This is a genomic window from Parapedobacter composti (assembly GCF_900112315.1).
Lineage (GTDB): Bacteria > Bacteroidota > Bacteroidia > Sphingobacteriales > Sphingobacteriaceae > Parapedobacter > Parapedobacter composti.
The window spans coordinates 1-57671 of the sequence record NZ_FOLL01000013.1 but is presented as its reverse complement, the minus strand read 5'-3'; the positions used below and the strand labels follow the sequence as shown (position 1 = coordinate 57671).

Annotated in this window: 43 protein-coding genes (1 of these 43 running past the window's edge); 23 read left to right on the top strand and 20 right to left on the bottom strand. The window is 49.8% G+C overall.

The genetic code is table 11. The features are described from left to right. Positions 1-79: the start of a hypothetical protein gene (locus tag BM030_RS13560; RefSeq protein WP_090974144.1), read on the bottom strand. The gene continues 656 nt to the left of window position 1, outside the view; only the first 79 of its 735 coding nucleotides appear in the window; its start codon is at positions 77-79; its stop codon lies beyond the left edge, outside the window. Positions 80-251: 172 nt separating this feature from the next. Between BM030_RS13560 and BM030_RS13555 the strand changes: the two genes are divergently transcribed. Both BM030_RS13555 and BM030_RS13550 read left to right on the top strand, forming a co-directional pair. Next, positions 252-908, top strand: coding sequence for a protein-L-isoaspartate(D-aspartate) O-methyltransferase (locus BM030_RS13555; protein WP_090974143.1), 657 nt, complete (start codon positions 252-254; stop codon positions 906-908). A 35-nt stretch (positions 909-943) separates the two neighbouring features. Further along, positions 944-2752, top strand: a complete 1809-nt coding sequence (locus BM030_RS13550) for a MutS-related protein (RefSeq protein WP_090974142.1) — start codon at positions 944-946, stop codon at positions 2750-2752. Here the strand turns inward: BM030_RS13550 and smpB are convergent. The 3 genes from smpB to sucD all read right to left on the bottom strand — a co-directional run bounded on the left by smpB (position 2742) and on the right by sucD (position 4846). Beyond that, positions 2742-3197, bottom strand: a complete 456-nt coding sequence (gene smpB, locus BM030_RS13545; protein WP_090974141.1) for an SsrA-binding protein SmpB — start codon at positions 3195-3197, stop codon at positions 2742-2744. The two genes, BM030_RS13550 and smpB, sit on opposite strands and share 11 nt — an antisense overlap. A gap of 19 nt (positions 3198-3216) precedes the next feature. Next, positions 3217-3879, bottom strand: a complete 663-nt coding sequence (locus tag BM030_RS13540; RefSeq protein ID WP_090974140.1) for a metal-dependent transcriptional regulator — start codon at positions 3877-3879, stop codon at positions 3217-3219. Between the two features lie 88 nt (positions 3880-3967). Then, positions 3968-4846, bottom strand: a complete 879-nt coding sequence (sucD, locus tag BM030_RS13535) for a succinate--CoA ligase subunit alpha (protein ID WP_090974139.1) — start codon at positions 4844-4846, stop codon at positions 3968-3970. Positions 4847-4986: 140 nt separating this feature from the next. Between sucD and BM030_RS13530 the strand changes: the two genes are divergently transcribed. From BM030_RS13530 to BM030_RS13460, 15 genes are all read left to right on the top strand, one after another. Beyond that, positions 4987-5613, top strand: coding sequence for an RNA polymerase sigma factor (locus BM030_RS13530; protein WP_090974138.1), 627 nt, complete (start codon positions 4987-4989; stop codon positions 5611-5613). Between the two features lie 117 nt (positions 5614-5730). Continuing rightward, on the top strand, positions 5731-7074 hold the full coding sequence (locus tag BM030_RS13525) for a sulfatase family protein (RefSeq protein ID WP_211657605.1): 1344 nt from the start codon (positions 5731-5733) through the stop codon (positions 7072-7074). 24 nt (positions 7075-7098) lie between these two features. Continuing rightward, complete coding sequence (locus tag BM030_RS13520; protein ID WP_090974137.1) at positions 7099-8292, top strand: FecR family protein; 1194 nt, start codon at positions 7099-7101, stop codon at positions 8290-8292. Between the two features lie 294 nt (positions 8293-8586). After that, a complete protein-coding gene (locus tag BM030_RS13515; protein WP_170845735.1) occupies positions 8587-11937 on the top strand; it encodes a SusC/RagA family TonB-linked outer membrane protein in 3351 nt (1116 codons plus the stop codon). An 18-nt stretch (positions 11938-11955) separates the two neighbouring features. Further along, entirely contained in the window at positions 11956-13614 is a 1659-nt protein-coding gene (locus tag BM030_RS13510; protein WP_090974135.1) for a RagB/SusD family nutrient uptake outer membrane protein, read from the top strand. A 1-nt stretch (position 13615) separates the two neighbouring features. Continuing rightward, positions 13616-15994, top strand: coding sequence for a right-handed parallel beta-helix repeat-containing protein (locus tag BM030_RS13505; protein ID WP_090974134.1), 2379 nt, complete (start codon positions 13616-13618; stop codon positions 15992-15994). Next, on the top strand, positions 15972-17507 hold the full coding sequence (locus BM030_RS13500; protein WP_090974133.1) for a sulfatase family protein: 1536 nt from the start codon (positions 15972-15974) through the stop codon (positions 17505-17507). Before BM030_RS13505 ends, BM030_RS13500 begins: the two co-directional genes overlap by 23 nt. A 50-nt stretch (positions 17508-17557) precedes the next feature. Further along, positions 17558-18949, top strand: a complete 1392-nt coding sequence (locus tag BM030_RS13495; RefSeq protein ID WP_090974132.1) for an alpha-L-fucosidase — start codon at positions 17558-17560, stop codon at positions 18947-18949. 95 nt (positions 18950-19044) lie between these two features. After that, positions 19045-19728 carry an SGNH/GDSL hydrolase family protein gene (locus BM030_RS13490; protein WP_090974131.1) on the top strand — a complete coding sequence of 228 codons (684 nt, stop codon included), beginning with the start codon at positions 19045-19047 and terminating at the stop codon, positions 19726-19728. A 155-nt stretch (positions 19729-19883) separates the two neighbouring features. After that, positions 19884-20936, top strand: a complete 1053-nt coding sequence (locus tag BM030_RS13485) for an alpha-L-fucosidase (protein ID WP_211657604.1) — start codon at positions 19884-19886, stop codon at positions 20934-20936. A gap of 9 nt (positions 20937-20945) precedes the next feature. Continuing rightward, positions 20946-22454, top strand: coding sequence for a sulfatase family protein (locus BM030_RS13480; protein WP_170845734.1), 1509 nt, complete (start codon positions 20946-20948; stop codon positions 22452-22454). A 3-nt stretch (positions 22455-22457) separates the two neighbouring features. Further along, positions 22458-26075 carry a sulfatase-like hydrolase/transferase gene (locus BM030_RS13475; RefSeq protein WP_090974130.1) on the top strand — a complete coding sequence of 1206 codons (3618 nt, stop codon included), beginning with the start codon at positions 22458-22460 and terminating at the stop codon, positions 26073-26075. 34 nt (positions 26076-26109) lie between these two features. Then, the gene (locus BM030_RS13470; protein WP_170845733.1) at positions 26110-27597 is read left to right on the top strand and encodes a sulfatase family protein; all 1488 of its coding nucleotides are present in this window, start codon (positions 26110-26112) and stop codon (positions 27595-27597) included. A 21-nt stretch (positions 27598-27618) separates the two neighbouring features. Beyond that, a complete protein-coding gene (locus BM030_RS13465) occupies positions 27619-29007 on the top strand; it encodes a sulfatase family protein (protein ID WP_090974210.1) in 1389 nt (462 codons plus the stop codon). 38 nt (positions 29008-29045) lie between these two features. After that, positions 29046-30776, top strand: coding sequence for an arylsulfatase (locus BM030_RS13460; protein ID WP_170845732.1), 1731 nt, complete (start codon positions 29046-29048; stop codon positions 30774-30776). Between the two features lie 7 nt (positions 30777-30783). Here BM030_RS13460 and BM030_RS13455 read toward each other — a convergent pair whose 3' ends face one another. Next, positions 30784-31335, bottom strand: a complete 552-nt coding sequence (locus BM030_RS13455) for an RNA methyltransferase (RefSeq protein WP_090974127.1) — start codon at positions 31333-31335, stop codon at positions 30784-30786. 111 nt (positions 31336-31446) lie between these two features. Here BM030_RS13455 and rpsT point away from each other — a divergent pair, with 111 nt between their 5' ends. Continuing rightward, positions 31447-31701, top strand: coding sequence for a 30S ribosomal protein S20 (gene rpsT, locus BM030_RS13450; RefSeq protein ID WP_090974126.1), 255 nt, complete (start codon positions 31447-31449; stop codon positions 31699-31701). Positions 31702-32251: 550 nt separating this feature from the next. Here rpsT and BM030_RS13445 read toward each other — a convergent pair. Further along, positions 32252-33106 carry a 3-keto-disaccharide hydrolase gene (locus tag BM030_RS13445; protein WP_090974125.1) on the bottom strand — a complete coding sequence of 285 codons (855 nt, stop codon included), beginning with the start codon at positions 33104-33106 and terminating at the stop codon, positions 32252-32254. Between the two features lie 28 nt (positions 33107-33134). Then, entirely contained in the window at positions 33135-33947 is an 813-nt protein-coding gene (locus BM030_RS13440; protein ID WP_090974124.1) for an AraC family transcriptional regulator, read from the bottom strand. Between the two features lie 157 nt (positions 33948-34104). Here BM030_RS13440 and BM030_RS13435 point away from each other — a divergent pair, with 157 nt between their 5' ends. After that, positions 34105-35595: a succinate CoA transferase gene (locus tag BM030_RS13435; RefSeq protein WP_090974123.1), complete on the top strand. Its 1491-nt coding sequence runs from the start codon at positions 34105-34107 to the stop codon at positions 35593-35595. Between the two features lie 28 nt (positions 35596-35623). Here BM030_RS13435 and gldG read toward each other — a convergent pair whose 3' ends face one another. The 7 genes from gldG to BM030_RS13400 all read right to left on the bottom strand — a co-directional run bounded on the left by gldG (position 35624) and on the right by BM030_RS13400 (position 42831). Further along, positions 35624-38041: a gliding motility-associated ABC transporter substrate-binding protein GldG gene (gene gldG, locus BM030_RS13430; protein ID WP_090974122.1), complete on the bottom strand. Its 2418-nt coding sequence runs from the start codon at positions 38039-38041 to the stop codon at positions 35624-35626. Positions 38042-38147: 106 nt separating this feature from the next. Continuing rightward, a complete protein-coding gene (locus tag BM030_RS13425; protein ID WP_090974121.1) occupies positions 38148-38723 on the bottom strand; it encodes a hypothetical protein in 576 nt (191 codons plus the stop codon). A gap of 131 nt (positions 38724-38854) precedes the next feature. After that, positions 38855-39568: an ATP-binding cassette domain-containing protein gene (locus BM030_RS13420; protein ID WP_090974120.1), complete on the bottom strand. Its 714-nt coding sequence runs from the start codon at positions 39566-39568 to the stop codon at positions 38855-38857. Positions 39569-39574: 6 nt separating this feature from the next. Beyond that, on the bottom strand, positions 39575-40519 hold the full coding sequence (locus BM030_RS13415) for a glycerophosphodiester phosphodiesterase family protein (RefSeq protein WP_090974119.1): 945 nt from the start codon (positions 40517-40519) through the stop codon (positions 39575-39577). Positions 40520-40581: 62 nt separating this feature from the next. After that, positions 40582-41109: a shikimate kinase gene (locus BM030_RS13410; protein ID WP_090974118.1), complete on the bottom strand. Its 528-nt coding sequence runs from the start codon at positions 41107-41109 to the stop codon at positions 40582-40584. Between the two features lie 11 nt (positions 41110-41120). Continuing rightward, positions 41121-42290 carry a BT_3928 family protein gene (locus BM030_RS13405; protein ID WP_090974117.1) on the bottom strand — a complete coding sequence of 390 codons (1170 nt, stop codon included), beginning with the start codon at positions 42288-42290 and terminating at the stop codon, positions 41121-41123. After that, a complete protein-coding gene (locus BM030_RS13400; RefSeq protein WP_090974116.1) occupies positions 42283-42831 on the bottom strand; it encodes a DUF1599 domain-containing protein in 549 nt (182 codons plus the stop codon). The genes BM030_RS13405 and BM030_RS13400 overlap by 8 nt, the downstream gene beginning before the upstream one ends. Positions 42832-42950: 119 nt before the next feature. Here BM030_RS13400 and BM030_RS13395 point away from each other — a divergent pair, with 119 nt between their 5' ends. The 4 genes from BM030_RS13395 to cysM all read left to right on the top strand — a co-directional run bounded on the left by BM030_RS13395 (position 42951) and on the right by cysM (position 45926). Further along, complete coding sequence (locus BM030_RS13395; protein WP_090974209.1) at positions 42951-43784, top strand: HipA family kinase; 834 nt, start codon at positions 42951-42953, stop codon at positions 43782-43784. Beyond that, positions 43762-44145 carry a DUF3037 domain-containing protein gene (locus BM030_RS13390; protein WP_090974115.1) on the top strand — a complete coding sequence of 128 codons (384 nt, stop codon included), beginning with the start codon at positions 43762-43764 and terminating at the stop codon, positions 44143-44145. The genes BM030_RS13395 and BM030_RS13390 overlap by 23 nt, the downstream gene beginning before the upstream one ends. A 94-nt stretch (positions 44146-44239) precedes the next feature. Continuing rightward, positions 44240-45052: a serine O-acetyltransferase gene (locus tag BM030_RS13385; RefSeq protein WP_090974114.1), complete on the top strand. Its 813-nt coding sequence runs from the start codon at positions 44240-44242 to the stop codon at positions 45050-45052. A gap of 1 nt (position 45053) precedes the next feature. Then, positions 45054-45926, top strand: a complete 873-nt coding sequence (gene cysM / locus BM030_RS13380; protein WP_090974113.1) for a cysteine synthase CysM — start codon at positions 45054-45056, stop codon at positions 45924-45926. Between the two features lie 21 nt (positions 45927-45947). On the opposite strand, the gene BM030_RS13375 is transcribed toward cysM, so the two are convergent. The 6 genes from BM030_RS13375 to BM030_RS13350 form a co-directional block, all read right to left on the bottom strand. Further along, positions 45948-48191 carry a Tex family protein gene (locus tag BM030_RS13375; RefSeq protein WP_090974112.1) on the bottom strand — a complete coding sequence of 748 codons (2244 nt, stop codon included), beginning with the start codon at positions 48189-48191 and terminating at the stop codon, positions 45948-45950. Positions 48192-48212: 21 nt separating this feature from the next. Beyond that, a complete protein-coding gene (locus BM030_RS20420) occupies positions 48213-48683 on the bottom strand; it encodes a Sec-independent protein translocase subunit TatA/TatB (protein WP_090974111.1) in 471 nt (156 codons plus the stop codon). Between the two features lie 81 nt (positions 48684-48764). Beyond that, a complete protein-coding gene (locus BM030_RS13365) occupies positions 48765-51479 on the bottom strand; it encodes a M14 family metallopeptidase (RefSeq protein ID WP_090974208.1) in 2715 nt (904 codons plus the stop codon). Between the two features lie 24 nt (positions 51480-51503). Next, positions 51504-54212 (bottom strand): M14 family metallopeptidase, encoded by a 2709-nt coding sequence (locus BM030_RS13360; RefSeq protein ID WP_090974110.1) that lies wholly within the window; start codon positions 54210-54212, stop codon positions 51504-51506. 244 nt (positions 54213-54456) lie between these two features. Beyond that, a complete protein-coding gene (locus BM030_RS13355; protein ID WP_090974109.1) occupies positions 54457-55770 on the bottom strand; it encodes a hypothetical protein in 1314 nt (437 codons plus the stop codon). 26 nt (positions 55771-55796) lie between these two features. Next, a complete protein-coding gene (locus tag BM030_RS13350) occupies positions 55797-57539 on the bottom strand; it encodes an outer membrane beta-barrel protein (protein WP_139215898.1) in 1743 nt (580 codons plus the stop codon). Between the last annotated feature and the right edge of the window lie 132 nt (positions 57540-57671).

The window sequence follows — 57671 nt, the reverse complement described above, 5'->3', positions numbered from 1 at the left end:
CGGTGTCAACTCTCGTAACCTGTGCGGATAGCTGCAAGCATCCAAAGCACAGCGTAGCAACCAATAGGATATGCCTCATCTGTTATTCATTATGTTCTATGCGAAAATAGGTAAAAAAAACGAAAACGTACTTGAGCACTCGGGAAGCGACTTTTATTAGTGATAATAAAATCAGTGACTTAGCACATTATTCACAGATGGGCGACATGGCCGACCTTAATTTCGGTTAATCTGCTTATTTTTGGTGCACAATGGCATACAAATTTATCGATAATTACCGGGAGCGGGGTGCAAGGAAGCAGCTGGTGGAGCTGTTGAAGCGCCGGGGCATTGCAGACAAAAAAGTGCTCGAAGCCATTGGCAAGGTGCCGCGGCATTATTTTTTCGATGAGACGTTCTGGAATCAGGCTTATAAAGATATTGCTTTCCCGATAGGCGACGGACAGACCATTTCCCAACCTTATACGGTAGCTTACCAGACCGAGCTGTTGCATATCAGGCCGGGAGATAAGGTGCTCGAAATCGGCACCGGATCCGGATACCAGACCTGTATCCTGATGGAACTGGGTGCAGAAGTATATACCATTGAGCGCCAGGCCAACCTTTATAATCGAACCATTCAGGTGCTGCCCTATATGGGGTATAAACCCCATTTTTTTCTGGGTGATGGGTCGAAGGGAATTCCAGACCATGCCCCGTATGACAAGATACTGGTCACCGCCGGCGCGCCGTTTGTGCCAGAGGTCATGCTTAAACAACTTCGGATAGGTGGGGTGATGGTTATTCCGGTAGGCAGCGAAAAGGAACAGAAGATGGTCACTATCCTGCGGATAGGGGAGCAGGAGTATGAACGTATTGAACTCGATACTTTCCGGTTTGTTCCTTTGGTAGGCGACCAGGCGTGGTAAGTGCTAAACAGTAAGGGGGCCTAAACAGCGATACAATGGCAGAATCTATTTTTGATACCTATCGCCGCCATGTGGCGGAAACCGGAACCCGGCTTGCGGTTGTTCGCCGTGCCATCAACCGCCATGCGTTGCTGCGGCTCGGTGTTATTGTATTGGGGGGGATAACCCTTTTCAGAGCGGTGCAGGCTGAACATGTTTGGGTGGTTATGGTTGCCTTTTTTTTCGTGGTTGTCTGTTTTATGGGATTGGTATGGCGGCAAAGCAAGTTAGACGCCAAGCGGAGGGCGCTGCAGGATTTTTTAGCAGTAAATGAAAACGAAATGACGATGCAAGCGGGCGGCCCAAACCGGTATTCTGATGGACAGATATACCGCGATCGTCGCCATCCGTACAGCGGCGATCTTGATGTATTCGGCGAATCGTCGTTGTTTGCCTTGATGAACAGATGCGCCACACCGCAAGCCAATCGTATACTGGCGGGCTGGCTTTCTGCACCTGCCGACAAGGAGACCATTATTATGAGGCAACAGGTGGTCAGGGAACTTTCTGCCGACACCGGTTGGCATCAGCAGTTACAGGCCACGTTGTGGTTCAATCTGGAGGTGCAGGCCGATTTCCGGGAGCAGTTTGTCCGTTTCCTGAATAACCGGCAGGTGCTGTTCGGCAACCGGTACGCCCGTTTGTATGTCAAAGCGGCACCGTGGATTACGGGAGCCTGTATTGCGACGGCAGTTTTTGTCCCATCGTTTTCGGCTGTCGTGGTAGCAGTGGCGATAATCCATCTATTGACCGCCATGGCCTTTGGCGGAAAGATAAACCGCGCGGCCGCACATGTATCCAGGGCGGGGCGGTTGCTGGAGGCCTTTTCCGCGGCCTTTGCGCTGGTTGAAAGCCGCGATTGGCAAAGCCATATGGGGAAAAAATTGGTTTCAACGCTCGGTAAGGGGGGCGGTTCAAAGGCGGTTTCTTCCGCACTGCAGGATCTCGCCTCATTGATCGATCGGCTGGACTACCGGCTGAATATGCTGGTGGGGGCTGTGCTGAATATGGTGGCCCTGTGGGACTTCCGGCAGGTATTTGCGCTGGCGGATTGGCGTGAGCGGCATGGTGAAGACATCCTTAACGCGTTTGACGTTGTGGCTGAGGCGGAAGCATTGGGCAGTTTGGCTGCGCTGAGCCGTAACCATCCCGGATGGGCGTTCCCCGAGATTACGGAACAGTCTGAGCCGTTTGTGGAAGCGCAATCCCTTGCTCACCCATTAATCCCTGCGGGAAAGGCGGTGGCTAACGATTATGCAATGGTAAACCACCGTATCGCATTGATTACCGGTTCCAATATGGCAGGTAAAAGCACGTTTCTCCGTACAGTAGGCAGCAATGCGGTATTGGCCTATTGCGGGGCACCGGTTTGTGCAGAACGGATGCAACTGCGCGTTTTCCATTTGGTTACCTATATGCGGATTGCCGACTCATTAAGCGAGAGCACTTCAACGTTCAAGGCCGAGCTGGATAGGATCCAGTTGGTACTCGATAGCGTGAAGCACCAATCAGACGCATTGTTCCTCGTCGATGAGATGCTTCGGGGTACCAATTCAATGGATAAGTACTTGGGGTCGAAAGCCATCATTAAGCAATTGATTGCAGACGGCGGAGTGGGAATGGTGGCTACACATGATTTGCAATTAGCGAAACTGGCTGAGGAGTATCCCGGAATCATTGCCAACTATCATTTCGATATCCAGGTAACGGATGGCGAAATGGTTTTCGACTATACGATCAAGCCGGGCGAATGCACGATTTTCAATGCATCGCTACTGTTGAAGCGCATCGGCATTACCGTTTAACCAACCGCGCTAACTCGCGCTTGGTATCCCGTTCCTTGATCGTTTCCCGTTTGTCAAAGTCTTTTTTGCCTTGGGCCAGTGCGATTTCTACCTTGGCGAATCCGCGACTGCTGATAAACATCCGTAACGGCACGATGGTGAAGCCCCGCTCTTCGCTTTTAATTTTCAGTTTCTTGAGTTCTTTTCTATTCAGCAGCAGTTGACGGTCGCGCTTAGCCTCATGGTTATAAAATGAGCCATGCGAATATTCAGCGATGTGCATGTTCCGGATATAGAGGCCGTCGTCGAAGAACGAACAGAAAGCGTCGTTGATGTTGGCTTTGCCCTCGCGGATGGATTTGATTTCCGTTCCTAATAGCCGGATGCCGGCCACATAGGTGTCCAGGATATGGTATTCGAAATAGGCCTTTTTATTTTTTATGTTGATGTCTGATGATAGTGCCATGAGCCTGTCTATGTGTTAATTACAAGGGCTTGCAATAAATGTTTTGTGCAACCTTTTCCGAGATGTTGATTTTTGTGCCGTCGATTTCAAGTGCCATGGATTGGTCAAACGCATATTGCTGCAGGACAGTCACCTCGCTATGGATACCGATACCGATTTGGCTTACATACTGGAGAAACGCGGGGCTGTTGTCTCTGACTGCTACAATGATATAGCGGTTGCCCGTATTCGCCTCAGAAAGCGTAAGTCGCACTTCGCTCACGTAAGCACCATCGGCCGTGGGGATGGCGTCCCCATGTGGATCAAATTGGGGATAACCCAAAAACTTGTCAAGTTGCTCCACCAGTTTTTCTGATTTGATATGTTCCAGTTGCTCGGCGATGTCGTGCACCTCATCCCAGCTGAAGCCTAATTTCTCGAATAAAAACGTTTCCCACAGTCGGTGCTTGCGCACAATCGCCACCGCGAGGTCGCGACCGGTATCGGTAAGCGAGATTTTTCCGTATTTCTCGTAGTTGACCAGTTGTTTTTCCTTAAGCTTTTTCAGCATATCTGTGGCCGTTGCTGGGCGCACGTTGAGCCGTCCTGCCAACTGATTGGTGCCAGCTTCTCCGGTATCGCCTTGTTCGCCTGTAATGCGAAGCAGTGCTTTCAAGTAGTTTTCCTCAGTATCGGATAGCATAACCGCAAACTTAGTTAACTTGGGGGTTATATACAAGCACAAAGGCACCCTATAGGGTGCCTTTGCCATATTTGAATATACTTATGCGTTATGCTTTCACACCAAGTTCTTCGGCGATGGCTTTGCCAATTTCAGCGGGCGATTCCACTACCCGGATACCGCATTCGCGCATGATTTTCATTTTAGCTGCAGCTGTATCGTCTGCCCCGCCCACAATTGCACCGGCATGCCCCATACGGCGTCCCGGAGGCGCAGTTTGGCCGGCGATAAAGCCGACGACAGGCTTTGTGCCGTTTTCTTTAATCCAGCGGGCCGCTTCGGCTTCCATGCCGCCGCCGATTTCGCCGATAACAATGATGCCTTCTGTTTCCGGATCGTTCATCAGCAGCTCTACCGCTTCTTTCGTCGTTGTGCCGATGATGGGGTCGCCGCCGATGCCAATAGCCGTGGTAATACCTAATCCTGCCTTAACTGTCTGATCTACGGCTTCATAGGTGAGCGTACCCGATTTGGATACTACGCCCACCGAGCCCTTTTTGAAAATAAAGCCGGGCATAATGCCGATTTTAGCTTCATCTGCGGTGATGATGCCTGGGCAATTCGGGCCGATGAGCCTTGATTTTTTATCACTCAGGTAAGATTTTACCTGAATCATATCTTTGGTTGGGATACCTTCAGTAATGCAGACAATGACTCCGATGCCGGCGGCAGCGGCTTCCATGATGGCGTCTGCGGCAAACGCAGGAGGGACAAAGATGATGGAGACATTGGCCCCAGTTTTGTCTACCGCCTCTTGCACCGTGTTGAATACGGGACGTTCAAGGTGTGTTTGTCCGCCTTTTCCGGGGGTAACGCCGCCTACAACATTGGTTCCGTATTCAATCATCTGCGAAGCATGGTAGGTGCCTTCAGTGCCGGTAAAACCCTGTACGATTACTTTCGAGTCCTTATTTACTAGTACGCTCATTGTTTTGGTCTTTTGCACCGCAAAGCTAATGTTTTAAGGTGAAATGTGAAAATGTGTGAGGATTTTATTGTCAACTTCGTATTTTGCTGGCCACTTGGGTTAATTAAACTTAATTCCGATATTAGCTCACAAAAGCCGCCATGGACAGTTACCGCCGACTGAAGCCAAACCAGGAGACCGACTTATCGGTAATCGAGCAATTGCGGCGAGGCAATGAGGCAGCGCTTTCGCAGCTGTTCGATCGATACAATCGTCGGCTGCTCTATTTTGCGCGCGGAATGGTGGGAAGCCAAGAGGTTGCCGAAGAGCTTGTTTCTGATAGTTTTGTTAAGCTCTGGAAGATCCGTGCCAATTTCGAGACCACGGATAATGTCAAGGCGTTTTTATATATTACCATCAAGCATGCCTGTCTCAACCATGTAAAATCAGCCCATGCCCAGCGGCACTTCAATGACGAGGGGTTAGAGGAGCTACTCAGCCGAGATCCTGATACCTATGTCCGGATCGTACGGGCTGAACTCATGGAAGCAATCCACAGGGAAGTAATGAGACTTCCTGAAAAGCAACGTGAAGTGTTCCGTCTTACTTATTACGACGAACTAGATACTGATGAAATTTGCCGTCGGCTGGACATGAGTGCTAACGCCGTCTTTGCGAACCGTTCCCGAGCTGTGGAAACCCTCCGTAAGCTATTCAAGGATAACGAGCTTTGGCTATGCCTGCTTATGTTGCAGGAATTGGTGAAACACGGTGTGCATGTGAATTAGGGGAATAGTAGTTCATTGCCGCTCGGACCGCTGAAAAAAAAATCAATTTTTCCTGTAAGATTTTCCGTTGCGTCTTGTTTCTATGCATGAACGTGACCATTTATAAATTGCGAAACCATGATGAAAATCTCTCTGAACAAACGGTATGTCTTGGTGCTCCCGGCATATCTATTGATTTTGTTGCAGTTTGTCTTTAACGTAACGGAGGCACAGGAAGGGGTGGTTGATCGGCGCGCCGATAAACGGCCGAACATCATCTTAATCATGGCAGATGACATGGGTATGGAATGCTTGGGTACGTATGGGAGTACGTATCATACACCCAATTTGGATCATATGGCCGAGACAGGTGTCAAGTTCAATTATGCGTTTGCCCAAGCCATGTGTACACCGTCGCGTGTGCAAATCATGACGGGCAAGTATAATTATAAAAACTACACGAAGTTCGCGCATATGGACCCCCACGAAAAGACCTTCGGGCATTTGGCTAAGGAAGCCGGCTACAAAACAGCTATCATGGGTAAGTGGCAACTTGGTGGAGGGCTGGATTTGCCTTATCATTTTGGGTTTGAGGAATATTGTTTGTGGCAGTTGAATCGTGCTGGCAGTCGGTACGCCAAGCCGTTGATTCAGCAGAATGGAAAGACACTTACCACGACCAACGATGACTACGGTCCGGATATTTTTGCAGATTATTTATTGGACTTCATTGAGCGGAACAAAGAAGAGCCGTTTTTTGCTTATTATCCCATGGCGCTGGTTCATGGTCCGTTCGTCCCTACACCTGATAGCAAAGAATGGGCGCAGGACACTGCCCTGCGGCATAATCCTGATTTTGCGCTATTCGGAGATATGGTATCCTATTGCGATAAAATCATAGGCCGGATTATAGGTAAGTTGAACGAACTCGGATTAGCCGAAAACACCATTGTGCTTTTCACTGCGGATAACGGTACGGCGACGGCAATTACCACAACAATGAAAGATGGTTCGACGGTACGCGGCGGCAAAACTCAAACGATAGACACAGGCATAAGGGTACCGCTGATCGTTTGGGGAAAATACAGGTATACCGGCTATGAAACGGATAATCTCGTGGATTTTACCGATTTTATGCCGACCATTGCTGACGCGATTGGCGCGACGGTGCCGGAGGCTTGGGATACGGATGGCGTCAGTTTTTTGCCGACTGTAAAAGGCGAGACACCGGATAATCCAAGAGCTTGGATTTTCTCGCACTATGATCCTAAGCATTCTCCGGGTGCGGATAAAAGGGCGGCCCGGTTTTTCCGGACCCACCGATATAAGCTCTATCACGATGGCCGTTTTTACGACGTAGCCCAAGATTCGGCGGAAAAGAAGCCAATTGCCCCTGGCACCGGTACAGATGAAGCAGAGCAGGTAAGAAACATGCTTCAGCAGCAGTTGGATCGATTGCCACCGTGGCAGCCGATGCATTGAGCGTGAACAACATCATCAGAAATTATGAATTCGGTTAATCGCATCGTTTATTTACTGAAGCAGCACCTCGCGGGTGCACTCAGTGATAATGAGCAAGATGAACTTCGTGGATGGGCGGAAAGCCATCAGGCTTTCCAACAATTGGTAGAACAGACTTCTGATGCTGATTCCTTTTACAAACTCGTCGCCGATTTTGACACAACTTATGGTGTTGACGATCGGGCTTCCTTACAACGAATGAAAGACCGTGTTGCTAAAAAAACGTCCGTGTCGCACTGGCGTAAGCCAGCCTATCGCATACATTGGCGCCTCGTTTATGGTGCGGCTGCGATGATTTTGGCAGTATTGAGCACATGGATTTTCTTCGGCGATGCGCTGAACCGCACCAGCGATATTCCCGACGTCGCCCCCGGAGGAAATCGGGCGATGCTTACCTTGGCGGACGGCCGCCGGGTAGCGTTGAGTGAATCACAGTCCGGTATCATTATTGGCGAAGCGGTGACCTATACCGACGGTACCACGGTGCTGGATGATCACCAGACAGGTGTTGTAGATTCCGCCGATTTAAAGTTTAATGAGTTATCCACCCCGAAAGGGGGGACTTACCGGATGCTCCTCCCGGATGGGACGGTAGTTTGGCTGAACGCTGCGTCGATATTACGGTATCCAACAGTTTTCAATGGGCGTGAACGGGTAGTGGAGCTGGAAGGAGAAGCTTATTTTGAGGTTAGTCATCAGCAACGCGTCCCTTTCCGGGTGATCAGTGCAGGCCAAGTGGTTGAGGTCTTGGGCACCGAATTCAATATTTCAGCCTATCCCGACAGAGCGGACTTAAAAACGACATTGGCGAAAGGAAGTGTACGTGTAACATCGACCACTGGCCATAGATCATCAATCACCATTGCGCCCGGCGAACAGGCCGTTGTTTCGGATGGAATGATCAAAACCGAAGTAGTAGATGTAAATCAGTATACGGCTTGGAAAGATGGATTGTTCTATTTCAAAAAGACGGAGCCTGAAGCAGCACTTGATCAGTTACGCCGTTGGTATGATATTGACGTCATATACGAAGGAGAAGTCCCTGCAATTCGGTTCTACGGCGTGATTGGACGGAACAAGCGTTTGTCGTCCGTTTTGGCTATGTTGAAAGAAAGCGGACTGCAATTTAGGGTTGAAAAAACGGACGGTAGAAATAAGCTAATAGTATTAAGTGAATAGGCAGATTTAAGCTGCTTCGCCCAAAGTGCAACATACCAGTTAAACCAATCAAATAAAAAAGATGAGAAAAATTATGACGGCAAAGAAACACGTACCCTAACCAAATCAATCCGGTGAAAAATCCGGACGGTGCTTCCGACACCACCCGGACTATTTGCTTGGATCGAATCCGGAAGTTTTTCAACTCCGCTAGGTAAACCAATTTTTAATTTATCCAAACAGGACAAATATATGATTTTTAAACCTTGTGGTAAGGACCCAGCTTGGTCTTTTACCAACCGATTATTGCTGATTATGAAACTGACCGTTGTTTTGACTACAGTGCTTGCGCTCAACGCTTTTGCTGGTATCAAAGCGCAAAACATTACGTTGAATGTCAAAAATAGCACGTTGGAGGAGGTGATGAGGGAAATCCAGCAACAACAGGGATATCCGTTTTTCTTTCGGGGAGACCATATCGCGACGATCCCTGTAACCGCCAACATCCGGGAAGCTGATTTACATCAAGCCATGTCAACCATCTTGTCGGGAAAAGAGCTGGCGTGGACCATTAAAGATGGAATCATCGTAATCAAGCACGCAAGAGGCGTGACCAATAGCATCCCGGCATCGACGACCCTGCAACGCCGTATCGTAGTGGGTAAAGTCACCGACGGCGCGGGTTCACCGCTTGAAGGCGTCACGGTATTTGTCAAAGGTTCAGGTTTAGCCACGACATCCGGTAGTGACGGAAACTATCGCATCAGTGTTCCGGAAAGCGCTACAACTTTGGTGTTTACTATGGTGGGGTTTGATCCACAAGAACAACGTATACCGTCATCCCGCGTTGTCGACGTAATGATGCAACCCGCAATCCGGGATATCGATGAGGTAGTTGTAATCGGTTATGGAACCGTGCAAAAAAGTGACCTAACCGGTTCGGTCTCTACCATCAAAATAGAAGACGCAGCCGAACGGCCAGCTTCTTCACTCGAACAGCTTCTTCAGGGGCGTGTCTCCGGTGTGCAGATTACCCAAAATTCCGGCGCTCCCGGTGCCGGTATTAACTTTAATATTCGCGGGGTCAACTCGTTCGGCGAAAATCAACCGTTGATTGTCATCGATGGGTACCCAATTGAAAATGAAAGCGCCGCGGTTACGAATACGGCAGGAGCAGACTTTTGGAATGCTTCGACCCCGCCTAATAACCCCTTAGCCAATTTGAATCCCGCCGATATCGAATCAATAGAGATTTTGAAAGATGCTTCATCGACGGCGATCTACGGCTCGCGGGGGGCAAACGGTGTCGTGTTGATCACGACCAAAAAAGGGCAAACTGATCAGGAATCTGTCAGCTATAATTTTAGGACAGACCTCAATCAGTTGCCCCGTCAGATCCCCATGTTACCTACACATGAGTTTCTGAATTTAGCTAACGAAGCCGCCCTGAACAGCGGGCAGGATTCATTGTACAACGAGCAGGCCATTGCCGAGCTGTCAGCCAACAATTATAACTGGCAGGACCTCATCTACCAAAACTCCTACTCACAAGATCACCAGGTAGTTTATACCGGAGGCGATAAGAAAAATAAATTTGCCGTGATCGGCAGTTATACCGCGATGGACGGCATCGTATTACGTTCGAAGTTCAATCGCGGGGGCCTCCGGGCGAATTTCGAACGGGAATCTTCAGAACGATTTAAGTTTGGGTTGAATTTCAATACCAACCTTTCCCTCAATCAGTCCGTTGTTCAATCGAACACCACCGGTGCAATTAATGGGAGTGTGATTACTGCCGCGCTCCGGTTCCGGCCTGTAAACATCCCCTATACTGACGAGGGGGATATCGATATTTCAGTGTCAGACAATCCCTTAGCTACAATTTATCACGTGGATGACGACACACGCGCCCGGTCTACGCTGGCCAATGTCTATGCCCAATACCGGTTGGCCGAAGGATTGCAGTTTAAAGTCAATGGAGGAATCAATGATTTTTCCAGCTTACGGCAGAGCTATTATGGCCAGGGCACATTTGTAGGAAACCAGAACAACGGCTTGGCCTACCGGGGGGAAACCAACGCGTTTAACTACTTAGCGGAGTATACCCTTAATTACAATAAAAAGATCTTCAAGAATCATCGCATCAATGCCGTTGCAGGTTACACCTGGCAGCAATGGTACAGACGTTCGTCGGGCGTACGTGTTAGCGATTTTAGCAACGACAACCTTTCGTATCATGCTATGCAATATGGTAATAACGTCGCTAATCCTGTCACTGGCTACATGCGTTGGGCGCTGGCGTCGTACCTGGCCCGGGTCAATTATGTGATCGCCAACAAATACATGTTTACCTTTACTGGGCGGTCGGATGGGTCCTCACGCCTCGCAGACGGCGAGAAATGGGCGTTTTTCCCCTCGGTAGCTTTAGGTTGGAACGCTCATAGGGAGAAGTTCTTGGAGAATATCGACGTTATAAGCGAGCTGAAACTGCGGGCTAGCTATGGCATATCGGGCAACCAAACCGTACGTGTTGGTGCTACGCAAGCTCAATTGACTAATAGTAGGGTCGTGGTCGGAAATGATATTCTGACCGGGGTGGTACTATCAAGTTTTGAAAATCCGGATTTGCATTGGGAAACAACTCAGCAAATTAATATAGGCCTCGATCTTGGTTGGGCGAAGAATCGGTACCGTCTGACCATTGATGCCTACCAAAAGCAGACAAAAGACCTGCTCATCAGTTTATCTATACCTGGTAATTTGGGGTTTACAGGGTATGAAACCAACGTTGGGAAGATAGAAAACAAAGGGCTTGATATCGAAGCTTCCGCTCAAATTCTTACGACAGGCTTCCATTGGAATGTGTCAGGCAACATTTCATTTAACCGGAATAAGGTGATCAGCCTCGGCGATATTGAACAGATTAATGGGAATAATCTATTGGGTAACTTTATGAGTCAATATGGTACAATTGCACGGACAGGACTACCGTTAGGTGTTTTTTTCGGTTATCGGATCAACGGGATCTATCAGTCGGTTGACGAGATCGCTGTCGGCCCTACCGATGTGGTGAACACTGCTCCGGGAGATTTTAAGTATGTGGATGTCAATCATGATGGTCAAATCACCACCGCAGACCGGACGGTTATCGGCGACCCCAATCCCGATTACATATTTGGGCTTACCAATGATTTTAACTACAAGGGGATTGGTGTTTCGATTTTGGTACAAGGCATGATCGGACATGATGTGTTGAATCTCAATCGTTATTTTTCGGATGGGTTGGTGTTTCCCGTTGCCGGAAACGCCCGGCGGGAAGCGTACGATGGCCGGTGGACAGGTCCGGGAACAAGCAATTACTATCCACGTGCCAAAACCTCCGGTACGCTGTTTGATAATCGGGTAAGCGATTTTCTCATCGAAGACGGTTCGTTTGTCCGGTTAAAAAACGTCAATGTGTCCTACAATTTTATCTTTTCCGGGTTCCGGTATCTGAAAAGTCTAAAGGTGTTTGCGAATGCTTCAAACCTGCTGACATTTACTAAATACAAAGGTTATGATCCAGAAGTAAGCGCTATCGGTAATAATGCACTTAGCCGGAATATCGATTTTGGAACTATCCCATTGTTCCGGACTTTCTCATTTGGGGTAAACGCAAGTTTTTAATCAGGTATAGAAAATATTATGAAACCTAAGTATAGTATTGTTGTATTGGTTGCGCTCCTTTTAGGTAGCGGTTGCAGTTTGGATGAACAGATTTTTGACACGCCTGCGGAAAGCAACTATATTCAATCCGAGGGAGATGTTACCGCGCTATTGAATGGTTCCTACGGTGTTTTACAAGGAGCAAATGCCTTCAAGTTCGAAGCGTTTAAACTGGTGCAGCTTGCTGCTGACGACTTGTCTTCGACGGTTGTGAATTTTAACGAAGTTTCACAAAAGACGTTTAGTCCAGCAACATCCTTCATTGGATGGGCGTATAGCGAAATATACAGTGTAATCAATAATTGCAATTGGATTATTGCGAACGTACCATCTATGGACTTAAATGACCTGTACAAAACAAGAGTTGACGGAGAAGCAAAATTTCTTCGGGCTTTTTGCTATTTCTATTTGGTTCGCTTTTTTGGCGGTGTTCCTTTGAGAACGGAACCGACTACTATTCAATCGGATTTCATGAAAGCTCGCGCGTCTATTGATGAAGTATATGACTTAATCGTAACGGATTTGATAGAGGCATCTGAAAAGTTGCCGTTAAAATCCGCCGCTTCAATAGGCGGATTAGGCCGAGCCAACAGGGGAGCGGCGCACGCGCTACTTTCCTTGGCGTTTCTTACACGCGCCAGTCACCAAGATATGGCAGGTGTTGGAGCGGAGATGCACTATCAGCTGGCAAAGGACTACGCCGACAGTGTCATTGTCTCAGGACAATACAGCTTATTAGACAATTATGCCGACCTATGGGATGTGGAAAAAGAAGCGGAGGCATATCAAGAGGTAATCTTTGGTTTAGAATTTACCCGAGATGGGTCAATCGGGCTGCGAAACTCAAAAGGGTCCGATTTTCCTTTTCGGTATATGCCAAATACATTGGCAAATGTTTCAGCACAAGGGGTTCATCGAACAGGGTCTGGACAAATAAAGGTGCAACCTTGGTTTCATGAATTTTATACGACAGGAGACTATACGAATGATTATCGGTCAGAAGTATCTTTTCTTTCAACTTGGACTGGAACTGGAGGAGCAACACGTTATACTTTTCCGTTGGTTCCACCGGTGGGGGCTCCTCAAGAAAGGCAATCATATCTTAATAAGTACCGGGATGGCAACGCGATAGATATCCAGAACCATGAGAATGACTGGTTTGTTATTAGGTTGTCGGAGGTGTACCTTATCCGGGCAGAAGCGGAAAACGCACTCCATGGACCTACGGCTGCGGCTTACAACGACTTCAATAAGCTGCGCGAGCGTGCGCGAAAGGCAAACGGCGTGGTGCGAACCATGCCACAAGACCTGATGCCCGGTCTCACCCAAGATGAGTTCCGTATGAAAATTTTTGAAGAGCGGGGTCTAGAGTTCGTCGGTGAAGGTAAACGTTGGTTTGATTTAGTCCGTATGAAATCACCAATGGGTACCACGATGTATGAATTTATGTTTGGAACATTTCTTCCAACTTTACCTGCAGGTTTGCCTGTATGGCACGGTCCTTCCCGTTCATGGCAAGGCGGACGCACGGAAAGCTCGAATCTTCCATCATATCACCCTCGTTTCCTGCTATTTCCGATTCCGGTGAGGGAAACGGACTTAAATCCCGAAATAGTACCAAACCCGGGGTATTTTTGATATGGCAAGTGAGGGCAATTTCACGAGGCACAGAAGGCAGATTACAGGGCTTCGTTTCAAAAGTGGTTTTATTAGCCTTTATATGATATTCTTGGCCGTTTTATTTTCTGATAGAACCGTTTCGGCAAAATCCTACTATGTAGATATGAACGCCAGTCCGAATGGCGATGGATCACCGCAACACCCCTTCAGGTCTATCCAAAAGGCAGCTGATTTATTGATGGCAGGAGATACCTGTTACATTAAAGGAGGGATATATCCGGAGACAGTTATACCCAGGTACTCAGGTACATTCAAGCAACAGATCGTATTCCGGCCGTGGGGATCAACTGGTAAGGTGGTTATCAGTGGCAGCGATCCAATTAATCAGGCTGATTGGGTAGCGCACAGTCCTAATATATATAAAACCTCTTTGTTATTGAAGCTCGGTCATGAAAACCAAGTGTTCCGAAATGACACTATGCTGGTTCTTGCTAGATGGCCGAATGTGGGTGAAGATCTGCTGTTCCCCACTTTGTCAACCATGCAAAAAGGAACTACGGCCAATCGCATTGTTGATAGCCTCCTGCCGCCTTATGATCTCGAAAACGCTTATGTTTGGGTTCATGCCCCTGAATACTGGTCGAATTGGACTACTGATATTGTCGGGTTTGGAAGACATCATTTCGACATTGTAAATAGAGCCCCGTTCCAAGGTGCTATGAAACATAATGCAACAGAAGGCGGGCAATATTACCTTTTTGGTGCTTTCAGTATGCTGGATAATGACAATGAATGGTATTACGATGAGACAACCGGAACACTGTATATATATGCAACCAGCGATTCACCGTCGCTTGGCAATATCCGGGTGAAGCAACGTAAATATGCTTTTGATTTGGCCGATAGACGTCATATTATAATCCAGGACATAGAAATCCATGGCGCTTCTATTTTAACTGACGAACGGACGAGTCATGTACTGCTTAGTGGGCTTCGCATTTATTTTCCATATCACGCAGAACAGGCTAATGAGCAATATGGTACTCAAAAGGAAAAAGGTGTTGTTATCAATGGTACCAATAATGTCATTCAAAGTTGTGAAATTGCATATAGTTCTGGATGTGGTGTCGTGTTAGCCGGCAGTTATAATCATCTGGTCAATTCATATATACACGACACAGACTATATTGGCACTTATGCCAGCTGTGTCCAGCTCTCAGGTCAGAGAAATATTATCAGTCATTGCACATTAACTCGGAGTGGTAGGTCAGTGATCGACTATTCGGGAATGTACCAGTGCATCATTCAATATAACGATTTGAGTTATTCGGGTTTATTGACCAGTGATCTGGGTGTGACCTATGGTACAGTCATAGAAGGCGGAAATTCGGAAATCCGTTATAACTGGTTCCATGATAACAAAGGTGTGCATCGAAATGTCGGTTTATATTATGATCATGGGACGCAAAATATTGTAACTCATCACAATGTGGTTTGGGGATCAGATTTGTCTGCCCTAATGATTAACCATTATGCACATTATCATTTGGTATATCATAACAATTTTTCCGCAGTACAATACGGTTTTCGCTCAAGATGGGGGAATAAGTATCTTCCGAGCCTACAGGGTTCTGAGTTTTACAACAATATTTTCTCAGGCCCGGTAGACATTACCGCAAGCGACTACGTGTGGGGTCATAACTTAATTGGTTATGATATGCTCATTGATGATAAGTACCTGTCGGCTGGTTCGTCGGCTGTTGACTCTGGGATACCCATAGAGGGGATCAACGACAAGTACATTGGGTCAGCTCCGGATATTGGGGCATATGAAAGCGGTGGCCACCTATGGCATGTGGGGCATAATTTCGATGTGGACCCGATAGTCGACACTGCTTTTTCGTTGCCACGACACCGAAATTTAATTGAGAATGCTGCTTTTGAGCACGAAGACCATTTAAAACCATGGTCAGTGACTGCAGGTTCCGTAGCGGTGCAAAGTGGATATAAAAATCAAACTACACCCGATACCGCTAGACTACGGATGGGTAAATATAGCTTGATGTTGAAGGATACCGCTCAAATTGAACAGCAAATATTTGATCTAGAACCTAATTCGACTTATCGTTTCGCAGGTTTTTTCAGATTAGATCCTGGAGAACGGGCAGTGTTGGGTGTCCGGAAAGATGACGGGCAGGAAGTGCTAGGATCGGTTATATATCCGTCAAATAACTTCTGGGTTGAAAGTGTTTTGGAATTTATGACTGACCCTGACGTAGACACTGTTCATGTTTTTGTAAAGCGTTTACCTGGGAATCAAGGTAATGTGTTTGTAGATGATTTCGGGTTAATTTTAAAAAGAGAAGACGATAAAAATGTGGAAGAAGAAGAAAGATAGGTTACTCGGTGTAGTTTTGTTGTTAACTACTACCGGTTATCCGTTAGCACAAGAAAGACCGGTCGGAAAGCCGAATGTCATTCTGATCTATACCGACGATGTCGGGTTTGGTGATATCAGTGCGAACGGTGCCAAGGCGATAAAAACGCCTAATATAGATCGCATTGCTGAAGAAGGACTGCTTTTTACTAATGCTTATGCAACTTCCGCGACGTGTACGCCTTCAAGGTATTCGATGCTTACCGGAGAGTATGCTTGGCGTAAAACAAACACTGGTATAGCGCCGGGAAACTCGCCGTTATTGATACCAACGGGTAGCTCCACGTTACCTGGTATCTTTCAACAGGCAGGTTATCAGACGGGGGTTGTCGGAAAGTGGCATCTGGGTCTTGGCCCTATTGAAGGAATGGACTGGAATGGCGACATAAAGCCTGGGCCGCTTGAGGTTGGTTTTAATTATAGTTTCATTATTCCCGCGACAGGAGACAGGGTTCCTTGTGTTTATGTGGAGAATCATAATATAGTCAATTTGGATACGGCCGACCCGTTGTATGTAAGTTACACTGAACAAATCGGCAATGAACCAAACGGGCGGGACCATCCAGAATTGCTAAAAATGCGGCCCTCTCATGGGCATGATCAAAGTATTGTAAACGGAATTAGTCGTATCGGTTACATGTCGGGCGGTCATTCGGCCCGGTGGATAGATGAAGAAATGGCGGATGTTCTTACACATAAAGCTGTTGATTTTATCAAACTTAATCATGAGAATCCGTTCTTCCTATACTTTGCTACACATGACATTCACGTGCCGCGGGCACCACATCCCCGATTTTCCGGCAAAAGTAATATGGGGCCGCGCGGTGATGTTATTTTGCAGCTGGACGGGTGTGTAGGCGAAATATTGAATGTCCTAGAGGAATATGGAATAGCGCAAAATACAATTGTGCTTTTTACCAGTGATAACGGGCCGGTATTAGATGATGGATATCACGATCAGGCGAAGGAAAAAGTGGGCGGCCATTTACCTTCAGGCGATTTGCGTGGAGGTAAATACAGCGCATTTGAAGGAGGTACCCGTGTGCCAATGTTGATTAAATGGCCACAGGTAATTAAGCCTGGGCAGGTGTCTTCTGCGTTAATTAGTCAATTGGATTTTAAGGCTTCTTTTGCCCAATTATTAAAAGTTGATCTGTCTGCTCTCGATTTAGCGGATAGTCGCGACTACATGAAGACTCTGTTAGGAAAAAAAAGAAAGGGACGACAATATGTGATACAACAATCATTGAACAACACATTGTCACTTGTTTCACGGCGATGGAAATATATATCTCCGAGCGAAGGGGCAAAAATACAAAAGAACACCGGTATTGAGCTCGGCAATGCGCCCGAACATCAATTGTTCGATTTGAAAAGGGATCCGGGTGAAAAAAACAACGTCGCCAAGAAAAAAGAAAAAATCGTGCGAAAAATGGTTGCATATTTAGATGATATAGTGTCTGACGCATTGTAAAATCCAGTCTCCTGGTTCATCAATTAACGTTTTTAAATAGTTAGTAAATAATGAGGAAAGCATTTTCTGTAATTGTATTACTTTGTGGCTTAGAGGCTGCAGTTACTGCTCAAACGAAAGAAATCGCTGAATGGGCAATAGAAAGTCCACAACAAAAAGAAGAGCGTATGGGGTGGTGGCTCCATGATCGCTTCGGCATGTTCATTCATTGGGGGCTCTATTCTGTGCCGGCTCGTCACGAATGGGTTCAATCTCGCGAAAGAATACCTGCAAATACATACAAAGACAATTATTTCGATTTATTTGACCCAGACCTTTATGACCCTAAAGAATGGGTGACATATGCGAAAGCTGCAGGTATGAAATATGTAGTGATTACCACGCGTCACCATGAAGGTTTCAGTCTTTGGGATACCGAATTTAGTGCGTTCAAAGCTTCCAATACACCCGCTAAACGTGATTTGCTCAAGCCCTTTGTAGATGCATGCCGTGAAGGCGGATTGAAGGTTGGATTTTATTTTTCATTGATTGATTGGCATCACCCCGATTTCACAATTGATCGCTTACATCCTCTGCGAGATGTTGAAGGAGCAGATACATTGAATCATGAAAAAGATATGAATCGGTTTCGTCTGTTTTTGAAAAATCAATTAACAGAATTGTTAACGAACTACGGAAAGATTGACTTACTTTTTTTTGACTATTCCTACCCTGGAAAACGTGGCAAAGGTCATAGCGATTGGGATAGTGAGGGCCTGCTAAAGCTCGCGCGGACGTTGCAGCCGCAGATTCTGGTAAACGATCGCTTGGATTTGCATGACAAGCCTTGGGGATGGGATTATGTTACGCCCGAACAATTTATACCCGTTGCTTGGCCTGAACGCAATGGCAGTAAGGTGCCCTGGGAAACATGCCAAACTTTTTCCGGGTCTTGGGGGTATCATCGGGATGAACACACATGGAAAAGTGATCACCAAATCATTTCAATGTTGGTTGAAGTAGTAAGCAAAGGCGGCAACTTATTACTTAACGTCGGACCAACTTCCCGAGGTGAATTTGATGCTCGCGCTATTGAAAAGTTAACCGCAGTTGGGCGATGGATGAGGTACAATCAACAGGCTATTTACGGATGCACTTCGGCCCCAAATGAATATGTTAAACCTCAAAGCTGTCTATTGACTTATAATCCTGCTAAAAAAAGGTTATATATTCATTTACTACAGTGGCCCTTTAAAACGCTATATCTGCCAAATTATCAAGGAAAATTCAAGCATGCTCGGTTCCTGCACGACGGTTCGGAAATAAAGTATACGACAAGGTCCTCTGCCACAGCTAACGAACATGGTAAGGCCACTGCAGGTGAGAATGATGTCATTTTGGAGCTTCCGACCATAAAGCCACTCAATATAGAAATCCCGGTAATTGAATTGATAATTGAATAGCAGATACGTAGTCAATACTACTACGCTTAGCCAATGATAAGGAACGAGAAAAAGACTGACGTTTGTAATGTGACTGCAGGATAAAAAAATAACGTATGAAATTGCAAGCTATAATTTGGATGATAATTATGTCATTCTGCGTTTTCGCATTTACCACTCCTTCGAAAAAGGTATTGATCATCGGCGACTCCATCTCGCTTGGTTACTTTCCCTATGTAAAAAAAATGCTCGAAGGAGAAGTTGACGTGGTGCACAACCCGGGTAACGCTCAACATACAGGTACGGGACTTCGGATGATCGACGAATGGTTAGGCGATTCTAGCTATGATGTTATCGTGTTTAATTGGGGATTGTGGGATTTATGTTACCGGCACCCGGAATCTACTAGTGTGGGGCAACGGGATAAGATCAACGGAACGATTGCTTTTACCGTGGATCAGTATAAAACAAATATCGAGCAATTGGTCAAACGCCTAAAAATGACGGGGGCAAAACTGGTATTTGCAACAACCACATTCGTTCCCCCTGGTGAAGCCGGACGGTTTGAAGGGGATGAGCTCATCTATAATGAAGCTGCCGTGGCTATTATGCATGCGAATGGAGTAGAAGTGCTGGATTTGCATGAACACTCAATAACTATATATCAAAGTTATAAAATGGGAGAGGGGGATGTGCATTATACTGCGGAGGGGTATAAAGAACTGGCTAAGCCAGTTGTGTCAATGATTCGCAAAATGATTGGCTTCGATGAAATGGCTGAACGAAAAGTGCCACAATGACACAGCCGCAGTGGCGCTTAAGTTTGTCCGTTAAAGTGTTTTTAAACATCATAAAACTTTACAAGATAGAAATGAAGTCTGTATTACGAATTAATCTTAAGTGCGTTGTAAATATCGGTTTTTTGCTGTTTCTCACACTATTTGGGAAAGCACAAGTGCCTGCATATCTATCCGAATACAAACAGCAATACAACAAAAATCCCCGGGAAGCGAACCTGACCTGGTTCAAGGAAGCCAAATTCGGAATGTTTATCCATTATGGTCTTTACAGTTTGGTGGGTAAGGGCGAATGGATCCAGCTGCTGGATACCATTCCCCTCGACGAATACGGTAAGCTGCAACATCGGTTCACCGCTGAGTCCTTTGATGCTGAGCGCATTGTCTTACTCGCCAAAAATGCAGGGATGCGTTATATCACCTTCACGACCAAACATCACGACGGGTTTTGTCTGTTTGATACCAAGCAAACGGAGTTCAATAGCATGCGCTCGCCCGCTAAGCGGGATCTCGTAGCCGAACTGGCAGCAGCCTGCCGTAAACATGGGCTGGGGCTATTCCTTTATTATTCTTATGCCGCTGATTGGAAGCACCCTTATTTCTATCCGCCGGAAGCAGGATGGAAAAGCGCGCGGCCGGCTTATCGCGACCGGCCCGAAGCGTATCTGTACCGAGAACCTGCGGATTTTAGGCATTACATTGAATACGTGCATAATCAGTTGACCGAACTCTTGACACAATATCCGGATATTGCCGGCATTTGGCTGGATCCCATCATGGGGTATTATTCCAAACCCGATCTGTTTCCGATAGCGGAAACGTACGCGCTCATTCGGCGCTTGTCACCCCACGCCCTGATCTCATTTAAACAGGGAGCTAACGGCGAGGAGGATTTCGTGGCTCCCGAACGGGGTGCCACTGCGAAAGTCGGCGAACAGCTGGCGGCGGCAAAACTGGCGGCTGAGCGTAACCGGGATAAGCCGGTTGAAATCTGTAATACCATGCAGCGTCCGGTGCCGGGTACACCGGGCGGCGCTACGTGGGGTTATAACAAAGCATTGGACGGCAACCACCTTACGGCTGCAGATATTAAACGGTTGCGTCGTGATGCTGAACAAGCGGGGGCTAATCTGCTCCTGAACATTGGCCCGCTGCCAGATGGCGCTGTGCATCCGGAAGATGCTGAGGCACTTTCTTCACTCAAGCAATAAAGCAACAAAATGAGCAATATTAATAGCAAAGTAATCCGTAGCAGTATTGTTGGAGTTTTATTAGTAGGCCTGTTTTTCTTCGGGCCGTCATCAACCGTGTGCGCGGCATTGAAGGAAATGCCGCCTAAACACCAACGCAATATTGTGTTTATCCTCACCGATGACCACCGGTATGACTTTATGGGGTTTACAGGTAAGATTCCCTGGCAGGAAACGCCTAATATAGACAAGCTTTATGAGCAGGGTACGCACTTTAAAAATGCGTTTGTTACCACATCGCTATGTTCACCCAGTCGCGCGTCGATACTGACCGGACTGTATTCGCACGAACATACAATCGTGGACAATGTATCCGCAGAGCCTGAGAATCTCATTTATTTCCCGCAGTATTTGCAAGAAGCGGGTTATCAGACCGCGTTTTTTGGTAAATGGCATATGGGCGATCACAGTGACCACCCCCGGCCAGGCTTTGACCATTGGGAGAGTTTCGAAGGACAGGGCGTCTATTACAATCCGGTGTTGAACATCAACGGAACTAAGACAGCCTACGGCGATTCTACGTACATTACGGATTTACTCACCGATCATGCGTTGGACTGGTTGGAGACCAGGGACCAGAAAAAACCGTTCTTTCTCTATTTATCGCATAAAGCGGTGCATGCGCCGTTGACGCCGGCCAAAAGGCATAAAGGTGTATATGACGACAAGCCTTATCGTTATCCGAGCACGTATTACCAGACGTTGGGCGATGAATACCGCGACCTGGGTTGGCCGGAGTGGGTCAAGCAGCAGCGGTACAGCTGGCACGGTGTGGATTTTGCGTATCACCGCCACGGCACACTGGACGACTATGTGCGTGCGTATTGTGAGACGTTTTTAGCGGTTGATGAGAGCATCGGTGCCGTAATGGACCACCTGGAGCGCGAAGGACTTGCGGAAAACACGCTCGTTATTTATATGGGAGACAATGGCTTCAGCTGGGGTGAGCATGGGCTTATTGATAAACGGCATTTCTACGAGGAGTCTGTAAAGGTGCCCTTTTTAATCTATTGTCCCGGACTGTCCAAAGGGAGACAAACCATTCCAGCACTGATTCAGAATATCGATGTAGCGCCTACGGTTCTTGATTATGCCGGGATAGCAAAGCCGGAGTACATGCCCGGTGCATCGATCATCGATTTGTTGCGCGATGGTCCGGTAGCTTGGCGCGACCGGATATTTTACGAGTATTATTGGGAATACGATTTTCCCATGACGCCTACGGTATTCGGTGTTCGGACCGATAAATATAAATACATCCGATACCACGGTGTCTGGGGAAGCAATGAGTTATATGATATTGAAAACGACCCGGACGAACAGATTAATTTGATCGCCAAGCCCGAGTACCAAGAAATTACGCGGGAGTTGGCTCGCGAGTTGTTTGATTGGCTGGAGCAGACGGGAGGAATGCAGATCCCGCTGAAGCGGACCGTCAAGCATCCGTTTGGCGACTTCAAAAACCCAAACAATCTCTGATAGATGAAACGATTGCTTTTTTTATCCTTGTTTGGCCTGCCGACACTTTATGCTCAGCCTGTTGACCATCAGTCTGCAGATACTCCACATATCGTCATCATCTTGGTCGACGATTTAGGTTATGCGGATTTAAGTTGTTATGGATCGAAAGACATGCGGACGCCGCATATTGATGCACTGGCCAAAGATGGGATGATGTTTACCAATTTTTATGCAAATTCGGCTGTTTGTTCGCCGACACGCGCGTCGCTGCTCTCGGGCTGTTATCCCGAGGCCGTCGGTGTTCGGGGTGTTATCCGGACGAACGCCGAAAATTCATGGGGGTACCTCGATCCCAATGCTACGTTAATGCCTGATGCACTACGGCGTTCTGGATACCATACGGCGTTGGTGGGGAAGTGGCACCTTGGACTGGAAGCACCGAATTTGCCCAATCTGAGGGGGTTCGATTTGTTCCGTGGTTTTCTGGGCGATATGATGGATGACTACTATACGCATCTCCGGCATGACATAAACTACATGCGTGAAAATGACCGGGAGGTTTCAGCTGAAGGGCATGCTACGGATGTTTTTACCGCTTGGGCAGTCGATTACATTAACGAACGGGCTACCGAAGATCAGCCATTTTTCCTGTACCTTGCTTATAATGCTCCGCATGATCCGATCCAGCCTCCCCGGAACTGGGTAAAGCGGGTCATGGAGCGCCAGCCGGGCATCGCCAAACCGAGAGCTGAACTCGTAGCGCTCATCGAACATTTGGATGCCGGCGTGGGTCGGGTGGTTCAGGCATTGAAAGCGCACGGGATTTATGAGCGGACCATGATCATTTTTTCGAGCGATAACGGTGGTCGGTTGGATTTGGGCGCCAACAATGGTCCGTACCGGGATGGCAAAGCATCAATGTATGAAGGGGGCTTGCGTGTGCCTACAATCGTCACTTATCCCCGGGGCGTAAAGGCTGGCTCGATATCCGATGACGTCTTGTTGACCATGGATATTTTCCCAACGGTGATGGAGATGCTCGGCGCGTCATCACCTCAGGGCATCGACGGCAGCAGCTTTTATCCTGCATTGACGGGAGAGTCACAGCAGCATTCCCGGCCGCTTTTTTTCAGTATGCGTGATGGTAAGCCAAGTATGGGGGGGAAGCCGATTGATGCTGCCCGGTTGGGACCGTATAAACTGGTACAGAATAATCCGTTCGATAGTCGCGAACTTTTCGACCTTTTGAAAGATCCCGGTGAAACTACAGATATTATTGCCGACTCGGCGCGGGTTGCCGAAAAACTGGCCAACCTGTTGCGTAGCCATATGTTAAAGCAGGGGAAGGTCCCATGGCAGCGCCCGGATGCCGATGCCGTCCGGACCTATGGCCAGCGGGATATCTATGTTTCGCCAACCGGCAATGACCAGGCAACCGGAACGCGGGAGCAACCGCTGGCATCGTTGGCGAAAGCACGTGATATCGTCCGTCAGTGGAAAGCGGATTCCCAGCTTGCAGATACGGTTACAGTATGGTTGATGGATGGGGAGTATTATTTGGATACTTCATTTGTGTTGACCCAGGAGGACAGTGGTTCTGTGCAGGCGCCCATCCGATACCGGGCAGAAAATCCGGGACGGGCGTACGTGCGTGGGGCTATTCCGGTACCCTGCACTGCCTTCAAAAAGGCTGTTGATTTAGCCGCCGATGAGGGCGTCCCCGCTGATGTCCGTAGGTACGTCCGTTATATCGATTTACGTGACGTCGTTGGAACGCGGAAATGGCCGAAGATAACGGGCACCAGTCCGGGTACGCAGTTGTTTTATCAGGGGGAGCAGATGCCGCTGGCCCGGTGGCCCAATTACCACTACCTGCCGGTAGTCGCTGTTGACAGCGCAAAGCTCATAGACGAGGCCGGCATGAAACGCGGCAGCAAAAGTGGTGCCTTTCACTATGAGGGAAACCGTCCGTCGCGATGGAAAAATAGGGCGGATATATGGATGTACGGGTACTGGTATAAAGATTGGCACGATGCATATGTGCCGGTAAAGGCTATCGACACGCTGACACGTACCGTGCAACTGGCTACTCCACCCGCTTTCGGTGTTGTCAAAGATCAGCGGTATTATGCACTCAATATTCTGGAGGAGCTGGATGAACCGGGAGAGTGGTACCTGGATAGGCAACGTGGGCGGCTGTATTGGTGGCCGCCGGGTGATTGTACGGCAGATTCCGTTTTCTTGTCGTATTTAACTGTGCCGCTGGTTGTCTTGAACGGGGCTTCGCACGTCACGGTGCAGGATCTGGTGGTTGAGATGAGCGTGGGCGACGGTATGATTATCGAAGGCGGCCAACGTATAAATATCGAGGGGTGTACTATCCGGCACTTAGGCGGTCATGGAGTCACCGTTGTGGAAGGGAGGCAGCATGTTATCAGCAGGAACCGCATCAACCATGTCGGCCGGAAAGGTGTGCAGGTAGCTGCTGGCGATCGCCTTACGCTACAGCCGGCAGCACACCGGATCGACAGCAACCACATTCATCATTACGGAACCTGGCTTCATTGCTATGAACAAGCCATCCTATTGAAAGGCGTGGGGAATAGGGCAGCCTATAATCACATACACGATGGGTTTCACAGCGCCATCCAGTTTGCCGGCAACGACCACATCATGGAACATAATGAAATCTATCGGGTACTGTTGGAGACCGGTGAGATGGGAGCATTCTATACGGGCAGAGACTGGAGTGCAAGGGGAAATATAATCCGGCACAATTACGTGCATCACGCACCGGGTTATGTAAACAGCTTAGGTGCCAGGGGAATTCATTTGGATGACTGCGCCAGCGGCGTCTTGATGTATGGCAACGTGTTCGAGGGGATTGGTGACGCTGCAGTGCTGATCGGCGGTGGACGGGATAATGTGGTCCGCGAAAATAGTTTTCTGGATTGTGGTGTGGGCGTGCATGTCGATAATCGGGGGAAGACCTGGGCCGGGCGGCTGATTATGGCAAAGAACGGATCATCTTGGGATTTATTTGCGAAACTAAGGCAGGTAAAGCACGATCAGCCGCCGTATAGTCAACGGTATCCTGCACTTGCAGGTATATTGACGGACGACCCGCTAAGTGCTTCGGGTAACCGTATTGAGGGCAACCTGTTTCGCCGGGGCGCGTGGTTGCGGCTCCGTGACGGTATGGATACGGCGTCTGCCCATCGTCTTCTGATTACCGGCAACGATGTCAAGGAGAAAACGGCAGTGGATAGTGCGTACTATCCGAAAGGGAGGGAAATGTCGCGTCTGCAGCAGCTGATCCTGACACTTCACTTGCCCCACAGGCCGGAAATCAGTGGTGGTGGCAATCACCGCGTTCCCGTTCGTTTGCGCATCCAGCATTTTGGAAACCGGGATGAGCAACGGGAAATCTGGTTGTTTTGTACCGATAAAACTGGTGAAATTATCTGGGAAGACCGCTTTATGGTGACGCTTTCGGCAGGCGAAGAGCTGTTGCTCAACCGAGCGGCTTTCCCCAAGACCGGCACGCCGGAATTTTTTGTAAATGCGAAAATGACTGGAGACCGCCATACCATTTCCGTGCCTTACTATTTGCCACCGCACCGGGATGTACACTTTTAATCGCACAACGTAAACCAAGGAAATGACAAAGAAAATGATAAAAACGGTTTTGGGGTTGACGTGCTTGATGGGAACCCTGACGTGTGCCCCCAAGCCGGATAAAAAGCTCAATATCTTATTTTTATTTGCCGATGATCAACGGTATGGAACTATTGGTGCACTGGGTGGTGCCGAGGTACAGACCCCTCATCTGGACCAACTTGTCCAACAGGGCACCGCATTTACCAATACTTACATCATGGGATCCCAGAGTCCTGCGGTTTGTGCGCCCAGCCGGGCGATGCTCATGACCGGTCGGCATGTGTTCCATATCGATCCTCAGGGTACGACCATTGACTCCGCACACCAAACCATTGGTCAGCTGTTGCTCGCCAGCGGTTATCACACCTTCGGAACCGGCAAATGGCATAACGGAAAGCCTTCTTTCGCGCGAAGTTTTGATCATGGCGGGAAAATCATGTTCGGGGGTATGAGTAGCCATTACCGCATCCCCATTCACGACTTTCAGACGTCCGGTGAGTACGGAAAGCCCTATCTGTTGGAAGATCAGCATTCAACTGAAGTTTATGCTGATGAAGCGATCCGCTTTTTGGATACATACAACAGCGACAATCCATTTTTTATGTATGTAGCTTTTCAGGCGCCGCATGATCCGCGGCAGGTGCCCGCAGAGTTCTGGGGAAAATACGACGAGGATCAACTGTCCATTCCACCCAATTTTCTGCCGGCGCACCCATTTAATAACGGTGAGATGAAGGTGCGTGATGAGCTGGTTACCGGTTTCCCTCGTCAAGAAACAGAAATCAGGAAGAATTTAAGGGCATACTATGCGTTGATTTCCCACTTGGATCATCATGTCGGCCGGGTCATTTCGGCGCTTAAAAAAAGGGGATTATATGAAAACACGATCATTATTTTCGCTGCAGATAATGGTCTTGCGGTGGGACAGCATGGACTAATGGGTAAGCAAAACCTATATGAGCACAGCATCAAGGTGCCGATGGTTTGGTCCGGACCAGGTATTAAATCCCAGCAAATAAGCGATGCGTCTGTCTATCTGAATGATATTTTTCCAACACTTTGCGAGCTGCTCGGTAAGGAAAAGCCATCATCGGTAGACGCCAAAAGCTTTGCCTCCATATTGGCAGGGAAGCAGGACGTTGTGCATGACGCCACGTTCCACATTTACAAGAATACGCAACGTGCAGTACGTAAAGGTGACTGGAAACTTATCCGCTACATGGTTAACGGCGTATCCACGACACAGCTGTTTAATCTTCGGGAAGACCCCTGGGAGATCGATAACCTTGCCGAAGATAGGCGGTATCAGGATACGGTTGCCGCATTGAACAACCGGTTAGCCGCATTGATGTCTGCATATGGCGATGAGGTGGATTTGGAAAAGGCCGACTGGGGAGTGTCCCAGCACGGCGGGGAATGGGCCGACGAATTCAGGAACCGACCTGCGGAATTAAAAGCGATGATGGATCTAACCATCGGTTATGAAGTTTGGGAAAAATAGTAATGGGATAAGGCAATGTACATGAAACGATTAATTTTTAATGCGATTTCCAGCTGTTTGTTGATAGCGATACACCCCGGCCGCTGTGATGCGCAAAGTGAACGGCCGAATGTGATCATCATCTTTTGCGATGATCTGGGGTACGGCGACCTGGGCGTTTATGGCCACCCGACGATTGCTACCCCCAACCTTGACCGCTTGGCCACCGAAGGCCAGAAGTGGACCAATTTTTATTGTGCAGCACCGGTATGCACACCCAGCCGGGCCGGACTGATGACCGGCAGATTGCCCGTGCGGAGCGGCATGGCCAGTAAGCGGAAGCGCGTTTTATTCCCGGACTCCAAGGGCGGGTTGCCTCAGACTGAAATTACACTGGCACGGCATCTCAAGAAAGCGGGTTATGCCACGGGAATCATTGGAAAGTGGCACCTTGGACACCTTGAAGAATATACGCCCATGGCCCATGGTTTTGATTACTACTTCGGTATTCCGTACAGTAACGATATGGACCGCATTCAGGAAGGGGAATATTTTGCTTCCATTAAACAACAGCCCCCTACGGAACAATTCAATGTGCCGCTCGTGCGGAATAATGAAATCATCGAACGACCGGCCAATCAGCACACCATCACCAGACGGTATACCGAAGAAGCAGTGAGGTTTATTCATACGCATCAGGACAAACGGTTCTTCCTATATTTGGCACACTCCATGCCGCATGTGCCGCTCTTCGCGTCTGCGCCATTCAAGGGCAAAAGTGCCCGGGGATTGTACGGAGATGTTGTGGAAGAGATTGATTGGAGTGTCGGCCGGGTCATTGATGCATTGAAAGCGACGGGGCTCGACCGGAATACATTGGTGGTGTTTACTTCCGACAACGGCCCGTGGCTTATTTTCGAAGAACAGGGGGGGAGCGCGGGGCTGCTGCGGGGCGGCAAAGGGGGCACGTTTGAAGGGGGCATGCGTGAACCGGCCATTTTCTGGTGGCCCAGCAAAATCAAACCCGGAGTCGTCCGGGAACTCGGCAGCACACTCGACCTGTTTCCCACCCTGTCCGCTATTGCCGGACTGGATTTACCGGATGACAGGGTTTACGATGGGTACGATCTGCTGGGCACACTGCTGGATGGCGCCAAGAGTCCGCGTGAGGAAATTTTTTACTATCGCGATGAAGAGGTTTATGCCATCAGGCAAGGGCCTTATAAAGTGCATTTCATCACGCAGGAGGATGCATCTCCCTATCATGAGCGAACCGTACACGCCGATCCGTTGTTATATCATGTCGACCACGACCCGGGAGAACGGGTGGACATCGCTGATAAGCATCCTGGCCGCATTGAGGCATTCCGCCAGTTGCTTGAACGGCACAACGCGACTATTCGGCCCGTAGTAAATCAGTTGGAACGTTAGTGATGATGTTAAGCCATAGAAGTAATATAGTTAAAGGTATGCTATGCGGTGTCTTGCTTGGTATGGCCATCACGTCCAGCAGCGCCCAGCAGCGTCCCAATATTGTGTTGGTGATGGCTGACGATGTAGGTTACGGTGATATCGGTAGACTTGGCAGCCCGATTATCCAGACACCACATCTCGACCGGCTGCATGACGAGAGTATCCGGCTTACCAACTACCACACCGGTACAACCTGTTCGCCCACGCGTGCCGGGCTGCTGACCGGGCAGCATTATAATAAAATAGGCGTATGGCATACTATCATGGGGCGGTCACTGCTACGGCCGGACATCATGACCTTGCCGGAAATTCTAGTCCGGAACGGATACCATACCGCCATTTTCGGAAAATGGCATTTGGGTGATAATCGCCCGATGCGCCCGCAGGACCGGGGCTTCCAATATACGCTCATTCATGGGGGAGGCGGAATCGGGCAAACACCCGATTACTGGGGGAATACCTATTTCGACGATACGTATTGTAGGAATGGGGTAGCGGAGCGTTTTATCGGGTACTGTACAGACATCTGGTTTGACGAAGCGCTTCAATACATGGAAAACCACGTAAAAAGCGGAGGGCATCAACCTTTTTTCTGTTACTTGCCGCTGAACGCCGCCCATAAGCCCCATCGCGCTCCAAGTAGGTATATAGACAAGTATAAAGACCAAGCAGATGCTGTAGATCCGATATACAATGCCATGGTAGATAATATAGATGAAAACATGGGCAGGTTAATGGACAAGCTGTCGGAATGGGGTATAAGCGATAATACCATCCTCATATTTACTTCCGACAACGGCACATCCAATGGAGGTGGCGTAAGGGTAGACCGGCACGGCTTTGTTACCCACGGATACAACGCCGGGATGCGCGGGGTGAAAGGTCAGCCGTATGAAGGCGGGCATCGTCTCCCGTTCTTTATTCGTTATCCGGATGCTGTCTGGTCAACTGGAAAAAATGTCAATCAGCTTAGCTCCTGCCTCGATGTATTACCAACATTACTCGCGTTATGCGGCATAAGGGATACCTTAAAAGGATTGGATGGCGAAAATTTGGTGCCTTACTTGGAGGGAAAGCCAGCCGATCCAGGCAAAATATATATCGCCGACACCCAGCGCGGGCGTTACTTGCAGAAATATAAAGCCTATTGTGTGATGAAGGGCGATTGGCGGCTGGTGAATGGCGAGCTGTTTAACCTGGCCGATGACCCAGAGCAACGACGTAATGTGGCTATGCGGTATCCCGACACGGCGGTAATGCTAAAACAGGAATACGAACGATGGTGGTCTGAAGTTGAAGCGGAAAATACGCGATACCCTTTTGTTCGCATACCGATTTCTCCCGTAGCGCAAACGCCTATTAATTGCATGGACTTATTCCCCGATGACGAGAGCTATCCGGCTTGGAGCCAAGAGCTGATTCGGCGTGAGAAAAATAGCGCTTCAGGCGTCTGGAAGCTCTCCATACCGGAAGGCGGCCGCTATAAAATCATTGTTCGGCAGTTTCCACTGGAGGCTGCCGATAACGAACAACCCGAGTTCGATGAGGCGGGACAAAGTTTCATTCAACTAAACGGATCCCCTCCAGTGATCCGGTCGGGCCTTAGGTTAAAAACTGCGTCATACGAAGTGGAGCTTACCAAAGGGGACCTTGATTTCAGGGCGGGATTTATCGATCCACGGGGCGAAAAAGTAGCTGCCCAATATGTGTATTTCCAAAAGCAATAGGATGCTGCTATTTTACTGGTGCCGATTTTTGGAAATGCAGCTCAGCATAAAAACTCCACAGGACGATGCCGATTGAAACGGCGATGTTCAACGAATGTTTGGTGCCTGATTGCGGGATTTCAATACAGGCGTCTACGTTTGCCATCACGTCATCAGAAACACCATGCACTTCGTTGCCGAAGACCAGCGCATATTTTTCGGTTTCTGTAGGTTTGAATTGCTGAAGGGGGATGCTGCCTTTTGCCTGCTCCACGGCTACAATACGATAGCCTTCCTTGCGGAGGTCCCGGACAGCCGCCGAAGTGTCCCCGACATGGCTCCATGTTACTGATTGGGTAGCTCCCAACGCTGTTTTCTCGATTTCACGGTGCGGGGGGCGGCCGGTAATTCCGCAAAGTATGATACGTTCCACCGCAAAGGCATCTGAGGTACGGAACGCAGACCCTACATTGTGCATGCTGCGTACATTGTCAAGCACCAATGCCACAGGAAGTTTGTCCTGTGCTTTAAACGTCTCGACAGACGGCCGCTGCAATTCCTCCATGGATAATTTCTGCATGGGGCAAATATAGCAGGATAGTGCTTAAATTTTGCCGGAATAGTTTTGAATATTAAAAAAAGGTGGTATCTTTGCGGTCTGAAAAAAGAGTAACATTTTTTAGCTAAATAAATGGCAAATCATAAATCAGCAATTAAAAGAATCCGGTCTAACGCTGCGAAGCGTCTGAGGAACCGTTATCAGGCAAAGACTACGCGTAATGCAATCAAGAAACTGCGCAGCACAACCAACGCGGAAGAAGCAAAGACATTGTTGCCGCGGGTAATATCTATGCTTGACCGTTTGGCCAAGAAAAATGTCATCCATAAGAATAAGGCTTCTAACAATAAATCGAAGCTTACTAAGTTTGTAAATAACTTGTCATAATACTACAGCTCATAATAAGGCAAAAGGCCGCCCCGATTTCCGGGGCGGCCTTTTGCTGTTTGCCGTGTATGCCAACAGCACCTTAACTACCCCCTTTCTTCCGACCAAATTCCCCCGTCTCCCACGGTCCGCTTTGGGCTGGTCCACGGCGTGTCCACAAAATTCCAAAGAAAAAGCAAAGCAGGGGCAAAGCAATCCTAAAGATACGGCGGGAGACAGTGGGGAGAAAGTCAGTAAAAAGTCGGGAGAAAGCTACCAAAATGATGAGCTCGTCTGTGTGCCTTGCGTTCACCGCCCGGAAATGCTTTTAAACCGTCCACTTCCGGCGGAAACCCGTACGGTGCCGCGGCATTTCAGAACGGTTTTAGGGCATTTCAGGACGGTTTTAGGGTATTTCCGGCTTTGCGAACGCCCTGCGGGCGAAGTCAAATCCGGCGTTTTTGCACACTGTTCCCTAATCTTAGCGAAGACGCATCACCCTGCTGGATAACCTATCAAGGAGTGGCATCATTGACAACGCGAAAGCAAAACAGCAGGTCACAGCCGCAGGTTACTGGCCATTTCCTGCCCCGGCCAACACTTCCCTAAGCTTTGCCTGATCATGTAGGTAAGGCTCCAGGTTAAGTAATTCTACCTTCCGGAAGTCAATGGGATGGCTCTCGCTCTGCAACGAGATGTAGCCGCTTTTCAATGGTTTTCCATCTTGTTTTACAGCTGGGTCGAAGTTTGATACGCTACCACCGCCGATTTGTGGTTTATAGTATGTTAATACCGTGTCGCCCTCGAGAATGTGGTGTACCACGGAGTCGGCCAATACCAGGAACTCAGCCGTAACCCACTGGTCGCCATGGTAGGTCTTGGAGCTTGAACTGGTGCAGTGGGGCGTAAACAGCTCGCCATCTGTTTCCATCAGCACGTTCGTGCCGGGCGTACAGAGATTACTGGTGGTACGTTCGTTGGTGCCATCGCCACCGAGCAGTTGCCCTTCTATGGAGATGGGGAAATCTTGATCTTTCAGCATTGTTTTGGGATCCTGCCCATGTAGCATAGCACCGCTATTGCGCCATGCCCAGCCTTCGCCACCGGGAGCTTGTTCGCCGATAAAGCGGTACTCCACGCGGAGAAGATACGCAGAAAACGGCGTGTTATAGTGAATGTGGCCATATTGAAAATCGAAGTCGGTATAGCCGTCGTACCTTACTTTGAGCAGACCGTCTTCCACCCGGAACGTGTTGGCGTAGTTTTCGCCTACGTCGTGTTTCGCAATTTTAACGGTCCAGTCGTTGAGGTCTTTTCCGTTGAAGAGCTGTATCCACTGTGGGGTGCTTTCGCTTTCCTTGGCGGCGTTCGTGCACGCGCATACGGCGGCGGCCAGTGTTGCCGCGATGATGAGGGTTGTTTTCATTGCTGTTGTAATTGGTGTCTTTTTCAATTTAGCTGTACCATAGTCCCCGATGTTTCACGTATTCACTGGGTCTTACCCCAATGATCTTAGTAAACGTATTGCTGAATGTGGGCAAGCTGCTGTACCCTACTTTGGTTGCCACTTCGTTAATACTCAGTTTGTCGTCCAGCAGCAGTTTCAGGCCTTTCAGCATGCGCAAGATAGTAAAATACTGGATAAACGACATGTTGAGTTCTTTCTGGAATAAGCGGGCGAGCGAACGCTCGCTGATGCCGAAGCGGTCGGCCAGGTGCTTAAAGCCGAGGTTGTCGGCAATATGTTTATCGAGGTAATCGACAATTTTCACCAACCGGGGGTCATCCGGGTAGGGCAGGGCGAGGGGCAAGGCATCCCGTCCCAGCTCGGGCAGCAGCATTTTGAATGCCTTTGCGATGCTATACCGGCTTTCGTCTTCCGGACGGATGTTACCGTTCCACCGGTTCGTAAACATCATCAGCTCCATTAGCAGGTCGTTCACCGGATAAATGGCCGTTCGTGCATAGAATACATCGTCTGAGTCGCTTACGGGGAAATACAGGTTGCGCATAATTACTTCTGGTGTGCTGGGATGTATGCTATGCAGCACTCCTGCGGGAATCCAGATGTAGTGTCTTGCTGGAAGGAAATACGACTGTTCCGGTGTGTTCAGGTACACTACACCACCTTCCGTATAAAGGAATTGGCCTTTACGGTGGCTATGTTCGGGGATGAATTTTTCGCCCATCACAGCATGATGACAATAAATGGTGTCGGGGTAACGGTCAACCTCGGTGATGTAATACCTGTTTACGTAATTCTCCATTCCGGTTTATTGTGAAATTGCGGCTAAATTAAAGAAAAATGTCATTCTTTGTCTAAAATGGATAAAATTATGGCCATATGTAATAAATTCAGGCGAGATATAACGTTTACTATTGTATAGTAATATAACATAGGATATCAGTTAAACGTCAATTAATATGCCTTACGGAAGAATAAAAGCAGCGAGCCTGTTTGACAAAGTGACCACGGCTGAGCAAGCAGCGCAACTATTTAAAGACGGTATGGTGGTGGGGGCCAGCGGGTTTACCAAGGCCGGAGACAGCAAGGTGGTGCTTGATGCACTGGCGAAACGCGCAGCGAAAGAAGCCATTAAGATTACGTTGATGACCGGCGCATCCTTAGGACATGACACAGACGCCAAACTCGCCAGCGCGGGTGCGCTCGCCAAGCGTATGCCCTTTCAGGTAGACCGCGTGCTTCGTACGGCTATCAATGCAGGTGAAGTGTTGTTCATTGATCAGCACCTTAGTGAAAGTGCTGAATTGCTGCATAACCGGTGCTTACCTCCGGTGGATATCGCAGTAATTGAAGCGGCTTTCATTGAAGCGGATGGCAGCATCGTACCCACCACGTCGGTAGGCAATTCGGTTACGTTTGCCGCTTTGGCTAAGCGGGTTATCATTGAAATCAATACTGCGGTGCCGGAGTCTATATATGGCTTGCACGACATCTTCCAACCAGATGATTATCCTTACCGCAATGTCATCCCCATTGTTGCGCCCGAAAACCGGATAGGCCGGAGGTCAATACCGGTGGATATCCATAAAATTGCTGCTATCGTCTTTACCGACATACCGGATAGTCCGGCAGACGTTGCGCCGCCAGATGCAAAGACTACTGCAATCGCAGGCCATCTGCTGCGGTTCTTCGAAAATGAAGTCAAGAAGGGCCATCTTACCGATAGGTTGCTGCCCTTGCAGGCAGGAATAGGCAAAGTTGCCAACGCAGTGCTGTCTGGCTTCGGGGAGAGCAACTTTTATGATTTACGCATGTTTTCGGAAGTGTTGCAAGACAGCACGTTTGATCTGTTAGATAGCGGGAAGATGAGTTTTGCCTCGGCTTCATCCATTACGGTGTCTGCGCCTTGCTACGAGCGAGTATTCGGCAATTTGCAAAAATATAAGGATCGGATAGTGCTGAGGCCGCAAAACATCAGTAATACACCCGGGCTTATCCGTCGTTTAGGGGTAATCGCCATCAACACGGCTATCGAATTTGATATTTACGGTAACGTGAACTCCACCCATATTTCCGGTACGAACATCATGAATGGTATCGGTGGTTCGGGCGATTTTGCGCGGAATGCGTACCTAAGCATCTTTGTTAGCCAGGCGGCTTCTAAAGATAACCGTATTTCCCATGTATTGCCTATGGTTTCGCATGTCGATCACACGGAGCATGATGTAGACATTTTGGTAACGGACATCGGATTAGCAGATTTGCGCGGATTGGCACCTCGCGAGCGTGCCCAAGCTGTTATTGACCATTGTGTGCACCCAGATTACCGGGACGCACTGCAATCGTATTTTGATCGTGCCCGACAGCTCAGAGGTGGCCATACCCCGCATCTACTGGAAGAAGCGTTCAGTTGGCATACGCGGTTAAGGGAAACCGGAAGCATGAAATAACACTGTGTCCTGTTGGGTTGCATACGGCCTATAAACGGCGTTGAATGGCGCGCTCATAGCGGCGCTTGCGGATGTAATACTGCAGTATGCCGAAGCATAAGAGCAGGACAGGAGGAAACGCAACGTTCAGTGTTTGCCAGAAGGTTTTTTCGCTGTTGACTTTCACTTGGTTCAGCAGGCGGAGCTTGATTTCCTTATCGCGCAGCGCAATCACCTCCGACCCGTTGGTAAGGTAATCCATCACGTTCAGCAAGAAGGAGCGGTTGCCGTACTGCTGTTCCGTGTAGCGATCCCAGCCCAGGGGGTACGGCGAATTGTCCGCGGGATTTACCTGCCCTTTGAATACGTCACCATCGGCTATGGCGACCATTTTGGCCGGCTGTCCGCGCTCCGGTGTAGTCATTGAAGCAGGTATCCCCGTGGGAACGGGGCGGTTTACGAATACCGAAGGAAAGCGCCCTTCCAGCAAGACGGCTGCTGGGTAAGGTTTTTTTCTGAACTGCTCCGGATCGGGCGTTTCTCCTGCAAGTTGCAGGGATACGGTCGCCGGGATGTTGAGCCGCCGCGAAAAGGGCGACGATTGCAGGATGACTGTCTTCCGGATGCCTTCAACGGCGATGGTATCGATGGTGCCGACAAATTCGCAGCGGATTCCATCTAAGTTTTTAAGCATGGGGTGTGGCGTGTCGGGCACCAATACGGGGTAAAACAGCCACGGAGCTAGTTCTATTTGCGTTTGGTTGCCCACGTGTCCGACGGTCAGCGGTATCTGTGCGCAGTTCATGTCTGCTATCAAATCATAATTGAACCGGACGCCGTAGGTAAACAAGAGATCGTCCAGGTTGAGCCGGTGCGCCACCGCAATTTGGTCGCCCGTTGTACGGAGGCTGTCTAAATCTGCGGTCGACTGATCAACGGCCCAGAGCAGGCTTCCTCCTTCCATTACAAAGTGGTTTATCTTGTACTTTTCGGTCTCGGTAAAGGGGCGGGTGGGTTTGGCGACGATAAGTGCGCTCAACTGACCGAGATCAGCCAGGCTTATGCTGTCCAAATTTACGAAGCCTACTGCATAACTGCTTATCAGGGCTTGAATGGCTCCTTGGAGTTGTACATTGTTCAATTCGCCGTGCCCTTCGGTAAAGCCCACTAAGGGGCGTCCGCCTTCGGCGACGTTACGCAGGGCCGACACAAAGGCATATTCCAGGTTCTCGACGGAATTATTCAACACTTGTTCATGCGATGCTCCGGTACGGTTTTGCAGCAGATTGACGGGGATTTCCACATCTTCCCCGGTGATGAGGGCTGCTGGAACAATCAATTGCTGCTTAAATCCGCTTGCTGTGCGGACGTTCAGGTTTGTCGGACTGATCCCGCGTTCAGCCAATGCCAGCATGTTTTCCTGCCGTTGCCGTGTATCACCGTCCAGGGGGTTGGCAAAGCTGAATGTCAGCTTTCCGCCGGAGTGTGCTTTGAGGTCATTGAGCAAATCGGTCGTAGCCCTTTTCAACCGGGTGAAGCCAGCGGGCAGTTCACCGTCAAGGAATACGGTTACATGGGTCGCAGCGCCCAGGCTGGCCAAGGTTTGTTTGGATAGGGGAGAAAGCGTATACCGTTTTTCGGCGGTGAAATCAATGCGGCTGACAATGCCGTGCCCCAATACGTTAATGAGTATTATGCCTGCAACTACGGCCATTCCCTGCCGGATAGCATGCTTGCGCGGTATGCGGTCCGCTGCCAGCGTTAACTGGGTCAGCGCGAGAAACAGCGTAGCAATGCTCAGAAAATAAGCCAAATCACGGCTGTCCAGTACGCCCCGGCTGATGGCTTCATAATGGGCTTGAATGCCTAACGCGGACACCTGATAGGCATAGGTCGAAAAAAGCTGTAAACCGCTCAGTGCATCAAACGCATAAAACAGTAGGAAAGAAAGGGCCAGCGCAATCAAGAAAGCCACAATAGCATTGCGGGTGAGCGCCGATGCAAACATGCCGATGGCGGCAAATGCACCGCCCAGTAAAAACAGACCGATATATGAACCGATAACCGCGCCGGAATCTATATTACCAACGGGCAATGCCAGCCTGTAAACCGATAAATAGTAGAGTAATGTGGGAACCAGCGCCAGCGCTACGATGGTGATGCTGCCCAGGTATTTGCCCAGTACGATTTCCCATAGGCGGACGGGGCGTGTCAGCAGCAGTTCCCATGTTCCTTCGTTTCTTTCGCCCGCAATAGTGCGCATGGTAATGGCAGGTATGAGAAACAGGAACAGATAAGGGCTCAGGTGGAAGAAACTTTCTATTGTCGTATAACCATACGCCAGTATACTGGTGTCCGGAAAAACCCAAAGGAGAAGACCTGTGGCCAGCAGGAACAGCCCGATGACCAGATAGCCGGTAAGTGTGTTGAAATAAGCGGCGATTTCTTTCCTGTAGATGCTTAGCAATTCCGTAGCGTTTTGAAGCTCCGAAAATAGGAAATAGTTGTTAAACGAGAAAGCACGGGGCAGTGGCCTTCCGTGCTTTCAACATTAAAAATATCCTATTTATTGCCTATCGTTGGCCGGGCAGGTAAATCTGGAAACCCAGTGCGACGCCCAGGCCATTTTGGCCGGTTGATCCGGATACCGTGGCTTTACTGTAATTGTATCCAGCGGTAACTTCAAGCGCAACGCTGTTTGTTACAAAATGTGCGTATCCTACATTTGCACCCAATGCGAGGGAGGCGCCAGAACCCGGCGAGCTTCCTGAAATACCCACGTCACCTTGCGCGAAAAAGCGGCCCGTGGAGCTTGCGCCTTCGGGGAAATAATACCGTACGAACGGCGCTACGCCATATCCCCAAACGGCGTCAGATTCAGGGGCGGTATATAAGGACCCGAGCAACCCCAAACCGATAGCTACACCGTCAGATATAAAGTATCCTGCACGGGGTTCTACCCGGATGTTGAAATTTTCGCCTTCAAAACTGTATCCCAGGCTGCCTAAGCTACCGCCAACCATCCAATTGCCCTGTTGTATGGGCGCCATGCCGACGTTGGCGGCTGTCTGGGGTTTATTGATCTCCTGGGCGTTCGCGGCGAATGTTCCCACTAAAAATAATGCAGAGAATAAAAGTACACGTTTCATGGTTTTTCGTTTAATGTTTAACAATGTATAAATGTCTATATGGGTTTATTAATTAATTTAATAACTTATAAACATAAACACAAAACGTGCCAGTTTGTTTAATCAATCTGTCGGCCTGCGTGCGAAAAGGTTCAGTTGGCGTGTGTGAGCCTGATGAAAAGCGTTTCCAAATCAGTGTCCGGATAGCGGGCGTTCAGTTCGGCCATTGGGAAGCCTGCGATGATCTCGCCTTGGTTGATGATGATAACATCATCGCAGATTGCTTCTACTTCCTGCATGATGTGGGTAGAGAGCAACACGGTTTTTTCCCGGCCGAGCAGCTTGATTACTTGCCGGATCTCCTGCAGTTGGTTGGGGTCCAGCCCTGAAGTGGGTTCGTCGAGGATAAGCACTTCCGGGTTGTGGAGGATGGCCTGGGCAATGCCTACCCGCTGGCGGTAGCCTTTGGACAATTGGCCGATCTTCTTGTGCTGTTCCGCGGTCAGTCCGGTCAGTTCAATGACCTCTGCTATACGGTTGGTTTTATCGGCGATTCCATGCAGGCCAGCGACGAATGACAGGGCTTCCTGCACATACATCTCGTGGTATAACGGATTGTTTTCCGGCAGGTAGCCGGTATGCCGGCGCGCATCAAGACTATTCAGCCGGATATCAACGCCACAGATCAAGGCCTGCCCGCTCGTTGGCGGTAGACTGCCGGCAAGGATTTTCATGGTGGTTGATTTCCCCGCCCCGTTGGGGCCGAGGAACCCAAGTATCCTGCCGGGCTGCACTTCAAACGATATTCCTTTGAGCGCTTGCTGCCTGCCGTATGTCTTTACGAGCTGGGTTACCTGTATGGACATCGTTGATTAATTGATGAAAGGGGAGGATATTCTGTGGGTGCTCCGGTATTTCTGTAACGCACGGCCGGCTTCATGGGGCCTGTCCGTAGATAAAATGTCGGCGCCCCGCTCCACCAGTCCGATATAGGTGCTGTCGCCTTTTGCTGTTGCCTGTTTGTCGAGGTTGCCCATTGTGCCGAGAATACAGAGTATTCCGTGACCATGGAGGAGTTCATATACCGACTTGTTTACCTCCGCGGTGCCGACGAATGCCACAAGCCGGTTGTCGGGGACGTTCCGGTCGTTCAGCCGCAACAGATCACTTGCCGAACGGATGGACGCGGATATCATCAGATCGGGCGCCAGCTGGTATACCGCCGCCGCCTGATCGGCATTATAGGTGATAACGATGCTGCACGCTTCTGCAGAATTGCGCCGTATGGCATCAACTACTGCGGCGTAAGGAACACCGCGTTTAACATCAATTGTGAAAATAACCTTGCCTTTACCCCATTGGAGGGCCTGATCGAGCGAGGGGATGCGATAGGCCGTTACCTGGCCGTTCGGATCTTTCAACCGTAGTTTCCGCAGCTCGGTCCAGGTAAAGTCGGCTACCTTGCCTGAGCCGGTTGTTGTGCGCTCCAGCGTTTCGTCGTGTATAAGCACCAATACCGAATCTTTGGTAAGACGTACGTCGCATTCAATGATGACGGGCTGCTGCCGGTAGCTGTTTTCAAAGGTTTCAATAGCGTTCTCAGGGAATCCCTCAGTGGGTCCGCCCCGGTGCGCACTTACCAGTGGATACCGCGTTTCATCATAGGTGAGAAAACGATAGAGGTCGTCCGTGGTTTTGAGTTTAATTTTATGGGCGGAATATCGGAAATCCCCGCCGCCCACATTCGAGGGCACGCAGGAGTTAATGAGGTACGGAAGAACAAATGCAATAACCAGTGAAGTAAAATGCTTGGTCATATAAAAGGACTTTTTAACCAGTAGGTAAACCGGGTATAAAGATAACAATTTCGCAATAAAATCTACTTGATTAAAGCGATCAGCTCTTCAGGGCGTACGGCCAGCTGGTTTACCGTATACGAAGCCTGCTCGTAATAAGGAGCCCGTTCAGCTAATTTTGCGGTGATATAATCCAGCAATTCGGGGCCGGACAATCCATTTAGCGCGGGCCGCGTGCCGATGTCGGTTTGCATTAACCGGCTCCATAATGCCTTGGGTGGTAGCTGGAAGTAAATCGTTATCCCGTGCCGGTTCATCCAGGCCATGTTGTCAAAATAGCACGGCGTGCCTCCGCCTGTTGATACAACAGCGGGCAGGTCAGGGGCAATGTTTTTCAGCGTCCGGCTTTCCAGTTCACGGAAAGCGTGTTCACCATATTCGGTGAAATAAGCTGCGATAGGCATGCCTATCTCTTGGACGATTACTTCGTCCAGGTCGATAAACGTTCGGCCGGTTTTGTCGGCCAGTTTGCGGCCCCAGGTGGTTTTGCCGCTTCCCATGAACCCGACGATGAATACCGGTTTGGGGTTTGCTGTTGTGTGATGTTCCATAACTGATCGGCTCAAAAAGACTTGCTGAAATAGGCTTTATCCAATTGGGCAAAATCAGGAAGGGTATTGTAATGCCACTTATCGATGACTACACCGTTTCGCAGGAGCAATACGCCGGGATTAGCCCTTACCATGCTTTTCAGCGGTACAGCATCGGCAAAAAATATTTCGGTCAAGAGGCGGTGCTCATCGCTGATCCGCTGGGCATCCTGGTTGCTGCTTGACGTTAGCAACACGGCCCGCATGTTATACGCTTCAGCGGCTTTCCTGACAAGCGTGTTGATGGTATCCAGCGCCTTCAGGTTGGTTTTGTTCAGATCCCAAGCCACTACCACCAGGTTATAATAGGGGTTGGCAATCACTTGTCTCGTGAAATCTTCTCCGTTAGCATCGGTAATGAGTAAATCCGGAATTGGAATCTGATAGCCTTTTTTCACCAGCTTTGTTTCCGGATCGCCAATGATTTCCCAGTTTTCGTCTTTCCAGATTTCCTCAGCGAGGTAAACTTTGTCAGACACTTTTTTTTCCTCGTTTGATGTCTTGTGACGCAGCGTATAAATGATTTCATACTGGTCGCCTTCGGCACCTTCGGGCAGGGTCATCAGGGTAGGCAGGTCGGCGCCCTTTCTATAAGGCAGGAAATCAATAAACGGCAGGTAATTGACCGTATATATGCCCACGCCTAATGAAACCACGATCAATGCTACGCTGACAATGGCCTGGGTGTAACCATCGGAAGTAATGGGCTTGATACGGTGTTTATTCACGAAAATAACCAAAATAAAAACCAAAAGGATCAGATCCTTTCCAAAAGACTGCCAAGGCGTAAGTGGTATGGCGTCACCGAAGCATCCGCATGAAGTGACTACTTCAAAGAACGCGGAATAGAACGTGAGGAACGTGAAAAACAGGATAAGCAGCAACAGGCCCCAAGCAACGGCACGGCTCCAAAAGCCGAGCAGCAACAACGCTCCCAGCAGAATTTCCAATCCGCAGATGACCACGGCGATGGGCACGGCATAGTCGTTGAGGAATGTGAGGTGGAATACGTGGAAGTATTCCTCCAGCTTGTACCCGAAGCCTGTTGGGTCATTGGCCTTGATAAGGCCCGAGAAGACAAACAGCAATCCGGTGAATATTCGGGCAAAGCCCAGTATATAGTTGATGCGCGTTTTACCCATTGTTGTCGGAGATTCCAAGTTTAATCAGTGCGAATACGGCATAGTTCAGGATATCCTGGTAATTCGCCTTGACTCCTTCAGATACCGTAGTTTGGCCCTGGTTGTTTTCTATTTGTTTTACGCGGTAGATTTTCATCAGGATGAGGTCGGTGAGCGAGCTGAGCCGCATGTGCCGCCAAGCCTCGCCATAGTCGTGGTTTTTGGCAAACATCAGCGTTTTTGTTTCCTGTATCGCCTCGTTATATTTTTCAGTAACCATAGCTACCGGCAGGCTTTCCCCTGCTGTGGCCGCGATTTCCAGTTGCATCATCGCGATGACACAGTAATTGACGATGCCGATATATTCGTCGGTAATGCCTTCGCCAACTTTAGACACTTTTTTTTCTTCTAAGGTGCGGATGCGTTGTGCCTTAATGTATAGCTGGTCTGTGATGGAGGGCAGCCGCATGATGCGCCATGCGGTGCCGTAGTCGGCTGCCTTTTTGATGAAGAGTTGCTGGCAATGTGCAATAACCTGATCGTACTGTGCTGATGTGTCCATGGCTTATTCTAAGCGACAAACTTAGCTAAATTCACGTTGATATGCAATATCCGCCCAGCGGATTCCAGTTTGCGCGAACAGACGGATACGTGTTAAACGGTGCGTTGGCGAAAACTGAAATGTACGTGCTGTTTGTTTATCAACGGCAAGTTGGTTATGTTTGGAGGGTGGATAAGACGCTACGTACGGTACAGGTGACTCGGTATGTGACACCGCTGCGGGAAGGAGGGTCGTTGCCGGCCATTGCGGAGGCAGACGACGGGTTTTTATATGCGCTGAAGTTTCGCGGGGCCGGTCAGGGTCCCAAAGCACTGATAGCTGAACTCATCGGCGGGGAAATTGCACGCACTTTGGGTTTACGTGTGCCGGAGATAGTGTTTGCGCAGCTCGACGAGGCATTTGGCCGGACTGAGCCGGACGAAGAGATCCAGGATTTGCTGCGGGCCAGTACAGGTCTTAACCTGGCTTTGCACTACTTGTCTGGCGCCATTACGTTTGATCCGGTGGTTACCGCGGTCGACCCGGCAGTGGCTTCACGCATTGTGTGGCTTGACTGTTTGATTACCAACGTCGATCGGACCGTACGGAATACCAATATGCTGATGTGGCATAAGGAGCTCTGGTTAATCGATCATGGGGCTTCCCTTTATTTCCACCACACCTGGGATAATTGGCGCGAACAGGCCGCCAAGCCTTTTATGCAGATAAAAGAGCATGTGCTGTTGCCATGGGCGTCAGCGCTGGATGAGGCCGATGCGCTGTCAAGATCCCTGCTTACCGCAGAACGGATTGGGGCTATTGTGGATTTGGTGCCTGATGAATGGCTCGTGGATATGGAAGGTTTGTCGCCTCAAGAGGCCAGGGCGGTATATAAAGCGTTTCTGGAAATCCGGATAGCCGGATCGGCAGTATTTGTAAAGGAAGCACAACATGCAAGAAGTAGTGCTGTTTGAATATGCCGTCATCCGTGTGGTACCCAGGGTACAGCGGGAGGAGTTTCTGAATGTGGGGGTAATCTTATATTGCCGTGGAAAGCGCTTTCTGGACATGCGGTATACGCTGGATGTACCGCGGTTAACTGCACTTTGCCCCTCGGTGGATATCGGGGAACTGGAGGAATACCTGCGTGCGTTTGCGTGCGTTTGCCGAGGAACGGCAGACGGCGGGCCAATTGCCCAATGGCCACCGGCAGAACGCTTCCGGTGGCTTACGGCAAAGCGTAGTACCGTAATACAAACCTCGGCAGTGCACCCGGGCATGTGCGGCGACCCACAGGCGTGCCTGGAACGATTGTTTGGAGAATTGGTGTTGTAGAGGTTATTTTTATTGAATTTCTGTAATAATACCGGCCGAGTGTTGCCAAGCTGTAATTATTTTACGTCCTTAGCCGAAACGATAGTAATAAGTAATGAACGAGAGATTTTTCCGGGAATTGCATGATAAACAGCGGGAGATAGCTGATGTTCCACCTAATCACACCATCGCTGAGTGGGCATTAAACCTGCTGGATTTACTTTTTCCTGAGCGTCAGACCCATCCCAGCCGGACCGTGGAACAGTTGAAAGAACAGTTTGAGCGATCTGAAAAGGAGTTGCTGGATATCCTTAACCGGACGAAAGCCTGTGCCGACTGCAACAACGGGTTGGTCACTAAGGCGTTTTACGGTGCATTACCGGAACTCCGCCGGGTGATGTATACCGATGCACGGGCGATATACGAGGGCGATCCGGCTGCGGTCAGCGAATTTGAAGTGGTGCGCACGTATCCGGGGTTTCTGGCGATATCGCTTTATCGGCTGGCCCACACGTTGCTGAAGCTGGAGGTGCCGGTATTGCCGCGCATCCTGACAGAGTATGGCCACTCGCAGACCGGCATCGATATTCATCCGGCTGCTGAGGTCGGCGAGTATTTCTGTATAGACCATGGCACAGGGGTGGTTATCGGTGAAACGGCGGTTATCGGCAATGCGGTAAAGATTTACCAGGGCGTTACGCTGGGTGCCATGAGTGTAGAAAAAGTGCTGGCCAATACAAAGCGTCACCCCACGATTGAAGATCGCGTGGTCATTTATGCGGGAGCCACTATTCTGGGCGGCGATACGGTTATCGGCCATGATAGTATCATCGGCGGTAATGTATGGCTTACAGCGAGCATACCGCCATATTCGACGGTATATCACCAGCCTACGGTAAAGATTGTAGATTCAAAAGCAGCACATTGATATGGCAACCATTATTGATTGTGTAGGGAATACCCCGTTGGTGGAGCTTAAAAAGCTGAACGCTAACCGGGCAGTGAAGGTGTATGCCAAACTGGAAGGCAACAATCCGGGCGGAAGCGTGAAGGACCGCGCGGCGCTCAACATGATCCGCAGTGCGATGGAACGGGGCGACATCAAACCGGGTACTACGCTTATTGAGGCTACCAGCGGTAATACAGGCATCGCATTAGCCATGATTGCGCGTACTTACGGGCTGGACATGGAATTGGTCATGCCGTCCAATTCCACACGTGAACGTACGCTAACCATGGAAGCCTATGGGGCCAGGGTCACGTTACTGGAAACTATTGAGGCTTGCCGAGATTATGCCGAAGAAAAAGGCGCGCGTCCGGACTATTACTTATTGAACCAGTTTGCCAATCCGGATAATTACCTGGCGCATTACAAGACCACCGGACCGGAAATCTGGCGCGACACAAACGGGCAGATTACCCATTTTGTAAGCGCCATGGGCACCACGGGCAGTATCATGGGCAACTCCATGTTTTTAAAGGAAAAAAATCCCAGCATCCAGATTGTGGGTTGTCAACCGACGGAAGGTTCATCGATTCCGGGTATCCGCCGCTGGCCGGAAGCTTATCTGCCTAAAATCTTCGATCCGGGCCGTGTAGATCGGATAATGGATGTATCACAAGCCGAAGCCACCGATATGGCGCGCCAATTGGCTAAAGTGGAAGGTGTGTTCGTGGGTATGAGCACGGGAGGGGCCATGGCATGCGCTGTGCGACTTGCGGAAGAGTTGGACGAAGGGGTCATCGTATTCATCGCCTGCGACCGGGGTGATCGGTACTTGTCCAGCGATTTGTTTGGATAGTCATCAGAATCCCATCCCAGATTATGAGCCGAACTTGCTCCGCAAAGCGGCCAGTTTTGAGGCCATGTCGCTCTCCGGTTTCTGGTGCTTCCCTGCTCTTTTGCTGTCCTCTTTTTTACGGCGTTGGGGCTGCGTCTGGCGCTCTTCAGTTTTCATGGATAAACTGATTCGATTACGTTTTTCATCCACCTCGGTCACTGTTACCATCACTTTCTGCTGCACCTTTACCACTTCATTCGGATCTTTTACAAAGCGGTTGGCCAGTTGGCTCAAGTGCACCAGGCCGTCTTGGTGCACGCCGATATCGACAAATGCGCCAAAGGCGGTGATGTTGGTGACGATGCCCGGTAGGCGCATTCCCACACGGAGGTCAGCTATGCTGTTCACCCCTTCTGTAAAGGAAAACTGCTCGAATTGTTCACGGGGGTCGCGCCCCGGTTTGGCTAGTTCCGCCATGATATCCTGAAGTGTAGGCATCCCCACGGTTTCACTGATATAGTTGCGCAGGGGAATCTGCTTTCGAAGCTGTTCATCACGCAGGAGGTCGGCTACCTTATGGCCCAGGTCGGCAGCCATCCGTTCCACCAGGACATAACGCTCGGGGTGCACGGCACTACCATCAAGCGGATTTTCCGCATTCCGTATGCGGAGGAAACCCGCCGCCTGCTCGAATGCTTTATCGCCCAGCCGGGGCACTTTTTTCAATTCTTCGCGGTTTCTGAAGGCTCCATTTGTTTGGCGGTAGCTGACAATCTGCTGCGCCAGTGAAGGTCCCAAGCCGGACACATAAGCGAGGATTTGCTTAGAAGCGGTGTTAAGTTCCACCCCTACGGCATTCACGCAACTGACGACGGTGTCATCCAGTGCGGTCTGGAGCTTGGTTTGGTCCACATCGTGCTGGTATTGCCCTACGCCGATCGATTTCGGGTCGATTTTGACTAGTTCGGCCAGCGGATCCATCAGCCTGCGCCCGATGGATACCGCTCCCCGTACAGTTACATCGTGGTCCGGGAATTCTTCTCGTGCTACTTCGGAAGCGGAATAAATCGATGCACCGCTTTCATTGACCATGACTACGGTTACCTCGGGTATGCCCAGTTTACGCACAAAATCTTCGGTTTCCCGTCCGGCGGTGCCGTTGCCGATGGCAATGGCTTGTATCCGGTGTTTATCTACCAGGAATCGCAGTGTTTTTGCGGCTTCTTCCGCTCTGGCGGCACCATTATGTGGGAAGATGGCGGTATTTTCGAGTAACATTCCCTGTTCATCCAGGCAAACCGTTTTGCAGCCTGTCCGGAAGCCGGGGTCGATAGCCATCACCCGTTTTTGGCCCAACGGCGCAGCAAGCAGCAGCTGGCGGGCGTTTTCCGCAAAAACGCGGATGGCCTCATCATCTGCACGCTGGCGGGTAAGCATCCGCACTTCGGTTTCCATGGAAGGTTTCAGCAGACGTTTATAGCCGTCCAAGATGGCCATACGTACCTGAGCGCTGGCTTCGCCCGCACCTTTGATATAGGCGTGATCCAAAATCGGCAGTATTTCGGATTCATTGACTTCAATGTCCAGGTAGAGCAGTTCTTCTTTCTCTCCGCGCCGCATTGCTAATATCCGGTGGGAGGGGGCCGATTTAAGCGGTTCGGACCATTCGTAATAGTCTTTGTATTTCAGTGCGGCTTCCTCTTTGCCGGGTACTACCTTGGCGGAAAACATCCCTTTTTCCAGAAACACCTGCCGGGTTTGTGCCCGGATGCTGGCGTCTTCAGCGATGCGTTCCGCAATGATGTCACGTGCGCCGGCCAATGCTTCTTCAATGTCATTTACCCCTTTGCCGGCATCCACATATGCCTGCGCCGCATCCCGGATGGACGAGCCGTCTTGTGCCAGCAACAGTTCGGCAAGGGGCTCAAGCCCTTTCTCGCGGGCCACGCTCGCGCGGGTTTTCCGCTTGGGTTTGTAAGGAAGATACAGGTCTTCGAGGCTGGCCATTGTTTCAGCGGCCTTCACCCGTTCCTCCAGTTCGGCGGTTAGCTTGCCTTGGTCGGCCAGTGATTTCAGGATGACTTCTCTGCGCTTGTCGAGGTCATGCAACTGCTGTGCGCGGTCTCGGATCTGGGTCAGCTGCACTTCATCAAGGCTGCCGGTTATTTCCTTACGATAACGGGCGATGAACGGGATGGAGGCGCCTTCGTTAAGCAGGGCCAATGTAGTGCTTACCTGCTTTTCAGCCAAAGCAAGCTCTTGGGCAATACGGATTTCGTGGCTCATGGATTAATCGCCGTGTGGCTACTATGCGTTTTTTTCGTCGTCGATATGCCGTTCGGGTACGGCGGTCTTCGTCTTGTCGTCTTCGTCTTCCGCATCAGGGGTGGTTCCACTGTCGCTTGATGCGTAATAATCATCGTTGTAGTAGGGGCCCTGGCTGCCGTAATAGTCAGGCTCGCGTCCGGGGTTATGCTGGTATGTGCCTGCCGGTGCAGCGGGGGTATTTCCGGCGGTGTTATTTTCAGTTAATTTTTTAGGTTCGTCGTCCTCCACGATGACGTCTTTTACCTCCAAATCTTTCTCAAAGTTGTTGATCTGGTCGCTGATGTCGCGTTTTATGCTTTCCGATGCATCTTTGAATTCACGGATGCCCCTGCCGAGGCCTCTCGCAAGTTCGGGCAACTTTTTGCCGCCGAAGATAAGCAGGGCCACAAACACGATAAGCATCATCTCACTTGTTCCGATATTAAGGAACGCCAATACAGTACTCAACATAGCAATACCTCTGTTTTGTAACCGCTAAGATAGGGGTAAATTTTGTGATATCCATGAAATGGATGAAAAAAGTGCCTGCGGTTATTCCTGTCGGTATAGCGCATTGAATAGAAGTTTGAAGGTGCCGTGCGACTGTGCCCGGTACGTGATGTGCGGCCCGTAGGCATAGAGGTGACCTTTACCCACTGGTGCTTTAAAAGCAGCAATACCATCTTCGAGATGGTGCTGGCCCCAGGCCCAGCCGCTCCGCAAAGGCTTATCGGTATCGAACCACGCCAATGCTTCTATTCCTGCAGACCTCGCTTCCGGCCTGAGGTGGAACACGGGGCTGTTGTTGAAAATTACATCGGCATACACAGCCATTCCCCACGTGGCATCTGTATCCGGGTTCACTTTTACACGCAACACACTTCCGGGGACATAGAATTGCTCGCTGCCTAAAGGTACATCGTTGCCGTCTGTCTTATGGACCAATGCGTCCTTCACGGGCAGCCCCAGGTGGTAGGCTAAACGGGTGCTGCTGCCGGTCGTTAGGATGGAACCGCCCTGTTCCAAAAACTCACGGAGTGGCTGGATGGATTTACGGGTCGATAAATTGCCGATCATATGATGGTATTCTGCCGGTAGTTCGGCGGCATCCGGCATGGTTCTTCCATACCTGCCGCCGGGATAAGGCGGGATACCGCTTTCGATGAACAGGATAACGTCGTATTTGGTTTTGAGGTTACCCGCCTCTATTTCCTGAGGGAAAATCAGATTGAAACTGAAGTGGTATTGCTCGAGCATCCATCGTACCCATCCAGATGGCATCGAACCGCCATATACATCAAACAACGCGATACGGGCAGGCTTGATTTTGATCGCGCTGGCCGGAGCACGCTGAACGGGTGTCGCCTTCAGGCCCAGCGATAGCATTGCCTGTTTCAAGATTGCGGTGCCGCTAGGGCCTACGTAAAAAGACCCTGCGGGCATGTCTCCTAAAGCCTCGGGTATACGATACACGTCCACCCCCGTTTTCAGTAAATCGTTGACCACAATGAAGGCATCGTTTACATTAGCGCTAATCAAATACCCGTGCTTGGTATCCGCAATTCGTTGCGCAGGAGGGCTTTCCGGTACGCCGTGAGGTAACCGTTCGAAGGGGCCATCTATACCATCGAGCACGCGGTCAAAAGCAATACCCATTTGGTAAGCGAGTGTCCAGCCGGCCACATCATACGGACGGATAGGGGGGCCGCCGGGATACGCAAAGTCGTTCGGATAATCCTGGGGTTCAAACATATCGATGATATGCGCCCTGAATGCCTGATCGGTTTTCACGATGTATGAGCCTTCCGGATAGGCTTTGCCATCAACCGTAAAACCAGCCGTAGCTTTGTGGACGAAAATGCCCGATTTAATCAGTGCGTTGATGAATTTAACCGCCGTGGGGAAGTCCCGCTGGTCAGCCGGCAGGATATAGGCGCGGGCGTCCCGTTTGGCCGGGTCAGCAAAAACCGCTTCATAATAGGAATACGGGATCCGGCTGCTGGAATTTTCGCCGTCACGCTTCACCGTTCCCGCTTCAAGATCCGCATCGTAGTTTGCCTGGATGAGGTCGATATTTCGGGGGGTAAGCTGCCAATGGTCCCGGCTGCCTTTTTCAATAGCGTTGCGCCCCATGGTGTAGCTGTTGTAGAGCACCTGTTCGCGATGGCGGGCAGCATAATCCAGCACCGCATAGTTCAATGAGACGGAATAATCCACAGATTGCTTGAAGTGCCACGCCTGTGGAGTGACCGGATTGGGTGTATTCCCATTGGGGACAAGGCGGTTTGGCACCACGGGAATACGCATCGGCGTAGGACTTCCGATGATTTCGGTGAGCAGCCCCACAATATTGTGAAAGTAGGTGGTAGTTCGCAGTCCACCGTTATACCAGGTGCTGAAGGGCGAACCCTTCAGCCGGGTGAACCCCGGCTTGCCTTCTGCGGTAAGCCTATTGAGCATGCTGGCCCCCAACGCATCGATGCCCGCCATTACAAGCGGGTCGATGTTGTAGTTAAACGGGTCGGTATAAGGAGGGCCCGCCACCACGGCACCCGCAGGTGCGCTCTGGTGGTGGTTATACATGATTTGCGGCATCCATTCCAGAAACAGCTGTCGGCTCATATTTCCCGATTCCTTCATGTTATTGATGTAGAAATCGCGGTTATTGTCATGACCGATATACTTTTGGTACAGCCTGGGGATGTTCATAGCACGTTTCTTAGGGTCTTTGTGCCGCATGTACCAATTGGCAACCAGTTCTTGCCCGTCCGGATTAGCGTGGGTGAGCAGTACAATCACATTGTCGAGTATGTGCAAGGTTTCCGCATCCGTGCCGCTCGCCAATCGGTATGCTATTTCTATCAACTGGTGCGTGCCCACCATCTCCGTGGAATGCAGGCCTCCGTCTATCCACACCACGGCCTTGGCTGCCGAAGCGAGGCGGCGCGCTTCCTTGTCGTCAATCCCTTCGGCATAAGCCAGCCGTGTGGAGATAGCCTTGTATTCACTAAGGTTGTCCATATTGGCGGGCGATGAAACAATCAGCATATACTGGCGGCGCCCCTCTTCGGTTTCCCCGATGTCAACCAGCCTCACCCGGTCTGTTTGAGCCAGTTTTTTAAAGTAGGCTTCCGTCTCCGTATAATTGGCCAGGTGGTAATCTTCGCCCATGAAGAAACCGAAATGTTCTTCAGGAGACGGTACCGTTTGCGCTTTGCCCCAGGTTGCCAGTACAAGCCACGCTGATAAAAGAAGAAGGTGTTTCATGCGGATCGCCATGTTACTTGCTGCTTACTTTTGGGTATAGAGTTGGTTAAAGAGCCACCTGAACGTACCATGCGGCTGCGCGCGGAACGTTATCTCCGGTCCGAAGGCATAAAGCGTACCCCTACCCACAGGAGCCGAAAATGCGGCGACTCCGTTTTTGAGGTATGCTGCGCCCCAAATCCAGCCGCTGCGCAGGGGATTCTCCGCCCCGTACCAAGCCAGCTTCGTAATTCCTGCCGACGCGGCGCCATCCGTAAGCTGGAACACCGGGCTATTGCTGGATACGACGTCAACCACCGCCGGCATGCCCCAGCCCGCCGGGTCAGCTGTATTGGCCGAAAGTTGGTGGATGCTTCCCGGCGCATAGAATTTTTCGCCCGGCAACGGACGTTCCCGGCCCGTGGAATCCAATTCAACCAGTGCATTTTTTACCGGTAACTCAAGGTGGTAGGCCAATGCCGTACTGCTTCCAACGGTAAATACCTTGCCACCGGCTTCCAAAAATTCCTTTAGTTTGGGGATAGACGTTTTCCGTGTGATGCTGCCCAGCATGTGGTGGTATTGTTCGGGAATATCTTCCGGCTTGGGCCCTCCTGAGCCACCGGAGCTGCTTACGGCCGGGATGCCGCTGCCGATGAAGAGGATGATATCAAACCGATCGTTCAGCTTGCCGGCATTGATATCCTGCGGATAGATGACGGTAACGTTATCGAATTGGTATTGCTCCAATAGCCATCTTACCCATCCGGAAGGCATGGAGCCGCCGTAACGGTCAAACAAGGCAATACGTGCCGGGGCGACAGCACGTGCGGCCTTCGGCTTCTTTGCGAGGGCATGGGGCTTTATTCCCAGTGTATCCGCTGCCCGCTGCAACTGGGCAAAGCCGTTGGCCGGCACATAAAATGAGCCGGCAGGCAGATCGTCCACAGGCTCGGTTATCCGGGCCACCTTGATGCCGGCGGCCAGCAAGTTATTTACCGTAATATAGGCGTTGTTTACCCGGGCATCCAGCAAATATCCCGCTGGCGATTTGGCGAAGTGGTGGCTTGGCGGTGTTTGCAGCTCGCCGTACGGGAGCGCTTGGAACGGACCGTTAAATTCGTCGGTGATGCGGTCAAACTCGATGCCGAACTGGTGGGCCAGTGTCCAGCCAGCCGCATCATAAGGCCGTACGGGCGGCCCGCCGGGGTATTGGAAATCATTCGGATGGTCCTGCGGTTCAAACATGTCGATTACATGCGGCCGGAAGGCCTGAGCCGTTTTGACGATATATGATCCTGCGGGATAGGCTTTGCCGTTTACCGAAAAATCGGCCATGGCCTGATGGATCTGTATGCCTGATTTAACCAGCGCGTTGATGAAATGCACCGCTCTGGGAAAATCCGGCTGATTAGCCGGTATGATGAATCCCCTCGGGTCGCGCAATTCCGTGTTTTGAAATACCGCATCATAGTGCTTTTTTGCAAATTTTGTCCGGCTACTGCCTGAACCATTTGCGTCGACGTCGGCAGCAGCAATCGCCTTAACGCTATCAATGTAACTGGGTTTCAGCGGCCAGTAATCTTGGCTTCCCCGCTCGATGGAATTGCGTCCCATGCGGTACATGTTATAGAGTAATTCATCGCCGAACCGGCTGGCATAGTCGAGTACAGCGTAGTTCATTGAAACGGAGTAATCAATAGCCTCCCGGAAATGCCAGGGCCTGGGTGTTATCGGGTAGGGGGTTGCGTTGTTGGGTACCAGGCGGTCCGGTACGAGCGGAATATTCATGGGTGTCGGGTCGCCAACAACTTCGGTCAGGATTCCAATGCTGTTATGGTAATAAGGCGTCGTCCGCAGGCCTCCGTTCCACCACGTGGAAAACACCGACCCGCTGAGCCGGGTATAGCCCGGCTTTCCTTCCGCATTCAAGCGGTTTATCATTGCTGCCGCCACGCCATCTATGCCGGTGATGAGCATTGGGTCAAGCACAAAGTTGAACGGATCGCGGTAGGGCGGACCGGCCACGATGCTTCCCGGCGGACCGGATTGGTGGTGGTTATAGATGATTTGGGGCATCCATTCAATGTATTGCAGGCGCGATATGGTGGTGCTCTCCGCCAGGTTGTTCATGTAGAAGTCCCGGTTATTGTCGTGTCCCGCATACTTATGGTACATCACGGGGATATTTTTCGCCCGCTTGGTCACGTCGTCATTCCGCATGTACCAGTTGGATACCAGCTCGTGCCCGTCGGGATTGCAATGAAACAGCAGGATAACCACATCATCGAGGATACGGAGCGTTTCGGCATCATCGCGGCTTACCAATTGGTAAAACGTTTCGATAAGCTGCTGCGTGGCTACCGTTTCGGTAGCGTGCAGGCCCCCGTCTATCCATACCACAGGTTTTCCGGCAGCGACCAATTCCCGGGCTTCATTTTCGGGTATTTCCGCGCGGGCGAGTTTCTGGGAGATGGCTTTGTAATCGTCGATTTTTGCAAGGTTTTCCGGCGAGGAGATAATTATTAGATGCAGGTTACGGCCTTCGGAGGTTTTTCCCGCAAGTTCCATCCTTACGCGGTCGGAAGCGGCGGCGAGTTTCCTGAAATACGATTCCGATTCGGTGTAATTGGCCAGCATGTAATCGTCGCCGATATTAAAGCCGAAATGTTCTTTCGGGGTAGGGATGTGTTGGGCATTGGCTTGTGCTACGAGCATCCAAGCCATTAAAGCAAAAGTGTAACGTTTAAGCATCTGTATTATTGATTAGTAATGTCTTTAAGATGTCAGTATGCGTGGAGCTGCCTGGAGCAGCAACTCGCAAATATGCTGGCATGACGATGGCAAACTTATAAAAAAATAGATATTCGGAAGCACTGTATCTAAATCGATACGTATAAAACCAGCCTGCAGGGCACAGGAAAAACAAAAAGTCGCCTCTTTATGATGAGACGACTTTAATAAATACGTAGCTGATTGCGTTGTATCCGAACGTCAATTAGTGGATTCCGATATATTGGTTGCCCGGTTTATTGATCAGCTTAGCTCCTGCCGTAACTTCTCCAGATCTGCTGTTGATAATATAGATGTTTCCATCCTGGCCAACCGGCGCAACGGCGATATAAACGTTTTCGCCAACAACCGTTATACCTTGATATTGGCTGAAATTAATTTGTTGAACGGGAATGTTCAGCTTAGTGGCCGTCCGGGCATTGAGGTCTACCCGTGCAACACCGTCTACGTCATTTCCGTCGCGGTAGAGCACGATGCCGGTCCCATTTCCTGTATATTTCCACGTATAGATATAGCTATCTGTAGTGCCTAAAGCGGCATCCAGCCTGAATATATAGTCGTTGTCGTACTCGTTGTCCTGTCCAATCCTCAGGATATGAGAACCTCCCGTGCCTGGCAGTTCCCGGTGCGTAGCTTGGTAAACATACCCGTCGTCGGCAGCATAAGACATCGGACTGCGGTAGCCGCTGTTGTCGCCGGTAGTCACGGTTGACGTGATGACCTTCGGATTGGCTAGCGACGGATAATCCAGTACGATTGTTTTCGTTCCCAATCTCGGGGCACTTGCGTCATCCTGAGTTGTGGTGCCCGGAATATGTTTGCGTAGCCACGTACCGATATACAGTTTGTTTCCGGCTTTGTTCAGCGCCGGTGCGTCCAAGCGCCATATGGTATATCCTAAGGCTTCATCTTCGGCTGATAGCGCAAATTCGAAGTCCTTAAAACCGCGGATAGACACATCCTGAAGATCAATAGCCAAGACCGTAGCTTTACCTCTCGTAGCTAAATAGTTGCCGTTATCATCATTGATGACCTGTATATTGGTAACATTAACCGCGATGCCGGTCTGCTCATCCACTTTTGCCCAGCGGGGCGAAGTACCGACGTAATTTGCCGTATTGATTGATACATCCGCTTCAGGGAAATTATTGCCGCCGTTCACGATATATTTATTGAAAACACCACCGTCTGCTCCGGTATATTGGATGTTGTACAGAAAATTTCCGTCCTTGGACGATTGCAGGCGCGCCGTACGTTGTGATTTGACCCCGAATCCGTTGTCAAAAACATTGATAGCCACGTCGGGGTTCCTGGCATCATCCGTGCTAACCGAATATACCCGCGTACCGCCATTTCCGTCGCCCGGTTCGTCCTGCATCAAAGCTCCCGAAACGGTGAGCCAGCGTTCCCCGGGATCGGTGCCTGGGTCAGGATCATTATTGTCTTTGGTACAACCCACCATGGAAACAGCCGCTGCAAGGGTGCCAATCAAGATGTTGTTAAGGAGGCTCTTTTTCATGCTTATATTGTTTTATGATTAAATGATTAGAAATGATTAATGGTATAATTCAATTTAAGGTAAAACGCCCGTCCGGGCTTTTGAACGGCGAAATTGTCGAATGCAGCCCGGTTTGTGAAATTTTTTACGTCAACGCTCACGAGAAACCTGCTGTTGGGGAACATGTAGCTTGCACCAAAATCTTGGATAAACTGTGTCGGCGTTCTGGAGTAGGGTACCTCATCCCACGTGATGTTAAAACTGTCGACATAGCCGAAATTATAATACAGGTTTAGTCTTGATTTTTGCTGCAGCACATGGTCTATGTGATATTGTGCAGTTCCATTCATCGTAAAAAACGGCAGGTTAGGTACCTGTTTGTTGTAGTGTACCGTCTCTCGCATTTTAAACAAGGAATTGAATTTCGAGATATTAAAGTTGAAATTCAGTTTTTGGTGGTATACATAATTCATTTCCGCCTCAAACCCGATGGCCTGGGCTTTTCCAAGGTTGACAAACGGGGAGGTCTGGGTAGCTTCGTTGAGCCGGTCATCCGTACGTTGCATAATTTGATCCTTTGTATTCCTCACGAACCCCGAAAAGCCAACGCTCAAATGATGCCTGTTGATATTAAAAGTCCCCAACCGCACGCCTAAATTGAGATTATCGCTGATTTCAGGGCGCAGGGCAGGGTTGGCCGTTACGTTTTCAGCAGGGCCACCGAAAATCTCCCCTTCCGCGGGCATCCTGACGGCTCTTTCCCCTGAGCCGATTAGAATGATGGTAGGGGTAATGGCATAAGAAACAGCCAGCCCGAAACCGGTAGTTGTTTTCGTATTACGAATGGTGTCTATGACACGGGTAGATACCCCGTTTACGGTTGCCTGATAAGGGTTTATCCGGTCTATCTGCTGTTGGTAAAATTTACCGAAGAGGTTTGTTTTCAACCGTTGGTCAAACGCATTCATTTCGTGTGCAAAGGAAAAGACATGTTTGTTCAGGTCGTTGGTCGCCCGATAGCTCATATCCAATACGGTGCGGAGGGCATCGGTGTCTTCCCTGTCTACGGTATAAAATACATGGTTGAATACCAATCTGTGGTTAGGCGTAATGTCGTAATTCAGATTCGACCGCAAGTTGATGATCTTCCGGTTAATATTTGCCATAGTAGGCGTTCCCTGTTGTGCTCCAAACGGACTTCTTGTTGGTACCGTATCAACAGAACCGTCGTTATTGAATCGGAGCCCCCGGTGCAACTCACCTAACCAGGTATAGTTATAGGTAACCGTGTCTTGGACATACTGGTCGCGGTCGCTATACACACCATTGAACGTCAGTTGCAGCCCTTTCGTGAACAAATCCCGTTTAGCGTAGTTCAGGCTGAACACGTGTGCTTGCGATTCGGTAAAGCGCCCTTTGTACGGACGCGTCATGTACTGGCCATGCTGGATTTCATTGTAGGCATCCGAGCCATTATAACCTAACATTGCATTGTCTGCCCATTTTACATCGGTAAAGCCGATTTCAAATCTACCTCCGAACGTTCGGAAGGCGTCATTAAACCGTCTTGTTTCAATGGGTTCCATCCGGCCGTTCGGCATTTCCAGCCGTACAAACCTTCCCCATATTTTATAGTTGTTGTCTGTATACGCTTGGAAAGCGGAACCCCGGAACGTAAGCCCTGACTTTTTATTCCGGTATGCGCCGCTAACATCAGATTGCAAGGTGTTGAACGATCCGTAGGAAACAGCGGCCGTGATGTTGTTACGGATACCGGATCCTTTTTTCAATACTACATTAATAGCGCCGCCCAATAAGTCGCCTGACGAAGGCGTCTAAAAAGGGCGCCTTCTTTGTTTTATTATGGGCTTGTGGTCTGTAATGGTTTTAGGAGATTAGCCTAGGCCGCCAGCGGTTGATAT

Coding starts and splice junctions, on each gene's coding strand:
- BM030_RS13365 (WP_090974208.1), bottom strand. CDS start 51,479: ATGAAACACCTTCTTCTTTTATCAGCGTGGCTTGTACTGGCAACCTGG.
- BM030_RS13435 (WP_090974123.1), top strand. CDS start 34,105: ATGCCTTACGGAAGAATAAAAGCAGCGAGCCTGTTTGACAAAGTGACC.
- BM030_RS13455 (WP_090974127.1), bottom strand. CDS start 31,335: ATGCAGAAATTATCCATGGAGGAATTGCAGCGGCCGTCTGTCGAGACG.
- BM030_RS13390 (WP_090974115.1), top strand. CDS start 43,762: ATGCAAGAAGTAGTGCTGTTTGAATATGCCGTCATCCGTGTGGTACCC.
- BM030_RS13420 (WP_090974120.1), bottom strand. CDS start 39,568: ATGTCCATACAGGTAACCCAGCTCGTAAAGACATACGGCAGGCAGCAA.
- cysM (WP_090974113.1), top strand. CDS start 45,054: ATGGCAACCATTATTGATTGTGTAGGGAATACCCCGTTGGTGGAGCTT.
- BM030_RS13415 (WP_090974119.1), bottom strand. CDS start 40,519: ATGACCAAGCATTTTACTTCACTGGTTATTGCATTTGTTCTTCCGTAC.
- BM030_RS13400 (WP_090974116.1), bottom strand. CDS start 42,831: ATGGACACATCAGCACAGTACGATCAGGTTATTGCACATTGCCAGCAA.
- BM030_RS13505 (WP_090974134.1), top strand. CDS start 13,616: ATGGCAAGTGAGGGCAATTTCACGAGGCACAGAAGGCAGATTACAGGG.
- sucD (WP_090974139.1), bottom strand. CDS start 4,846: ATGAGCGTACTAGTAAATAAGGACTCGAAAGTAATCGTACAGGGTTTT.
- BM030_RS13375 (WP_090974112.1), bottom strand. CDS start 48,191: ATGAGCCACGAAATCCGTATTGCCCAAGAGCTTGCTTTGGCTGAAAAG.
- BM030_RS13530 (WP_090974138.1), top strand. CDS start 4,987: ATGGACAGTTACCGCCGACTGAAGCCAAACCAGGAGACCGACTTATCG.
- BM030_RS13525 (WP_211657605.1), top strand. CDS start 5,731: ATGATGAAAATCTCTCTGAACAAACGGTATGTCTTGGTGCTCCCGGCA.
- BM030_RS13480 (WP_170845734.1), top strand. CDS start 20,946: ATGAGCAATATTAATAGCAAAGTAATCCGTAGCAGTATTGTTGGAGTT.
- BM030_RS13440 (WP_090974124.1), bottom strand. CDS start 33,947: ATGGAGAATTACGTAAACAGGTATTACATCACCGAGGTTGACCGTTAC.
- BM030_RS13510 (WP_090974135.1), top strand. CDS start 11,956: ATGAAACCTAAGTATAGTATTGTTGTATTGGTTGCGCTCCTTTTAGGT.
- BM030_RS13495 (WP_090974132.1), top strand. CDS start 17,558: ATGAGGAAAGCATTTTCTGTAATTGTATTACTTTGTGGCTTAGAGGCT.
- BM030_RS13490 (WP_090974131.1), top strand. CDS start 19,045: ATGAAATTGCAAGCTATAATTTGGATGATAATTATGTCATTCTGCGTT.
- BM030_RS13475 (WP_090974130.1), top strand. CDS start 22,458: ATGAAACGATTGCTTTTTTTATCCTTGTTTGGCCTGCCGACACTTTAT.
- BM030_RS13405 (WP_090974117.1), bottom strand. CDS start 42,290: ATGGGTAAAACGCGCATCAACTATATACTGGGCTTTGCCCGAATATTC.
- BM030_RS13355 (WP_090974109.1), bottom strand. CDS start 55,770: ATGAAAAAGAGCCTCCTTAACAACATCTTGATTGGCACCCTTGCAGCG.
- BM030_RS13460 (WP_170845732.1), top strand. CDS start 29,046: ATGCTATGCGGTGTCTTGCTTGGTATGGCCATCACGTCCAGCAGCGCC.
- BM030_RS20420 (WP_090974111.1), bottom strand. CDS start 48,683: ATGTTGAGTACTGTATTGGCGTTCCTTAATATCGGAACAAGTGAGATG.
- BM030_RS13520 (WP_090974137.1), top strand. CDS start 7,099: ATGAATTCGGTTAATCGCATCGTTTATTTACTGAAGCAGCACCTCGCG.
- BM030_RS13515 (WP_170845735.1), top strand. CDS start 8,587: ATGAAACTGACCGTTGTTTTGACTACAGTGCTTGCGCTCAACGCTTTT.
- BM030_RS13425 (WP_090974121.1), bottom strand. CDS start 38,723: ATGAAACGTGTACTTTTATTCTCTGCATTATTTTTAGTGGGAACATTC.
- BM030_RS13550 (WP_090974142.1), top strand. CDS start 944: ATGGCAGAATCTATTTTTGATACCTATCGCCGCCATGTGGCGGAAACC.
- BM030_RS13540 (WP_090974140.1), bottom strand. CDS start 3,879: ATGCTATCCGATACTGAGGAAAACTACTTGAAAGCACTGCTTCGCATT.
- rpsT (WP_090974126.1), top strand. CDS start 31,447: ATGGCAAATCATAAATCAGCAATTAAAAGAATCCGGTCTAACGCTGCG.
- BM030_RS13500 (WP_090974133.1), top strand. CDS start 15,972: ATGTGGAAGAAGAAGAAAGATAGGTTACTCGGTGTAGTTTTGTTGTTA.
- BM030_RS13470 (WP_170845733.1), top strand. CDS start 26,110: ATGATAAAAACGGTTTTGGGGTTGACGTGCTTGATGGGAACCCTGACG.
- BM030_RS13445 (WP_090974125.1), bottom strand. CDS start 33,106: ATGAAAACAACCCTCATCATCGCGGCAACACTGGCCGCCGCCGTATGC.
- BM030_RS13555 (WP_090974143.1), top strand. CDS start 252: ATGGCATACAAATTTATCGATAATTACCGGGAGCGGGGTGCAAGGAAG.
- BM030_RS13360 (WP_090974110.1), bottom strand. CDS start 54,212: ATGCTTAAACGTTACACTTTTGCTTTAATGGCTTGGATGCTCGTAGCA.
- BM030_RS13395 (WP_090974209.1), top strand. CDS start 42,951: ATGTACGTGCTGTTTGTTTATCAACGGCAAGTTGGTTATGTTTGGAGG.
- BM030_RS13385 (WP_090974114.1), top strand. CDS start 44,240: ATGAACGAGAGATTTTTCCGGGAATTGCATGATAAACAGCGGGAGATA.
- smpB (WP_090974141.1), bottom strand. CDS start 3,197: ATGGCACTATCATCAGACATCAACATAAAAAATAAAAAGGCCTATTTC.
- BM030_RS13410 (WP_090974118.1), bottom strand. CDS start 41,109: ATGGAACATCACACAACAGCAAACCCCAAACCGGTATTCATCGTCGGG.
- BM030_RS13465 (WP_090974210.1), top strand. CDS start 27,619: ATGAAACGATTAATTTTTAATGCGATTTCCAGCTGTTTGTTGATAGCG.